General features: G+C 62.6%; 58 protein-coding genes (1 of these 58 running past the window's edge). 20 read left to right on the top strand and 38 right to left on the bottom strand.

Annotated features, from left to right (window positions below; genetic code table 11):
* Positions 1-1,343, bottom strand: partial view of a 5-histidylcysteine sulfoxide synthase gene (gene ovoA / locus GPA25_RS15010; RefSeq protein ID WP_246265736.1) — the 5' portion only. 1,030 nt of this gene lie to the left of the window's left edge; only the first 1,343 of its 2,373 coding nucleotides appear in the window; the start codon lies at positions 1,341-1,343; its stop codon lies beyond the left edge, outside the window.
* A gap of 260 nt (positions 1,344-1,603) precedes the next feature.
* On the opposite strand from ovoA, the gene GPA25_RS15005 reads away from it, so the two are divergent.
* From GPA25_RS15005 to GPA25_RS14985, 5 genes are all read left to right on the top strand, one after another.
* Positions 1,604-2,335 carry an SDR family NAD(P)-dependent oxidoreductase gene (locus GPA25_RS15005; RefSeq protein WP_169261221.1) on the top strand — a complete coding sequence of 244 codons (732 nt, stop codon included), beginning with the start codon at positions 1,604-1,606 and terminating at the stop codon, positions 2,333-2,335.
* A 322-nt stretch (positions 2,336-2,657) separates the two neighbouring features.
* Positions 2,658-3,701 (top strand): chorismate transformation FkbO/Hyg5 family protein, encoded by a 1,044-nt coding sequence (locus tag GPA25_RS15000; protein WP_246265728.1) that lies wholly within the window; start codon positions 2,658-2,660, stop codon positions 3,699-3,701.
* Positions 3,698-4,564 carry a MipA/OmpV family protein gene (locus GPA25_RS14995; RefSeq protein ID WP_211163138.1) on the top strand — a complete coding sequence of 289 codons (867 nt, stop codon included), beginning with the start codon at positions 3,698-3,700 and terminating at the stop codon, positions 4,562-4,564. The genes GPA25_RS15000 and GPA25_RS14995 overlap by 4 nt, the downstream gene beginning before the upstream one ends.
* 28 nt (positions 4,565-4,592) lie before the next feature.
* Entirely contained in the window at positions 4,593-5,372 is a 780-nt protein-coding gene (locus GPA25_RS14990; RefSeq protein ID WP_343034946.1) for a lysophospholipid acyltransferase family protein, read from the top strand.
* Between the two features lie 19 nt (positions 5,373-5,391).
* Positions 5,392-6,210: a glycosyltransferase family 2 protein gene (locus GPA25_RS14985; protein ID WP_169261219.1), complete on the top strand. Its 819-nt coding sequence runs from the start codon at positions 5,392-5,394 to the stop codon at positions 6,208-6,210.
* Here the strand turns inward: GPA25_RS14985 and fabG are convergent.
* The 13 genes from fabG to GPA25_RS14920 all read right to left on the bottom strand — a co-directional run bounded on the left by fabG (position 6,191) and on the right by GPA25_RS14920 (position 17,122).
* Positions 6,191-6,910, bottom strand: coding sequence for a 3-oxoacyl-ACP reductase FabG (gene fabG, locus GPA25_RS14980; protein ID WP_169261218.1), 720 nt, complete (start codon positions 6,908-6,910; stop codon positions 6,191-6,193). The two genes, GPA25_RS14985 and fabG, sit on opposite strands and share 20 nt — an antisense overlap.
* The gene (locus tag GPA25_RS14975; RefSeq protein WP_169261217.1) at positions 6,907-7,386 is read right to left on the bottom strand and encodes a hotdog family protein; all 480 of its coding nucleotides are present in this window, start codon (positions 7,384-7,386) and stop codon (positions 6,907-6,909) included. Before GPA25_RS14975 ends, fabG begins: the two co-directional genes overlap by 4 nt.
* Positions 7,383-8,180: a beta-ketoacyl synthase chain length factor gene (locus tag GPA25_RS14970; protein ID WP_169261216.1), complete on the bottom strand. Its 798-nt coding sequence runs from the start codon at positions 8,178-8,180 to the stop codon at positions 7,383-7,385. Before GPA25_RS14970 ends, GPA25_RS14975 begins: the two co-directional genes overlap by 4 nt.
* Positions 8,181-8,187: 7 nt before the next feature.
* Entirely contained in the window at positions 8,188-9,384 is a 1,197-nt protein-coding gene (locus tag GPA25_RS14965; protein WP_169261215.1) for a beta-ketoacyl-ACP synthase, read from the bottom strand.
* A 147-nt stretch (positions 9,385-9,531) separates the two neighbouring features.
* The gene (locus GPA25_RS14960; protein WP_169261214.1) at positions 9,532-9,780 is read right to left on the bottom strand and encodes a hypothetical protein; all 249 of its coding nucleotides are present in this window, start codon (positions 9,778-9,780) and stop codon (positions 9,532-9,534) included.
* Complete coding sequence (locus GPA25_RS14955) at positions 9,777-10,577, bottom strand: polysaccharide deacetylase family protein (protein ID WP_169261213.1); 801 nt, start codon at positions 10,575-10,577, stop codon at positions 9,777-9,779. Before GPA25_RS14955 ends, GPA25_RS14960 begins: the two co-directional genes overlap by 4 nt.
* Positions 10,547-12,937 carry an MMPL family transporter gene (locus GPA25_RS14950; protein WP_169261212.1) on the bottom strand — a complete coding sequence of 797 codons (2,391 nt, stop codon included), beginning with the start codon at positions 12,935-12,937 and terminating at the stop codon, positions 10,547-10,549. The genes GPA25_RS14955 and GPA25_RS14950 overlap by 31 nt, the downstream gene beginning before the upstream one ends.
* On the bottom strand, positions 12,934-13,536 hold the full coding sequence (locus GPA25_RS14945; protein ID WP_343034945.1) for an outer membrane lipoprotein carrier protein LolA: 603 nt from the start codon (positions 13,534-13,536) through the stop codon (positions 12,934-12,936). Before GPA25_RS14945 ends, GPA25_RS14950 begins: the two co-directional genes overlap by 4 nt.
* Positions 13,537-13,553: 17 nt before the next feature.
* Positions 13,554-14,501, bottom strand: coding sequence for a lysophospholipid acyltransferase family protein (locus GPA25_RS14940; RefSeq protein ID WP_246265726.1), 948 nt, complete (start codon positions 14,499-14,501; stop codon positions 13,554-13,556).
* Entirely contained in the window at positions 14,498-14,800 is a 303-nt protein-coding gene (locus GPA25_RS14935) for a 3-hydroxyacyl-ACP dehydratase FabZ family protein (RefSeq protein ID WP_169261211.1), read from the bottom strand. The genes GPA25_RS14940 and GPA25_RS14935 overlap by 4 nt, the downstream gene beginning before the upstream one ends.
* A complete protein-coding gene (locus tag GPA25_RS14930; RefSeq protein ID WP_169261210.1) occupies positions 14,797-16,149 on the bottom strand; it encodes an AMP-binding protein in 1,353 nt (450 codons plus the stop codon). The genes GPA25_RS14935 and GPA25_RS14930 overlap by 4 nt, the downstream gene beginning before the upstream one ends.
* Positions 16,146-16,826 carry a COG4648 family protein gene (locus GPA25_RS14925; RefSeq protein ID WP_169261209.1) on the bottom strand — a complete coding sequence of 227 codons (681 nt, stop codon included), beginning with the start codon at positions 16,824-16,826 and terminating at the stop codon, positions 16,146-16,148. Before GPA25_RS14925 ends, GPA25_RS14930 begins: the two co-directional genes overlap by 4 nt.
* Positions 16,823-17,122 (bottom strand): phosphopantetheine-binding protein, encoded by a 300-nt coding sequence (locus GPA25_RS14920; RefSeq protein ID WP_169261208.1) that lies wholly within the window; start codon positions 17,120-17,122, stop codon positions 16,823-16,825. The genes GPA25_RS14925 and GPA25_RS14920 overlap by 4 nt, the downstream gene beginning before the upstream one ends.
* A 399-nt stretch (positions 17,123-17,521) precedes the next feature.
* Between GPA25_RS14920 and greB the strand changes: the two genes are divergently transcribed.
* A complete protein-coding gene (gene greB, locus GPA25_RS14915; protein ID WP_169261207.1) occupies positions 17,522-18,088 on the top strand; it encodes a transcription elongation factor GreB in 567 nt (188 codons plus the stop codon).
* A 73-nt stretch (positions 18,089-18,161) separates the two neighbouring features.
* Positions 18,162-20,096, top strand: a complete 1,935-nt coding sequence (gene htpG, locus GPA25_RS14910; RefSeq protein ID WP_169261206.1) for a molecular chaperone HtpG — start codon at positions 18,162-18,164, stop codon at positions 20,094-20,096.
* A 66-nt stretch (positions 20,097-20,162) separates the two neighbouring features.
* On the opposite strand, the gene GPA25_RS14905 is transcribed toward htpG, so the two are convergent.
* On the bottom strand, positions 20,163-21,452 hold the full coding sequence (locus tag GPA25_RS14905) for a chloride channel protein (RefSeq protein WP_343034943.1): 1,290 nt from the start codon (positions 21,450-21,452) through the stop codon (positions 20,163-20,165).
* Between the two features lie 277 nt (positions 21,453-21,729).
* Here GPA25_RS14905 and GPA25_RS14900 point away from each other — a divergent pair, with 277 nt between their 5' ends.
* Positions 21,730-22,251 (top strand): MarR family winged helix-turn-helix transcriptional regulator, encoded by a 522-nt coding sequence (locus tag GPA25_RS14900; RefSeq protein WP_169261228.1) that lies wholly within the window; start codon positions 21,730-21,732, stop codon positions 22,249-22,251.
* Positions 22,252-22,341: 90 nt separating this feature from the next.
* Here the strand turns inward: GPA25_RS14900 and GPA25_RS14895 are convergent, their stop codons facing one another.
* The 19 genes from GPA25_RS14895 to GPA25_RS14805 all read right to left on the bottom strand — a co-directional run bounded on the left by GPA25_RS14895 (position 22,342) and on the right by GPA25_RS14805 (position 40,464).
* Positions 22,342-23,520 (bottom strand): vWA domain-containing protein, encoded by a 1,179-nt coding sequence (locus GPA25_RS14895; protein WP_169261205.1) that lies wholly within the window; start codon positions 23,518-23,520, stop codon positions 22,342-22,344.
* A gap of 24 nt (positions 23,521-23,544) precedes the next feature.
* Positions 23,545-24,948 (bottom strand): EAL and HDOD domain-containing protein, encoded by a 1,404-nt coding sequence (locus tag GPA25_RS14890; RefSeq protein WP_169261204.1) that lies wholly within the window; start codon positions 24,946-24,948, stop codon positions 23,545-23,547.
* A 17-nt stretch (positions 24,949-24,965) separates the two neighbouring features.
* Positions 24,966-25,808 (bottom strand): AAA family ATPase, encoded by an 843-nt coding sequence (locus GPA25_RS14885; protein WP_169261203.1) that lies wholly within the window; start codon positions 25,806-25,808, stop codon positions 24,966-24,968.
* A gap of 30 nt (positions 25,809-25,838) precedes the next feature.
* Positions 25,839-26,996 (bottom strand): sensor histidine kinase, encoded by a 1,158-nt coding sequence (locus GPA25_RS14880; RefSeq protein ID WP_169261202.1) that lies wholly within the window; start codon positions 26,994-26,996, stop codon positions 25,839-25,841.
* Between the two features lie 57 nt (positions 26,997-27,053).
* Positions 27,054-27,392 carry an Hpt domain-containing protein gene (locus tag GPA25_RS14875; RefSeq protein WP_169261201.1) on the bottom strand — a complete coding sequence of 113 codons (339 nt, stop codon included), beginning with the start codon at positions 27,390-27,392 and terminating at the stop codon, positions 27,054-27,056.
* A 5-nt stretch (positions 27,393-27,397) separates the two neighbouring features.
* Positions 27,398-27,793: a response regulator gene (locus tag GPA25_RS14870; RefSeq protein ID WP_169261200.1), complete on the bottom strand. Its 396-nt coding sequence runs from the start codon at positions 27,791-27,793 to the stop codon at positions 27,398-27,400.
* Entirely contained in the window at positions 27,790-30,153 is a 2,364-nt protein-coding gene (locus GPA25_RS14865) for a response regulator (protein WP_169261199.1), read from the bottom strand. Before GPA25_RS14865 ends, GPA25_RS14870 begins: the two co-directional genes overlap by 4 nt.
* Positions 30,154-30,284: 131 nt before the next feature.
* Entirely contained in the window at positions 30,285-30,710 is a 426-nt protein-coding gene (locus GPA25_RS14860) for a DUF1841 family protein (protein WP_169261198.1), read from the bottom strand.
* A gap of 22 nt (positions 30,711-30,732) precedes the next feature.
* On the bottom strand, positions 30,733-31,365 hold the full coding sequence (gene nth / locus GPA25_RS14855; protein ID WP_169261197.1) for an endonuclease III: 633 nt from the start codon (positions 31,363-31,365) through the stop codon (positions 30,733-30,735).
* Positions 31,366-31,380: 15 nt separating this feature from the next.
* Positions 31,381-32,079 carry an electron transport complex subunit E gene (locus GPA25_RS14850; protein WP_169261196.1) on the bottom strand — a complete coding sequence of 233 codons (699 nt, stop codon included), beginning with the start codon at positions 32,077-32,079 and terminating at the stop codon, positions 31,381-31,383.
* 15 nt (positions 32,080-32,094) lie between these two features.
* Entirely contained in the window at positions 32,095-32,757 is a 663-nt protein-coding gene (locus GPA25_RS14845; protein ID WP_169261195.1) for an RnfABCDGE type electron transport complex subunit G, read from the bottom strand.
* Positions 32,754-33,761: an RnfABCDGE type electron transport complex subunit D gene (locus GPA25_RS14840; protein WP_169261194.1), complete on the bottom strand. Its 1,008-nt coding sequence runs from the start codon at positions 33,759-33,761 to the stop codon at positions 32,754-32,756. The genes GPA25_RS14845 and GPA25_RS14840 overlap by 4 nt, the downstream gene beginning before the upstream one ends.
* A 22-nt stretch (positions 33,762-33,783) precedes the next feature.
* Positions 33,784-35,424 carry an electron transport complex subunit RsxC gene (rsxC, locus tag GPA25_RS14835; RefSeq protein ID WP_169261193.1) on the bottom strand — a complete coding sequence of 547 codons (1,641 nt, stop codon included), beginning with the start codon at positions 35,422-35,424 and terminating at the stop codon, positions 33,784-33,786.
* Positions 35,421-35,972: an electron transport complex subunit RsxB gene (gene rsxB, locus GPA25_RS14830; protein ID WP_169261192.1), complete on the bottom strand. Its 552-nt coding sequence runs from the start codon at positions 35,970-35,972 to the stop codon at positions 35,421-35,423. Before rsxB ends, rsxC begins: the two co-directional genes overlap by 4 nt.
* A gap of 98 nt (positions 35,973-36,070) precedes the next feature.
* Complete coding sequence (rsxA, locus tag GPA25_RS14825; protein WP_169261191.1) at positions 36,071-36,655, bottom strand: electron transport complex subunit RsxA; 585 nt, start codon at positions 36,653-36,655, stop codon at positions 36,071-36,073.
* Positions 36,656-36,759: 104 nt separating this feature from the next.
* Entirely contained in the window at positions 36,760-37,788 is a 1,029-nt protein-coding gene (locus GPA25_RS14820; protein WP_169261190.1) for a quinone-dependent dihydroorotate dehydrogenase, read from the bottom strand.
* A gap of 101 nt (positions 37,789-37,889) precedes the next feature.
* A complete protein-coding gene (locus GPA25_RS14815) occupies positions 37,890-38,630 on the bottom strand; it encodes an arginyltransferase (RefSeq protein ID WP_169261189.1) in 741 nt (246 codons plus the stop codon).
* 17 nt (positions 38,631-38,647) lie between these two features.
* On the bottom strand, positions 38,648-39,349 hold the full coding sequence (gene aat / locus GPA25_RS14810; protein ID WP_169261188.1) for a leucyl/phenylalanyl-tRNA--protein transferase: 702 nt from the start codon (positions 39,347-39,349) through the stop codon (positions 38,648-38,650).
* Positions 39,346-40,464 (bottom strand): ABC transporter ATP-binding protein, encoded by a 1,119-nt coding sequence (locus GPA25_RS14805; protein WP_169261187.1) that lies wholly within the window; start codon positions 40,462-40,464, stop codon positions 39,346-39,348. The genes aat and GPA25_RS14805 overlap by 4 nt, the downstream gene beginning before the upstream one ends.
* Positions 40,465-40,595: 131 nt before the next feature.
* Between GPA25_RS14805 and GPA25_RS14800 the strand changes: the two genes are divergently transcribed.
* Together GPA25_RS14800 and GPA25_RS14795 are read left to right on the top strand one after the other, a co-directional pair.
* Positions 40,596-42,278 carry an ABC transporter permease gene (locus GPA25_RS14800; RefSeq protein ID WP_169261186.1) on the top strand — a complete coding sequence of 561 codons (1,683 nt, stop codon included), beginning with the start codon at positions 40,596-40,598 and terminating at the stop codon, positions 42,276-42,278.
* 46 nt (positions 42,279-42,324) lie between these two features.
* Positions 42,325-42,636, top strand: a complete 312-nt coding sequence (locus tag GPA25_RS14795) for a hypothetical protein (RefSeq protein WP_246265724.1) — start codon at positions 42,325-42,327, stop codon at positions 42,634-42,636.
* A 644-nt stretch (positions 42,637-43,280) separates the two neighbouring features.
* Here GPA25_RS14795 and GPA25_RS14790 read toward each other — a convergent pair.
* A complete protein-coding gene (locus tag GPA25_RS14790; protein WP_169261185.1) occupies positions 43,281-44,303 on the bottom strand; it encodes a Fe(3+) ABC transporter substrate-binding protein in 1,023 nt (340 codons plus the stop codon).
* Positions 44,304-44,432: 129 nt separating this feature from the next.
* On the opposite strand from GPA25_RS14790, the gene GPA25_RS14785 reads away from it, so the two are divergent.
* Positions 44,433-44,762 carry a DUF2325 domain-containing protein gene (locus GPA25_RS14785; RefSeq protein ID WP_169261184.1) on the top strand — a complete coding sequence of 110 codons (330 nt, stop codon included), beginning with the start codon at positions 44,433-44,435 and terminating at the stop codon, positions 44,760-44,762.
* Between the two features lie 63 nt (positions 44,763-44,825).
* Here GPA25_RS14785 and GPA25_RS14780 read toward each other — a convergent pair whose 3' ends face one another.
* Complete coding sequence (locus tag GPA25_RS14780) at positions 44,826-45,719, bottom strand: adenylate/guanylate cyclase domain-containing protein (RefSeq protein WP_169261183.1); 894 nt, start codon at positions 45,717-45,719, stop codon at positions 44,826-44,828.
* A gap of 431 nt (positions 45,720-46,150) precedes the next feature.
* Here GPA25_RS14780 and infA point away from each other — a divergent pair, with 431 nt between their 5' ends.
* Positions 46,151-46,420, top strand: coding sequence for a translation initiation factor IF-1 (gene infA, locus GPA25_RS14775; protein ID WP_169261182.1), 270 nt, complete (start codon positions 46,151-46,153; stop codon positions 46,418-46,420).
* A 521-nt stretch (positions 46,421-46,941) separates the two neighbouring features.
* Here the strand turns inward: infA and GPA25_RS14770 are convergent.
* Together GPA25_RS14770 and GPA25_RS14765 are read right to left on the bottom strand one after the other, a co-directional pair.
* The gene (locus GPA25_RS14770; RefSeq protein WP_169261181.1) at positions 46,942-47,925 is read right to left on the bottom strand and encodes an HpcH/HpaI aldolase/citrate lyase family protein; all 984 of its coding nucleotides are present in this window, start codon (positions 47,923-47,925) and stop codon (positions 46,942-46,944) included.
* A 110-nt stretch (positions 47,926-48,035) separates the two neighbouring features.
* Positions 48,036-49,025, bottom strand: coding sequence for a malate dehydrogenase (locus GPA25_RS14765; protein ID WP_169261180.1), 990 nt, complete (start codon positions 49,023-49,025; stop codon positions 48,036-48,038).
* A gap of 221 nt (positions 49,026-49,246) precedes the next feature.
* On the opposite strand from GPA25_RS14765, the gene GPA25_RS14760 reads away from it, so the two are divergent.
* The 8 genes from GPA25_RS14760 to GPA25_RS14725 all read left to right on the top strand — a co-directional run.
* Entirely contained in the window at positions 49,247-49,975 is a 729-nt protein-coding gene (locus GPA25_RS14760) for a GntR family transcriptional regulator (protein ID WP_169261179.1), read from the top strand.
* A 107-nt stretch (positions 49,976-50,082) separates the two neighbouring features.
* On the top strand, positions 50,083-50,472 hold the full coding sequence (gene sdhC, locus GPA25_RS14755) for a succinate dehydrogenase, cytochrome b556 subunit (protein ID WP_169261178.1): 390 nt from the start codon (positions 50,083-50,085) through the stop codon (positions 50,470-50,472).
* Positions 50,466-50,813: a succinate dehydrogenase, hydrophobic membrane anchor protein gene (gene sdhD, locus GPA25_RS14750; RefSeq protein ID WP_169261177.1), complete on the top strand. Its 348-nt coding sequence runs from the start codon at positions 50,466-50,468 to the stop codon at positions 50,811-50,813. The genes sdhC and sdhD overlap by 7 nt, the downstream gene beginning before the upstream one ends.
* 2 nt (positions 50,814-50,815) lie before the next feature.
* Positions 50,816-52,609: a succinate dehydrogenase flavoprotein subunit gene (gene sdhA, locus GPA25_RS14745; RefSeq protein ID WP_169261176.1), complete on the top strand. Its 1,794-nt coding sequence runs from the start codon at positions 50,816-50,818 to the stop codon at positions 52,607-52,609.
* Between the two features lie 19 nt (positions 52,610-52,628).
* The gene (locus GPA25_RS14740) at positions 52,629-53,339 is read left to right on the top strand and encodes a succinate dehydrogenase iron-sulfur subunit (RefSeq protein WP_169261175.1); all 711 of its coding nucleotides are present in this window, start codon (positions 52,629-52,631) and stop codon (positions 53,337-53,339) included.
* Positions 53,336-53,572 (top strand): FAD assembly factor SdhE, encoded by a 237-nt coding sequence (locus GPA25_RS14735; RefSeq protein ID WP_169261174.1) that lies wholly within the window; start codon positions 53,336-53,338, stop codon positions 53,570-53,572. The genes GPA25_RS14740 and GPA25_RS14735 overlap by 4 nt, the downstream gene beginning before the upstream one ends.
* Before the next feature lie 63 nt (positions 53,573-53,635).
* The gene (gene gltA, locus GPA25_RS14730) at positions 53,636-54,931 is read left to right on the top strand and encodes a citrate synthase (RefSeq protein ID WP_169261173.1); all 1,296 of its coding nucleotides are present in this window, start codon (positions 53,636-53,638) and stop codon (positions 54,929-54,931) included.
* A 153-nt stretch (positions 54,932-55,084) separates the two neighbouring features.
* Positions 55,085-55,883: 2-oxoglutarate dehydrogenase E1 subunit family protein (locus GPA25_RS14725; RefSeq protein ID WP_425486392.1), on the top strand; the 799-nt coding region annotated here is incomplete at its 3' end.

The following is a 55,883-nucleotide window of genomic DNA, read 5'->3' as shown; positions in this document are numbered from 1 at the left end:
CAGACGTTGCCGAACACGTCATGGAAACCCTTCGACGTGTGGCGGCCCGCACGGACCGGGCCCGATGAGCCGCAGCCGAGGTTGATATTGAGGCCGCGTTCGCGCAGCAGGGTCGCACCGTCGGCGCACATCACCGGATCGTCGGCGACATTGGCAACGGGGTCGCGCAAGGAGTTGTGCTCGGCCTCGCTGGGCAGGCGGTAGGGCAGCCCATCGCGTTCGCCGAGCCAGTTGCAGTAAGCGCGCGCTTCATGCCAGTTGACCTCCGCCGGCCAGTCCCAGCGCATGTCAATGACCTCGAAAAGCGTGCGCAGATGATAGCGGTGTGATCCGGCCGGGCCGTCGGGCACCCAGAAGCTCGGCCATTTTACGTTGCGGAAATTTCGCCAGGCCCAGCCGGTAGGCGACCACCAACGCGACTCGCGATAGCCGCCGGCCGCCACGAACTGGTAGAACTCGCCATTGCTGACAAGATTGCGGCCGGCACGGAAGGGCTGGGTTTCAATCTGGCGTTTGCCGTATTCGTTGTCCCAGCCATAGGAGGGCCAGTCTGATGGCTTGCCAAGTTGCAGCCGGGCCGCGGCGACGGGTAGCAGCTCCATTTCCGGGTAGTCGATCCCCCCGCGGGGCGGAAAGTTCGCTTCCCTCGGTGTGTGAGCGTCAGGGTGCAGGCGGGGCCAGCCTTCAGGGCGCCGGACGTGCCGCACGGGCAGTTCGCGGATCAGCACCGACGAGGTCTCGAGGTGGATGCGCTCATGCTCGAAACCCATGAACAGGGCCCACAGCGGATGCGACGGGTCGATGGGGGCGTGGCCGTCGCGCAGGTCGGGGTGATTGGCGATGACGTCGCTGACCAGCGCGTAAACCGTCTTGCGGTAGGCGTAGGCCTCGTCGAAGGCGGGCCAGCGCATGGCGTTTTTCGACATGTCGTCCCAGCGCATTTCATCGACGCCCGTTTCGAAGATACGCTCGAAATACGCATTCAAAGGTGCGTCGATCAATCCGGCGACACGCAGCTTATTGACGTAAAGCGCGGGCGGATGACAATAGTAGAACAGCATCGGATGCCGAAGCTGGTGATACGGCGGACGGTAGAACGCCTCTTCACCCTGCAGGCCGGAAAAGAGCAGTTCGGTCAGGGTCCAGCCGTTGTCGAAATACGCGCGCACTTGGTCGCGGGTGCAATGCGCAAGATTCGGTAGCGGCAGCGAAGTCAGGGATCCCGCTGATGTCCAGCCCGGACAACGCGGCGGAGGAAGGCCGGTCCACCAGTCGGCCGTGCGATGTGGTCCAAGCTGTTCTTCCAATCGTCCGCTAAGGTTTTGCCGCCAAGCCTCGTCCATTACGTCACTCGTCATCGGGGGGTACCCTCGCTACGCATTCGCCATCAGGAAAGGAGGAAAGGGGCTGCGATAGCCTCCTGTGGCGCGAGCATACCCCCGTACTCGGTTGCGCGCTATTGGTCGGGCGAGTAGGGATTTTCCCGATTTGTCAGCCATGCGCCACGTGCAAGTCGTGCACCGGCGCAGGCGGCGGTCGTGATCTAAGCTACAGGCAGGAGCGGCCAACCCTGACCGTTCTGCCAGATGCGGAGGATGCAGGCATGGAACACCGAAAGCTGGCTGTCATCGTCGGAGCCGGGCCGGGCCTGGGGCGTGCGCTGGCCCGGCGGTTTGGCGCCGCGGAGATGAATGTGGCACTGGCGGCGCGCGATCTGGGGCGTCTCGAGAACCTGAGCGTCGAATGCGCAGGCATTGGCCGTGGCGCACGGGCTTACGCTTGCGACGCGAGTCGTGAGCCGGACGTCGAAGGGTTTTTTCGTCAGGTCCGCGCGGATTTCGGCGATCCGGATGTGGTGGTCTACAACGCTGGCGCGTTCGTTCCGCGCGGCATTCTCGAAACCACTGTGGAAGAATTCGAGCGCTGCTGGCGTGTCGGCTGTCTCGGCGGTTTTCTCGTCGGGCGGGCCGCTGCGCGAATCATGACCGAACGCATTGCGCAGGGTGGTCCGGGCGGCACCATTCTGTTTACCGGCGCGACCGCGAGCCTGCGCGGCAGCGCCGGTTTTCACAACCTTGCGGTGGGCAAGTTCGGCCTGCGGGCACTGGCGCAGAGCATGGCGCGCGAGTTGCAACCGAAGGGCATCCACGTCGCGCATGTAATCATCGATGGCCAGATCCGCCCATCCGCGGTGGTGGAACATACCGACGAGGCGCGGGGCGACGAACGACTTGATCCCGACGCGATAGCGGAGGCCTATTTCCAGCTGTATCGCCAACCGCGCAGCGCTTGGACGCAGGAGATGGATTTGCGGCCGTGGGTGGAGAAGTTCTGAGTCCCGACTGGCTGCGCTCGCGGGGCTCGGGTCGCGCCATTGCAACTTGCACAGCGGTATGTAACCATTCGCCCCTTCCCGAAGTTGGGTAATCTGACTAAGATTATGTTTTTTCAGGAAAAGTCTGTCTGGTTCGGAGGCTTTCGGCTTGCCGGGAAGCCCTTCATCGGGGAAGGTTTGGATATGCCGATCAGCCGCTTGTACAGCGGCTGAATCGTTTCGACAGGTCTTTGGCGACAGTACTTGTGTTGGCACGGCGTTTTTCGTGAGCGTCGGTGGATTGGCGACCGTTCGCCGGAATACGGAAAATCGTGGTGTGCTGATGAGTTTGGTTCGCGGGTTATCCTTGGGTTATCTGCCGCTGGCGATGCTGGAGCGGCAGCCTGAGCATTGGTGGGACGAGGTGCTCGGCGTCGCCGTGTTCGGTGAACGGCGTCCTGCCTCCTGGCCGCGATCTGTTCCGGTGGTGAATGTCGTGACCCCCGAACTGGCGGGACGTGGCGAGATCTGCGAGGTGTGGCGTGCGAAGGGGCGTTTGGTTGACGGCACGCATGGCCCGATCCGTTATCGCCGCAACGACTCGATGATCTTCGGCTGCGTCGAAATCGGTGAGGATGGCCGCTCCGGCGCGGGTGATGGCGATGCGACTTCGGGGTTGCACAAGGTGACCGATGCTGCGTACCGGCACTTGTTTGCACTGATTGACGAGATGGGCTATCCGGGACTTTTCCGCGCCTGGAACTACTTTCCCGAGATCAACGCGGAAGCTGATGGCAGCGAGCGGTACTGGCAGTTCAATGCCGGACGGCAGGATGCTTTCACCGGCAGCGGCCGCAGCACCAAGGGCAATGTGCCGGCGGCGTGTGCGCTGGGATCGGTTGCCGGCCCCTTTGTGCTGTACTTCCTTGCGCTGCGCGAGGCCCCGCTGGCGATCGAGAATCCGCGGCAGATTTGTGCCTATCACTATCCGCAGCGCTACGGCCCGCGCAGTCCGACCTTCGCGCGCGCGAACCTCGCACTCTCGCACGAGCCGCCGGTGCTGTTCGTGTCGGGAACCGCGAGCATCGTGGGGCACCAGACGCTCCATCCGGGCGACGTCGTTGCGCAGACGGCGGAATCGCTCCGCAACATCGAGGCGGTACTGTCCGAAGCGCGCCGGGTGGCGCCGCAAGCGGGACTGCAGCTTGAAGACCTCGCCTACAAGATTTATGTGCGCAATCCGGCGGATTTCGATGCCGTCCGCGCGACCTTCCGGCAGCATGTCGCGAGTGATGTGCCGGCGCTGTTCCTGCAGGCCGACGTGTGTCGCGCGGACCTGCTGGTCGAAATCGAGGCTTCCGGCGGGCACGCTTTGGAGATGGAATGATGAGTCAGTGCGGTTCGGCAATCCTCTCGCGACCAGGGTGGCTGACACCCCTGGTCGGAGCGCTTGCCCAGATCGTGACGGTGGGTGCGACGGCGGGCGAGAAACCATTGTGGGAACTCGGCGCGGGTGTCAGCGTGCTGCAGTTCCCGGCTTATCGCGGCTCGGACGAGAGCCGTCTGTTCGTGTTGCCGGTGCCCTATGTCGTGTATCGCGGCGAGTTCCTGAAGGCCGATCGCGAGGGGATTCGCGGCACCTTCTTCGACAGCGACCGCGTCGAACTCAGCCTTAGCCTCTCGGCGTCGCCGCCGGTCAGCAGCGACAAGGTAGACGTTCGCGAGGGCATGCCGGATCTCGAACCGACGGTCGAGGTCGGGCCATCTCTGGATGTGCGCCTGTGGCGCTCGTCCGACGAGCGCCTGCGCCTGCGGACGCGCTTGCCGCTGCGTGCCGGTTTCACGGTGGAGAACAGCCCGGAGTCGACCGGCTGGCAGTTCACGCCGCAGCTCAATCTCGACTGGCGCGACCCGGCGGGCATGAACGGATGGACGCTCGGTGTCGTGGCCGGCCCGGTGTTCGGCGATCGTCGGCAGCATCGCTATTTCTATGGTGTCGAAGGGGCGCAGGCAACCGCCACGCGTCCGGCCTATGACGTGCGCGGCGGTTATGCCGGGACGCAGGTGCTGGCCGCGCTGTGGAAACGTTTCCCCGGGTGGTGGCTCGGCGGCTTCGTGCGCTACGACAGCCTCGCCGGGGCGGTGTTCGACGACAGCCCGCTGGTGAAGTCGCGCGATTATTTCGCCGCCGGCGTAGCCGTCACCTGGGTGCTGGGCGAGTCCTCGCAGCGGGTCGAGGCTGATGACTGAGTCGGGGCACCATGCCCGACCGAGCCCCGTGCGTACGTTGCACGAGTACGTGCTGCTGTACCTCGGGCTCGGGTATCTGGGCACGATATGCCTGCTGTGGACACCGATTGCGATGCTGCTGCATCCGGTGCTGCCGTCGGGCGCGGGACGCAGGCTCGGGCGCCTCTTCATCAACCATGGCTTCAATGCGTATATCCGCTTCCTCACGCTGATCGGTGCGTGCCGTTTCGATCTGGCGGCGCTCGACAGCCTGCGCGGGCAGGGGCCGCTGATCCTCGCGCCGAATCATCCCTGTCTGCTCGACGCGGTGATGGTGATCTCGCGCCTGCCCGACGTCGTCTGCATCATGAAGGCCGGGCTGATGGACAACATCTTTCTCGGGGCCGGGGCGCGGCTGGCACGCTACATCCGCAACGATGCGCCGCTACGCATGGTAGGGCGCGCGACTGAAGACCTGGCCGCGGGCAGTTTTCTGCTGGTGTTTCCGGAAGGCACGCGTACGATACGTCTGCCGGTCAACCCTTTGATGAGCAGTGTCGGGCTGATCTCTCGGCGCGCCAAAGTGCCGATCCAGACAATTTTCATCGAGACGGCATCGCCTTACCTGTGCAAGGGCTGGCCGCTGTTCCGCAAGCCGGAGATGCCCGTGACCTACCGCGTACGGCTTGGCAAGCGCTTCGACCCGCCGGCCAGCGTGCAGCCTTTTATGGCAGAACTTGAACGCTATTTTGCTGCCGAATTGGCACACGCAGTCCTGCCCGATCTGCCGGTCGGGACCGATGGCGGCGCGTCGTCGCCCAACGCCTGAATCGAGTTTGATTGCAGTCATGACCTATCAACCGGCAACCCGCCCGACGCCGATCCCGACGCCGCGTACGATCGAGACGCCAACGGCGACGCATCTGGTGCTGATTCCGAGTTACAACCCGGGCGCCAAGGTGTTCGACACGGTCCGTGCGGCGCGGCATCAGTGGATGCCGGTGTGGGTGGTGGTCGATGGCAGCACTGACGGCACTGCGGACGGCCTGCGGGCATTGGCCGCGTGCGATCCCGGTCTGCGCGTCATCGTTCTTCCGCAGAACCGTGGCAAGGGTGCGGCGGTGCTGTACGGCATCGAACTGGCGGCGAAACAGGGCTTCACGCATGTCCTGACGATGGACTCCGATGGCCAGCATCCGGCCGAGCTGATTCCCGATTTCATGGCGGCATCGGCCGCACGACCGGATGCGATGATCCTCGGCATGCCGGTGTTCGACGCCAGCGCGCCAGCGCTGCGGGTGCGCGGGCGCAAGGTGTCGAACTGGTGGGCGAATCTCGAAACGCTGTGGATGGGTATCGGCGATTCGTTGTTCGGCTTCCGCGTCTACCCGATTGCGTCGCTGATCAAGGTGATGCGCGGACAGCGCTGGATGCGGCGCTTCGACTTCGACCCGGAGGCGGTGGTGCGCATGGGCTGGCTCGGCGTGCGGCCGGTTAATCTGCCGGCGCCGGTGAAGTATTTCCGCGCCGACGAGGGCGGCGTGTCGCATTTCAATTACGCGCGCGACAACCTGCTGCTGACGTGGATGCACACGCGCCTGTTCTTCGGTTTTCTCGTCCGCCTGCCGGTGCTGGTGATGCAGCGCTTCAGATCATCCCGCCGTTGATCGAGATCACCTGGCCGGTGATGTAAGCTGCCTGCGGTGACGCGAGGAAAGCCACCAGGTCGGCGACTTCGCCGGGCTGCCCGGCGCGCTTCATCGGCACCATGCGCGCGATCGCATCAGCGTCGAAAGTGCCTTCGCTCATCGCCGTGTCGATGATGCCGGGGGCAACCACATTCACGGTGATGCCGCGGCTGGCGAGTTCCTGCGCGAGCGACTTGCTGGCCGAATGCAGCGCACCCTTGGCGGCCGCGTAGTTCGTCTGGCCGCGGTTGCCGGTGATCGCGGCGACCGAGGAGATCGTGATGATGCGTCCCCAGCGGGTGCGGATCATCGGCATCGTCAGCGGCTGCGTGACGTTGAAAAAGCCGTTCAGCGACACGTCGATCACCCGCTGCCATTGTTCCGCGCGCATGCCGGGGAATACCGCGTCGTCGTGGATGCCGGCGTTGTTGACGAGGATCTGGATCGGCGTATCCGCAGTGATCGATTCGAGCGCGGTAGCGGTTGCGATGGCATCGGTGACGTCGAAGGCGACCGCTGTGGCACTGCCGCCGGCTGCCCGGATTTCGTCCGCAACGGCTTCAGCCTTTGCGAGATGCCGGTTGGCGTGGATGAAGACGTGATGGCCGTCGCTGGCCAGGCGGCGGCAGATCGCGGCGCCGATGCCGCCGCTGCCGCCGGTGACGAGTGCGCGTTTCAAACGGGACTCCTGGTAGGGCCACCTGCGAGTGCGGCGGCATCGAGGATCACCGCTGCGCGGCCCGAGACGAGTGTTCTGCCCGCGGCGGCGACGGTGAAGGTGTAGAGGATCTGGTTGTCGTTGCCGGTGAGTCGTTCGGCCTGCACATCGAGCGGTTCGGCGATCGTGTCGAGACGCTCGACGGCGATCTCGACGCTGCGTACGCTGGCGAGGTAGCCGGCACGCGGGGTGTCGCCCGGGCGGGCGAGCAGGGCACCATGCACCGCCATTGCCTGTGCCGCGTATTCGATCGCGCTGGCGGCCGGCAGCCCCCAGGCTTCGCGCAGCGGGTTGCCGGCGTCGCGATGGCTGCTTGCATGGCAGCGGATCGATTCGCTGTTCCACTCGTCGACGCCGGCGAGCAGACACATGTTGCCCTGGTGCGGAATGCGTGCGGCAATTTCAGCGTGGTCGAGCCTTGCGGGCTGGTCGCTCATGCGGTGAAGTCCACGGCAATTCGGGTGTGATCGAGATAGTCGAGCACGACGCGGTCCGATTTTCGCTGCGCGATGGCGGCGAGCAGCGGCAGGCTGCGTGCTGCGGGAATGGAGTGGCGTAGGCGTTCGAGTGCCGCGTCGGCTAGCGTGTCGGCACTATCCCGCGTGAGCTGTGCCGAAATCCGGCCGATGGGCTTGTCTCCCGATTCGGGGCTCAGCAGCAGCGCGACGCCGAAAGCGTCGGGGATCGGGCGTGCTGCGCGCAGCGGTTCGGGGTAATCGGCGTCGTACGCGATCAGCAGGCAGGGCGTTCGTTCGACGGCGACGTGCACCAGGGCTTCGAGCAGGCCCGCGGCAAAACTGCCGTCGAACGCACATAACACGCCGGCGGGGGCGGTCGCGCCGGTGGCGATGCTCCAGTAGCCTGCGGCAGCGTTATGCACCGAATTGTGAAAGCGCGTCGGCGAGATCTGCCGGTCGTCGGAGGCGAGGGTCTCGCAGATCTGGTGGCAGTTCACTCCGTCGCCCCCCGAGGAACTGAAGACGGTGGCGAGCTGCGTGGCGTCCACGCCGGCAGCCGCGACCGCCTCCAGTCCGACAGTCAGTGCGAGCTTGACGACGCGCACGGCCCGGCGGCGTTCGGCCGGGGGCAGCAGATCGGGGGCGGTAAGGACGGTCTTTTCCGGCGTCCAGGTGGCGTCACCGGCGAGGATCGCCGCGCAGTGCGGCCAGTCGGGCAGGCCGGGGCCGAGCAGGCCGATGCTGTGCAGCCAGGCGGAAGGAGGTGAGGACATGTCGGGATTACCCTGGGCGGCCGAGGATCAGGCTGCAATTGGTGCCGCCGAATCCGAATGAATTGCTAAGTACCCGGCGTACCGGCTGCCTGCGAGTGGCGAGCAGATAGTCGAGCCCAGGTTCCGGGTCGCGCGTGCCTGCGCCTGCGGGCAGGAAGCCGTCGCGCAGGGCCAGTGCCGCGATGACGGCCTCGACGCCACCGGCGGCGCCGAGCGTGTGGCCGGTGGCACCCTTGGTCGAACAGCACGGTGTCCTCGCGCCGAAGAGTCCGCTGACCGCCTTGCCCTCGGCGTCGTCATTGTTCGGCGTGGCCGTGCCGTGCAGATTGATGTAGTCGATATCGCCGGTGCCCAGACCGGCACTGGCGAGTGCCGCCTCCATCGCCGCGCGTGCGCCGCGGCCCTCGGGATGCGGGGACGACATGTGATAGGCATCGCTCGATTCGCCGACACCGAGCAGCAGGATGGCGCCATTGTCCAAGGCTTGGGGCGTGTCCGGCGTGCGCTCGAGCAGCGCAAATGCCGCCCCCTCGCCAATCGAGATCCCGTCACGCGCGCGGTCGAAGGGGCGGCAGGCCTGCGACGAGGTGAGTTCGAGCGAGTTGAAACCGTACAGTGTCGTCAGGCACAGGGAGTCCACGCCGCCAACCAGCGCGGCGTCGATGAGCCCGGCTTCGATCATCCGGGCAGCTGAGGCAAATACCTTGGCGCTTGACGAGCAGGCGGAGGAAACGACGGCGGCAGGACCGGTGAGCCCGAACCAGGCTTGCACGAAGGCGGCCACCGAGTAGGTATTGTGGGTGCCTGCGTAGTGGAATTCGCCAGGCAGGGCACCCGTCACCGGGTCGCGCCGCCGATAGGCCAGTTCGGTTTCGAGAATGCCCGACGTGCTGGTGCCGAGGAATACGCCGATGCGGTCCTTGCCAAGGCGTTCCGCGGTATCGCGCACCGCGTCGGCGAAGCCGTCCTGCGTAAGTCCGATCTGTGCGAGGCGATTGTTGCGGCAGTTAAAGTCACCCAGGCGCGCGGGCAGCGCCTCGTCATCGCATCCCTCGACCTCGCCGATCCAGGTGTTCAGCTCGACGGTCTCGAAATCACAGGGCTTCAGGCCAGACCGACCAGCGAGCATGGCCTCTCGTAGCGGCCCCAGCCCCCTGCCGAGGCAGGTTGTGGCGGTGTAGCGGGAGATCAGGAGCGGGGTCACAGAGCCTCGGAAACTCATGAAAGAACGGCATTTTAGCAAATTGCATCAATCGGCCGTGTCTGGTCTGTGTCAGGGGGATCGGCGTGTGCCGGACGTCCCGAAAAGGCACAGTGGTGCGGCCTCAATTTGACCGCTTTGTCGTTGGCGTCAATCGCGCACCTGCGCGAGCAGCATCACGTTCGCAAAGGGCTTGTCGCCGTTCATCGGGTGGCTGTCGACCGAAAATCCAAGACCTTCGAGCAGGGTAATCCACTCCACCAGCGGCCGGCCATGGATTCGCGGCATGCGCTGGCCGCGGACGATGCAGACCGCGAGGTCGACCGACGCCGAGAGGCGGAACCTTGGCCCGCGCGCCGCCGCACTGGAGGCCAGGGTGCGCAAGAATGGATCGCTCATCGGATCGCAGACTGCAGGGTGACAGGTTTCAGGCCCGCATCGGCGCAGTGCGCGAGCAGGCGCGGCAAGGTTTCGAGGATGACTGCGGTGCCTCGCGGGGTGCGTGCCGCGTTGCCGTCATGCAGCAGCAGGATGTCGCCGCCGGCCAGCCCGCGCAACAGCCGGTCGCCCACTGCCTGCGCGTTGCCGTTGCGTGTGTCGTAAGCGCGGCGGGACCAGGCGGCGAGCTGTAGGTCCAGTCGTGCCAGCACAGGTTCGAGGAAGGGAGTGCGCAGTCCGGCGGGCGCGCGGAAGAAGCGCGGTGTCGCGCCGCAGACCTCGGCGATCGTGTCCTGCGCGGCGCGGACTTCGTGGGCAAGCCAGCGCGGGCCGTGCAACGAGAAGGTTTTCAGGTGATGTTCGCTGTGGTTCTCGACCGTGTGGCCGCGCGCGATGATTTCGCGGCTCAGCGCCGGGTGTTGGCGCACAAGGCGACCGATGACGAAGAAAGTCGCTTGCACACCGTGCCGGTCGAGCAGGTCGAGTACCCGTGGCGTGACCTCCGGATCGGGGCCGTCGTCAATGGTCAGTGCGATCTCGCCGCGCGCAGCGGCGTCGGCCGGCAGGTGTGTCCAGTTCGGACCCAGCAGGCGGCTGCGCGGCCACAAGCCGGCCGCGGTAAGGAGGCCGTGGTTGGCGACAAGGGCGCCCGCTGCCCACGGCCAGGCCTCCGGGCGCAACAGCAGGCCGGCTGCTGCAGTGGCATGCAGTGCGGCGGAGAGCCGGATCAGCGGAGTGGGTTGCCAGCGGCGGGGCATGAGGGCCGTGCGAGGGTAGCGGCGAAAAGCAGGGCGAGGATCGCGCCGGGTCCGACCGTGCCGCCGATCGCCTGCAGCACGGGAACCGACGAGAACGCCAGCACGCCGAAGCCGGTGACCGTCGTCAGGTTGGCGAACAGCATCGAGGCCAGCGTACGCGGTGCGGGGCCGTCGGCGCCGTTGTCCTGATCGAAGAACAGCGCATAGTTGGATCCTACCGCGACAATCAGCAGCAGACCGACCAGATGCAGGATCGTCAGCGCCACGCCGGCAAGGACGAGGCCGGCGACGACTACCAGTACTGCTGCAGCGAGCGGCATCAGGACTCGCAGGACGCGCCGCGGCGAGCGCAGCGTGAAGGCCAGCAAGACGACGATGGCGGCGACGCCGGCCAGCGACAGCAGCACTGCCTCGCGCAGATAGCCGCCGTAGAGCGCGTCGGATTCGCCCTTCATGTCGATGAACAGCGCCTCGGTGCCGGTGACCTGGGCCAGTGCTGCTCGCACCTGTGCGGCATCGACTTCATGCGCGTGCGGGCCCGTTACCGGAGCACGTAGCGGGAGCAGGGCGGTCCAGTGATCGCCCTGCCGGATCAACAGCGAATCCACTGCCATCGCGAAACTGGTGCCGTCTAGGTCGGCTCGCGTCAGGGGCGCGCGTTCGCGGGCGGTGGCGACGTCGGCGAGGAAGGGGGCCAGGCGCTCGGCTGGCAGGGGGAGGTCGGCCGTGGCAGTGCGCAGGCGGTTCGCGAGCTCAACCCCTTCCGGCAGACTTGCCCGACGTGCGAGTTGACGGGACTGCGAGGGCAGATAGTGGGCGGCACTCTCGAAGCCGCCGATGGCCCCCGTGTCGACCAGGGGCTGCAGATGTTCGCCGACGGTTTCGGCTGCCCGCAGCGCGGCTTCGGGATCGGCGCCGCGCACCACGATCATGTAGCGCACGTCGGGCGCCCCGAGATCACTGCGCAACGCGAGATCGAGCGCCTGATCGGCGGCGGATACCGGGCTCAGCGCCGAGAGTTCGTGGTTCCACACGCGGTCGCGATTCACATGGATGACACCGGCGGCGAGCACGGCGAGTGCGAGCAGACCCCAGCGTAGTCGATGCGCCACGGCAACGAAGCCTTGCAGCCGCACACCGAACGGGCTGACATCGCGGACAGCGAAACCGGCAGGCAGCAGGTGCGGCAGGATAAAGCGCGTCGTCAGCGCCGCGGCCGTCAGGCCGGCGATGGAATACAGACCGAGTTGCGCAAGGCCGGGAAAGCCCGCAAAAATCAGGGCCGCGAAGCCGCAGATCGAAGTCAGCACGCCGAGCCAGATGGTGGCCCAGAAGGCGCGCTGCTTTCCTGGATCGCCCGCCGCTTGATCGTTCGTATCGCCCGATTGCACGAAGAGATAGATGGCGTAATCGACCGCTTCGCCGATCAGTGTGGTGCCGAAACCCAGCGTGATGCCGTGCACCATGCCGAAACCGAGACTGACCGCGACAACACCGGCGAGTTCGCCGGACACCACCGGCAGCAAACCGAGCATCAGCGCGACGGGCGAGCGGTAGATGAACAGCAGCAGCGCAACGATCAGCGCCGTCGAAATCAACACCAGGCGCAGCACCTCGTCCTTGATCGTGGCGCGCGACGCGACCGCGAACACACCCGGGCCGGAAATCAACAGTTTCACTTCCGCGGCGGACGCCTGACTATTGGCGACGGCGGCGGCGAAGGCTCCGCGCAGGTTGGCGATGGCGGCTTGCTGGTTGTCGAGGTCGGAGCCCGCGGCGCGCGTTTGTGCCAGCAACAATGCGCGTTGTCCGTCGCGCGACGCCCACACGCCCTCGGACATTGCCGGCCGGTTGCCGCCATCGAGGCGTTCGAGCAACTGCATCATCTCGCCCGTCGGGTCGCGCGGCAACAGCGATTTGGTCAGCATGCCGATCGGTGACGCGAGCAGGTCGATGGATTCGCCGATCGCTGTCTGCAGACCGTCCGCGGTGAAGCGCTCGGGGGTGACCGCGGGACTCAGCAGGTAGCGGTGCTGGAACAGCAGCACCTGATCACGTTCGCGGTGGATCGGCTCACCATTGGCGACTACACCGAAGGCGGGATCCGCGCGTAAGGTGTGCGCCACGCTGCGGGAAACTTCCGCACGCGTTTTCGCGTCGCCACCTTCGATGCCGACCAGCAGCAGGCGCGACACCATGCCGTCGCGCAACTGATCGACCAGCACCTGTTGCTCCGCAGTGGGCGATGCGGGCAGGAAGGCGGAAAGGTCGGTGGTGAAGCGCGTCTGGCTGATGATGCCGATGCAAGCCGCGACGAAGGCGAGCCAGACCAGCAGTGCCGGCACGAAACGTCGTGTCACCGCGTCGCGCCCATCGCAAGGATCTCCATGACCGAACGGTCGCCGTCGGCTTGCAGGATCTCGATCTGGCGCAATTGACCACGTGTCCCCGCAATGCTGATCTTGAGCACCACTTCAGCCATGCGGGGGTCGCGCGGCAGCAGCGTCAGCGTCCAACGTTCTGCGCTGCCGGACAGATGCAGTCCGTAGGTGCGTTCGAGTGTCGCGCGGTCGCCGGCAAGCGTGGCGCGGATGCTGTCGATGAAGGCCGCGACCTCGCCGTAGTCCGACAGGCGCAGCACCAGTTGCTTCTTGCCGCGCGTCACCGTCAGCGTGTTGCCTTCGAGTACCAGCGACTCGGGGCGCGGTTTCAGGGTGATCTTCTCCAGCCGGTCCGGGGCGCGAAAGCGCAATTCGCCCGAGGATTCCACCGGCTGGTCGAGGACCGCGAGATACTTGCGCTCGGAAAACGTCGCCTGTCCACTGCTCTGCTTGCCCAGTGTCTGCATCAGGCGCTCGAGGCTCCAATCCTCGGCAGCGGCAGTGAATCCGCCGTGCAGCAGTCCCGCGGCCGCGAGCAGGGCGATCGACAACAGGCGGAAAACTCCGGCGTTCGGCACAGACGGCTCCCGAAGGCTCAGCGCACGTCGCGTTGCCGCGCGCCTTGCCAGAAATCGAAAAAATTGAACCAGTTGAAAGGCGCTTGGCGCGCGTAATGCGCCAGCCGCGCAGCGTAGCGCTCGACGGCCTCGCGCTGGACCTGGCCTCGGTTTTCACGTGACACGCCGGAAAAATCCGCCAGTGGTTCGAAGTGGATGTCGTAGCGATTGCCACCCCGGTACAGTCCGACCATCAGGATCACCGGCCGCTTCAACATCGCCGCCATGCGCCAGGGACCGAGCGGAAAATTCGCCGGCTGACCGAGAAACTCCACCGGCTGGGCGGCATCCTGACCAAGGCTGCGGTCACCGAGCATGCCGACCAGCGAACCGTCCTCGAGCCGTTCCTTGACCTTCAGCATCGAGTCGATCCGGCCGAGCGGGATGATGTCCTGGAGTGCCGCGGGGTTGATCGCGGCGAGGGTCTCGTTGATCTTGCGTGCGTTGTCCTCGTACATCACCATCGCCACGCGCATCCCGGGCTGCTGGCGGCCGACTGCGCGCATGACCTCGAAACTGCCCATGTGCGCGCCCATCAGGAACACCCCTTCACCGCGTGCGACGCAGTCCTGGATAAGCTCGCCGCCATGCACTCGGAGATCGAAAAGATCGAAACGCTCGTTGATCAGATACACGCGGTCGTGGATCGTCGCAGCGAAGGTGAAGAAATGGCGAAACAGCTCGCGCCATGCTGGCGGACGGCCGAGCACGCGCGTCAGCCAGTCGCGCGAGGCACGGCGCGCGGGCGGCGCGAACAGCAGGAAATAGGCCGCGATCAGCCACAGCACGACGCGCCCGGCGGGCCGTCCGAGGCGCAGCGAAATCCATGTCATCAGGCGCAGCGTCGCCTGATTGCTGCGTTCCGGCCGCGTTGCCCACTCGGCGCCGGCGGTTCGCGGAGCCTTGGCTGCGGGCGTTTCGCTCATGGCGCGCCAACCCGCAAGGTGCCCGAGGCAACGGTGTCGTCACCGGCGAAAATGTCGAAACGCCAGCTCTCGCCGGACTGCAGCGTGTGCCGGATGCGCAGCACCGTTCCGGGCTTTACCGGGCGCAGGAATTTCGCCGACCCGATATTGCACGGCGGGACCGCCCGTTCGAGCGCCGCGCCCAGCGTCTGCATGGCCCAGCCCAGCAACACCACGCCCGGCAGGATCGGCTGGCCGGGAAAATGACCGGCCAAGGCCGGGTGATCTGGCGCTACGGTAAATGTGGTTTCGTGAATCATGCCGATCCGCCACCCAGCTGCCGACGCAGCTCCTCGAGCGCCGCGCGCGGCAGCTTGCCGGTCGCATTGCGCGGCAGAGCGTCGGCGAACAATAGCGGGCGCGGCAGGAACAGGGGATCGACGCGCGCGCGCAGCGCCCGCATCAGCGCGGCATGATCCAGCCCGGGCGCCACGACCACCGCCACGAGCCGGGTCACGCTGTCGGCCTGTTCGTCGTCGGGCATGAAGAAGCTGCCGTCGAGCACGCCGGGAATCGCATTGAGCTGATGATTGAGATAGCCGAGCGAACTGCGCTTGCCCGCGATGTTTACCAGATCGGCCGAGCGCCCATGCAGCAGGAAGCGGTCATCCTGCGTCGGTTCGATGATGTCGCTGAGCATCGTGCGCTGTTCGACATGTCCACCATGCGCCCACACCTCTCCATCCTCGACGCTCAGGCATACGTCGCGGAACAGCTGCCATTCCGCGGTCTGCGCGGTGCGGCGGGTCGCCGTCTGGCCGGTCTCGGTACACCCGTAGATTTCCATTAGCGGACACTGCATGCGCGCTTCGGTCTCGACCGCAAGATTGCCCGACAGCGGCGCAGTGGCCGATACGACGAGGTCGGCGGCTGGCAGCGCGAGGTCCGCCGCGAGCAGTGCGCGGATGTGGAAGGGCGTCGATACGAGCACGCGCCGCCGTGGCAGGGCAGCGAGTGCCGCCGCGATATCCGCCGGGTAAAATGGTCGTCCGGCCCACATCGCACCGCCACCCTGCAAGGCCAGCAACACCGTCGATTCGAAACCGTACATGTGCTGCGGTGGAACGGTGCCGACCAGCGTGAACGGGTCGCTTGCGTGCAGCCCCAGTCGGTCGGCCTCCGCGGCGACGTTGCGCACCAGTGCTCCCCACGTCTTGCGGTGCGGCACCGGGCTGCCGGTGGAGCCGGACGTGAACACGTAGGCGACCAGTTGGTCGGCGTCGATCAACGGAACTTCACCCGCATGTTCGGCGGGCGGAAGCTCGGGGAAGTGGCACTGCGGGAGGTCGATGTCGCACGGTTGCGAGTCCGTCAGACAGAACGCGTCGGGCGCGAACGCGACAAGCTGTCGAACCGTTTCCGGCGTGTGTGTAGACGGCAGCAGACTAACTTTGCCACTGACCAGGCTCGCCGCCAGCCCTACGGTAAAGCGATAGCGATCGGCGCACACATTCAACACATGAGCACCGGCCGGCAACAGACGGACAAGCCGATATACGTCGGCGAGAAATTGTCCGACAGTAATGGGACATCCCTCGCGCCAGGCGACGGTGGCGGTCAGCGTGCGATGGGTCAGCAGCGGCAGCGCTGCGGAAGTGTGGGGGGTCATTGATCGTACGGCGTCGGCGAATGGGGGGGCGTGACCGACGCGGCCGGCGCCGAATGCCGGTACGCACGGATCGCGTCAAGGATGCTGCTGCGGTCCTCCGGCAGCAGCCACAGCCGCACTGCGTATTCGGCGGCAAACATCAGTGCGACCAGCGGCAGCGTGAGCAGATTGGCAAACGTCGACCATGCGGTAAGGGAGCCGAACGCGAACAGCAGCACGGAAATCGTCACCATCAGCGCAAAGAACACGGCCCACGCCAGCGTCACATGGCGGGTATAGCGAACAAGCGCAGGGCTGAGCTCACGATGGATGACGGCAGCAATCTGCGTGCACATCGGCTGTCGTGTGCCGAGCAGCGTGCGGCCAAAGCCAATGCACAATAAAGTGTTCGTCGCGACGTGCTGGACGAAATACAGCCACCCAACGTTACGTGCGAGCGTCGGCCACATCGCAATGAGTGCCAGCGTCGCCAGCGCCAGCAGCCCGAGCATCAGCGGGCGCCGCGGCGAACGCCACGCGAAGGCCCCGGCCACGGCGACGAACGGCGCCATTGCCAGCACCGCGCCCCAGTGCGAGGAGTCGACCAGCGCGCTGGTGTAATGTGCCGCCACCGCCCAGGCTACGACTGCAATGGCGATGGCCAGTCCGCGTCCGGCCTGCGCCAGATCCAGTTTCATGCCGTGCGGTGGGCGGCGATGTACTCGGTCAGGCTGCGCAGCGAGCGGAAGATCTTGACGTTGTCCTCGTTGTCGGCGCGCAGCTGGAAGCCGTAGCGTTTCGACACCACCAGCGCGACTTCGAGGATGTCGATCGAATCCAGCCCGAGTCCTTCGCCGAACAGCGAGTCGTCAGCCGGGATCGATTCCGGGGCAAGGTCCAGATTCAGGGCTTCGACGATGATTGCTGCAACTTCCAGGCGGAGCGCGTCGAGCGTGTCGGCAGCGGGGGATGGGGTAGGAGCGCGGTCTGTCATGGATCACTGTAATCGATTCAGTGCCTGCGCGATGAAACACCCGCGCAGACACGATTGGGGGGCCGTAGCTTACGGCAGGCAACTCGCCTGCTCGAGGCAAATGGGGGTGGTCGAGACCTTGTCGCCCTGTGCAATTCCTTCCGTACGATCCGCGAGGATCACTTCGGTAAGGCAAGGCCGCGGAAACCCGTCATTTTATCCAAAAAGCCGTCGCCTCGCACGTGCGGCCCATGGCCCGCGCCGCAGAGTTCATTGCCCTGGCGACCCTCGATCCCCGGCGCCACGCAGCGTGGGGCGCGCGGACGACTACGCTCGATTATCATGAAGGAACGGGCGCGCGCGGGCACGCAGCGTTGCAACCCGTAACAGACCCCATTTCCTGACTATTGGGCAAGAACCGTGAACAAGGCATTTGTGAAGGAAGGCGATAACCCGGACGAAGACGACGACGTCCCGGCAGCGGCGCGCCTGCCGCCCGGTAGCAAGAACTACATGACGCGCCGCGGTTACGACATACTCCGCGTTGAGCTCGATCAGCTGGTGCGTGTGGAGCGGCCGAAAATGGTCGAGACTGTCGCTTGGGCTGCGTCCAACGGCGACCGCTCGGAAAACGGCGACTACATCTATGGCAAGAAGCGCCTGCGCGAGATCGACCGACGCATCCGTTTCCTGATCAAGCGCATCGAATCTGCCGACGTCGTCGATCCCGAAAGGCAACAGGGTATCGACCAGGTGTTCTTCGGCGCAACGGTGACCATCGTCGATATCGACGACGAGGCGGGGGGCGGCGAGCAGACCTGGCAGATTGTCGGCGTCGATGAAGCCGATGCCAGCGCGGGTCGCATCAGCTGGATCTCGCCGCTGGCGCGCGCATTGCTGAAGGCGCGTGAAGGCGATGTGGTGCGTTTCATGAGCCCGGCCGGAGCGCGCGAGATCGAGGTCGTGGAAGTACGTTACGTGCAATGACATGCGGGGGGCTTGAAATTCCATGAGGGCGTACCCATCTGCGGCGCGTTCCTCAGCACACGGAGTTCTACCCATGACCACCGAGCACGCCGCAGGCGCTCAGACCCTCAATTTCCAGGCCGAGGTGAAGCAGCTGCTTCACCTGATGATCCACTCGCTGTATTCGAATCGCGAGATTTTCCTGCGCGAGCTGATTTCCAATGCGTCGGACGCCTGCGACAAGCTGCGCTTCGAGGCGCTGGACAAGTCCGAACTGTTCGAAGGCGAGGGTGATCTCGCGATCCGCATCGGTTTCGATGCCACTGCAAAGACGGTTACCGTCTCCGACAACGGAATCGGCATGAGCCGCGACGAAGTCATCGCACACCTCGGCACGATCGCCAAGTCCGGCACCAAGGAATTCTTCTCGCAGCTCACCGGCGACCAGAAAAAGGACGCACACCTGATTGGCCAGTTCGGTGTCGGCTTCTACTCGGCGTTCATCGTTGCCGACAAGGTGACTGTCGTGACGCGCCGCGCCGGGCTGCCGGCAAGCGACGGCGTGAAGTGGGAATGCGCGATGACCGGCGACGCTGCCGGCGAATACACGGTCGAAGCAATCGACAAGGCCGGGCGCGGCACCGAGATCACGCTGCACCTGCGCGACGGCCAGGAAGACCTGCTGTCCGGCTGGAAGCTGCGTGGCCTGATCCGCAAGTACTCCGACCACATCGTCCAGCCCATCCTGATGAAGAAGGAAGAGTGGGACAAGGATAAGAACGAGCAGGTCGTCACCGCCGAGGATGAGACCGTCAACCAGGCCAACGCGCTGTGGACGCGCTCGAAGAACGACATCACCGAAGACGAGTACAAGGGCTTCTACAAGCACGTCGGCCATGACTTCGACGAGCCGCTGGCGTGGTCGCACGCGCGCGTCGAAGGCCGCCACGAATACACCCAGCTGCTCTACGTCCCCTCGCATGCGCCGTTCGACATGTGGGACCGCAACGCTCGTCACGGCATCAAGCTGTACGTGAAGCGCGTCTTCATCATGGACGACGCCGAGAAGCTGATGCCGACCTACCTGCGCTTCGTGCGCGGCGTCGTCGATTCCAGCGATCTGCCGCTCAACGTGTCGCGCGAGATCCTGCAGGAAAGCAAGGACATCGACACGATCCGCGCCGGCTGCACGAAAAAGGTTCTGGGCCTGCTCGAAGACCTCGCGACGAGCGAAGACGCCGCCGAGAAGGAGAAATACGCGACCTTCTGGAAGGAATTCGGCAAGGTGCTGAAGGAAGGTGTCGGCGAAGACTTCGCCAACAAGGACAAGATCGCCGGCTTGTTGCGCTTCGCCTCGACCCACGCCGACACGCCGGACGAAACGGTGTCGCTCGCCGACTACATCGGTCGCATGAAGGAAGGCCAGGACAAGATCTACTACGTCACCGCCGAAACCTTCAACGCGGCGAAGAACAGTCCGCACCTCGAGATCTTCCGCAAGAAAGGCATCGAAGTGTTGCTGCTCACCGACCGCGTCGATGAGTGGGTCATCGGCAATCTGCCGGAGTTCGATGGCAAGCAGCTCGCCTCGGTCGCCAAGGGCGGCCTCGATCTCGGCAAGCTCGAAGACGAAGCGGAGAAGCAGGAAGCCGAGAAAGCCGCCGACGAATACAAGGAACTGCTCGAGAAAATGAAGGCGAGCCTGGGCGAGCGCGTCAAGGAAGTGCGCGTCACCCACCGCCTGACCGATTCGCCGGCCTGCCTGGTTGCCGATGAGCACGACATGGGCATGAACCTGGCGCGCATCCTGAAGTCTGCCGGCCAGCAGGCGCCCGTGTCGAAGCCGATTCTCGAGATCAATCCGCAGCACCCCGCGGTGATGCGCCTGAAGTACGAGGAGCGCCAGTTCGACGACTGGGCCGCGGTGCTGTTCGACCAGGCCCTGCTCGCCGAAGGCGGTACGCTCGACGACCCGGCGACTTTCGTCAAGCGTATCAACCAGCTGATGATGGCGATGAGCGGCGCCTGAGGCGTCTTGCGCATACGCTGGTTCTGAAGCCAAACCGCCCGCCCCGAATCGCGGGCGGTTTTGCGTTTACAACCCGGCGGCGGGACCGTGGCTAATCCGCGGTACCCCTTCGGCCCGCACCTGCGCCTCTGCGCGTCGCAGCGTCGGGGCTGCCAAGGCGTCGTACAAGGCCAGCGGTGAAACCGATTTCGAGAAGCCGTGAGCGATCACGGATGCGGTCATCAAGGGCAGCAGCATCTCGTGGTTGGCGGTCATTTCCATGACGATGACGAAGGAGGTGATGGGGCTCTGCGTCATTGCGGAGAGGAAGGCGACCATCCCCAATACCAGAATCGCCGCATCGTTTTCCCCCGGCAGCATTTGCGCAACGATGTCGCCGACGCCCGTGCCGACTGCGAGCGCCGGTGCAAATACGCCGCCGGGGATGCGACTGACGAAGGCAAGCCAGATCACCAGCAATTTGGCGAGAAAAAAGTAGAACGGCAATTGCGTCGTCCCCTCCAGCGCCGCCTTCGATTCGGTGTAACCGGTGCCGTAGGTCAGGCCGCCGCTAGCCAGACCGATGATGGCGGTGCCGAGTCCGCAGACTGCGGCAAACAGCACCGGGCGTTCGCTCGCGAGGATGCCGATGCGGCCCGGCAGGCCGCGTGATGAGGCGATCAGCACCCGGCTGAACGCGCCGCCGAGCAAACCGCCAAGCGCACCGCACATCAGCACCGGCCAGATACCCGCGGGCCACGCCAGTGCCGCCGGCGTGCGACCGAAATAGGTGTAGTTGCCCAGCACGGCGAGCGACATCAGACCCGCGAAAATCACCACCGTCAGCGTCGTGCTGTTGGCGCGGAAAGCATGGCGGCGGCACATCTCCTCAATGGAGAACATGATGCCGCCGAGCGGAGTGTTGAAGGCCGCCGCGACGCCGGCGCCACTGCCGGCGACGATCAGGTTGCGACTTGACGCGATGCGACCGAAACGGCGTCCCGCGAGCGTGTGCATCACCGACGCGCCGATCTGCACCGATGGTCCTTCGCGGCCAATCGAACCGCCCGAAAGCAGGCCGCCGAGCGTCAGGCCGACCTTTGCGAAGGCGATGCGCAGCGACAGCAGTTTGCCGCGGACGCGCGGATCATCGCTGTGCGACGCGGCGATCGCCTGCGGAATGCCGCTGCCCTGGGTCCCGGGGAAATAGCGTTGCGCCACCCACGCCATCGCCGCGAAGCCCGCGGGCGCGATCAGCAAAGTGAGCCACGGCGAGACACCGATCAGGTGAGCGTGAGCTTCTATGGCGAGTTCCGCTCCGATCGCGAAGACGATGGCGATCAGGCCGGCCAGCAGCGCCGCACCTACCAGCAGCACGCGCTTGCGCCAGCGGCCGACCGACAGCCAGGGGATGGTATAGCGGCGACTACCGCGTGCGAATTGGCGGAAGGGCCGAGCGGACCCCGTCCGCGGTGAAGGGGGTGGGGAGGACTGCACGATGAGCTTGAAAGTGTGAGCGGAACCCCGGCGAGTCAGCCTGTGCGGGCTGTATTCTTTGAGGGAAAGTAGTTACTTTCCGATACGATACGCGATAGTGAAAAACCGATTAATGGTTTCGACAAATATTTGTTTAAAAATAGTGGAATTTTTATTTATGCCGCAAGCGAGCGCTTCTTCCGTGAGCAAATCGTCCGAACGAAGGTCCCCGTCACTCGTGTCGCCGCTATCGGTGTTGCAGCGGTTCCGGGTGCTGATTCGCACGGCACAGCGTCATTCGCAGTGGATCGAGCGGCAAAGTGGTGTGACTGGCGCGCAGTTGTGGGCGCTGCAGGAATTGTTCGAGGAGCCGGGGCTGCGTGTCGGCGAGCTCGCAAAGCGTATGGCGCTGCATCAGTCGACCGCATCGAACATGATCGACAAGCTCGAATCGAGCGGACTCGTGTCCAAGGAGCGCACCAGCGTCGACCAGCGCGTAGTGCGTCTGTCGTTGACGGAGGCCGGGCGCGATTTGCTGGCGCGCGCGCCATCGCCCGCGCGCGGCGTGTTGCCGGAGGCCCTGCGTCTGCTGGATGAGGAAAAGCTGTGGCGCCTGCAGGGCGAGCTGGACGAGCTACTGCAGCAGATCAAGGATCTGGACGAAGGCTTCGGCATGCAGCCTTTGCCCTTCACCGAGTAGCGACAAGCGCCGAGCGTTCCGGGCGTGCGTTCCGCCCGGAACGCATGTCCGGCACATCAAGAGCGGCGGCACACGGGCTGTTCGCGTGGCTCAGGTCTTCTTCGAAAGCTGACGCATTGCCCGTTCGAGTCCGTCGAGTGTCATCGGGTACATGCGTTCACCCATGATGCGATTGACGATCTCGATCGACTGGCGGTAGGCCCACAGCCTTTCGGGTTCCGGGTTCAGCCAGGCTGCCGCGGGCCAGGCGTCGAGCAGGCGGCGCAGCCAGGTGGCGCCAGGTTCGCTGTTCATGTGCTCGATCGATCCATGTTGATGCAGGATCTCGTACGGGCTCATCGTCGCATCGCCGACAAAGATCAACTTGTAGTCGGAACCGTACTTGTGGATCAGATCCAGGATCGGGATGGTCTCTGCATGGCGACGGCGGCTGTCGCGCCAGACCCCTTCGTACACGCAGTTGTGGAAGTAAAAATGTTCAAGGTGCTTGAACTCTGCCCGGCAGGCCGAGAACAGCTCTTCGCAGGCTTTGACGTGGTCGTCCATCGAGCCGCCGACGTCCAGGAACAGTAGCACTTTCACCGCGTTGTGCCGTTCCGGACGCATCAGTAGATCCAGCCAACCGGCGTTGCGCGCCGTTGCTGCAATGGTACCGTCGAGATCCAGCTCGTCCGCCGCGCCGTCACGCGCAAAACGACGCAGGCGCCGCAGCGCGATCTTGATGTTGCGTGTGCCGAGTTCCACCGAATCGTCCAGATTGCGGTACTCGCGTTTGTCCCACACCTTGATCGCCGTGCGGTTGCCCGCGGACTCGCCGCCCACGCGGATGCCTTCCGGGTGATAGCCGCTGTTGCCGAACGGTGACTTGCCGCCCGTACCGATCCACTTCGAGCCGCCCTGGTGGCGGCCTTTCTGCTCTTCGAGACGCTTGCGGAATTCCTCCATCAGCTTGTCCCAGCCGAGCTTTTCGAGCTTTGCCTTTTCGTCGGGAGACAGATGCTTCTTCATCATCGCCCGCAGCCACTCCTCCGGCAGTTCCGCTTCCAACCCCGGAATCTCGGTGACCCCCTTGAAATAGGTGCCGAAGGCTTGGTCGAAGCGGTCGTAACGCGATTCGTCCTTGACGAGGCAGGTGCGCGCATAGAAGTAGAACTCGTCGATGGCGTGTCCGCACACGCCAGTCCGCAGGCCTTCCAGCAGGGTCAGGAATTCGCGTGTCGACACCGGCAACTTGTTTGCCTTGAGGTGCAGAAAGAAGTCGATAAGCATGTTCGTGCCCGTTCCGATGGCTCGTTAGCCGTTGATTTCGAGTGCCCAGGCGAACGCTTCGAGGTGGCGACGGCTTGCCAGCGCAGGGCTGATGCCGCAGTGTTCGGCGGCGACTTGTAGCGCGTCCGAATCGCCACTCTCGCACGCGATGGCAAGCTGCAAAAACTCAGCCAGCGGACCTTCGCCGTGGAGCACGGCGGTTTCGATCTCCGGCGCAGTCGCAAGTGAGGCCATCGCCTCCGTCATCGGTACCTGCAGAACCACATCGGCGAGTGATAGCAGGCCGACGAGATAGAGTGCTTCACGTTCGGCTGCAGGTCGTTCCTCGCCGAGCAGCTCCATCAGGCGCGCGCGTATCAGCGCATTTTCGAGCATCGCGGCGGAGCGCGCCGCGCCCTTGTCGGCGCCGTAGAGGAGCAGCATCAGCCAGCGGTACAGCTTGTCGCGCCCCAGCTGCAGCAAGGCGCGTTCGATCGACACGACGTCCTGATGCCGTCCCATCGCCGCCGAGTTGATGTAGCGCATCAGCCGCAGCGACAGGGCCGCATCCTGTTTGAGCAATTCGACCAGTTCGCCGGTATCGGCGTCACGGCGCATACGGGCGATGAGTTCTGCCAGACGCGCGCTATTGGGCCCCAGGCGGTTGCCGCGCCAGTCCTCGCGGCTGGTGATGAACGGACCCTGGAACAGGGTCGCGCCAAGCGTGCGGCAAAGCTGGAAGTCGTCCTGGCTGGGTAGATCGCGCGCGATCAGCGTTGCGGGCAAGCCGGATGTCTGGATGCGTTCGACGAGCGTCTTGAGCTGCGCCGGGTCCGCCGCAGCGGCTTGCAGCGTGACAAAATCCGCGTGGGGCAACAACAGGGCACGCTCGCCGATCAGGTCCGTCGCGCGCAGGCCGATTCGGTAGCCGGCGGCGCGCATCCGCTGAACCGTCACCAGCAGATCGCTCGATGCCGGGGCGCCATCCTCGTCCAGAGTGCTGATGACGAGGGCGGTGTTGCCTGGCGGCAGATCGAGGACGACGGTGTGCTCGAGGAAGGAATCCGGAATATCCAGAAATGCCGTGCGATGCCCCAGCAGGCGCCCGATATCCGCCTGGGCGATATTTCGGACCAGGACTTCGGCGTAGACATGATGAATGCGCCGGCTACGCGTACGAATGCGGTTGCGTGTGCCTTCATGCAGCATGAACTGGTAACCGGCAACACGCTGATCGCAGCCCAGCACCGCTTCGCGGCACAGGAAGCTGCTTGCATCGCTGTCGCTGTCGCTGTCGCTGTCGCTGCCAATCTGCTCCGCCGCCGAGTCAGCCCGTCGGACCGGCGCGTGACGCTCCAGCGTCTCGAAGTGCCGGCGCTCTTCGGCTTGCTTCACTTCACTCGAGCCCGAGAATGCATCCCTGAGGGCGGAAACGATCCGTCCGAACATCGCTACTGCCCCGGCACTCAGCGGTTGTTACGTGCCATGAACACCAGGCGCTCGAACAGATGCAGATCCTGCTCGTTTTTCAGCAGGGCGCCGGCCAGCGGTGGCATGACGGCGCGCTGATCCTGCGTGCGCAGCGCTTCCGGCGGGATGTCCTCGGCAACCAGCAGTTTGAGCCAGTCGATGAGTTCCGAAGTGGAAGGCTTTTTCTTCAGGCCGGGGACGTCACGCAAACCAAAGAACACTTCCAGCGCCTCGCGCAGCAGATCCTTTTTCAGGTTGGGGAAATGCACGTCCACGATCTGCTGCATCGTGTCGCGATCGGGAAAGCGGATGTAATGGAAGAAGCAACGACGCAGGAAGGCGTCGGGCAGCTCCTTCTCGTTGTTGGACGTGATGAACACGATCGGGCGATGTCGCGCCTGGATGGTCTTGCGCGTCTCGTAGACGTGGAACTCCATGCGGTCAAGTTCGCGCAGCAGATCGTTGGGGAATTCGATGTCCGCCTTGTCGACCTCGTCGATCAGCACCACGCACGGGCCTTCGGACTCGAATGCCTGCCACAGCACACCCTTGACGATGTAATTGGCGATGTCCTTGACGCGGTCATCGCCGAGCTGCGAATCACGCAGCCGTGATACTGCATCGTATTCGTACAAGCCCTGTTGGGCCTTGGTGGTGGACTTGATGTGCCATTGCAGCAGCGGCAGTCCCAATGCTGTAGCGACCTCTTCGGCAAGCATGGTCTTGCCGGTGCCGGGTTCGCCCTTGATCAGAAGTGGGCGTTGCAGCTTGATTGCGGCGTTGACCGCCAGCATCAGATCGGGGGTCGCGACGTAGTCCTGTGAACCTTCGAAGCGCATCGGGGAAATCCTCTGGTTGGCGAGCACCGATTATAGGGCTTGCTGCTCCGCGGGATGAGGGTCGTCTGCAATCGGCCATTCGACATAGAAAGTCGCGCCCTTGTCCGGTTCGCTGATACCCCAGCAGCGGCCACCCATGCGCTGCGCAGCCTTGCGCACGATGGCCAGGCCGATGCCGGTGCCCGGGTAATCTTCGCTGCGGTGCAGTCGCTGAAAGATGTCGAAGATCCGGTCGTGGTGCCGCATGTCGAAGCCGATGCCGTTGTCGCGGACCCAGATTCGGTGTGTGCCATTCTCGCTGATACACCCGATTTCAATATGGGGTGGGGTCGAATTGGCGGAGAATTTCAGGGCGTTCCCCAGAAGATTTCGCAGGATCAGCGTCAATCCGTTGCGATCTGCCGTGATTTCGCGACAGTGTGCTGCGACGTCGATGTGCGCGCCGTGGCGTTCGATCTCGTCGCGAAACTCATCCACGAGAGCCTCGGCCTGGTGCTGCACGTCGATACGTTCAAAATGCACTGCGCCGCGTTCGAGCCGCGAGTATTCGAGCAGGTCGTCGATAAGCTCGCCCATCTGCTCCGTGCCGTGGACGATTTTCGTCAGATAGTCGTGACCTTCATCAGTAAGCGTGGCGGCCTGTGTGCTTGCGAACAGGCTGCTGTAGCCATTGATTGCACGCAGCGGCGATTTCAGGTCATGCGCCACGGCATAGGTAAAGGTCTCGAGTTCGCGATTGGCACGCAGCAGCGCGGCATTCATGCTCGCCAGTTCGTCGCGCGAGTCCTTCAAGGCGCGATAAAGGCTCAGCGTGCGCATCACCGAGCGCAGCTTCGCTTCAAGAATCTCCAGTTCGATCGGCTTTACCAGGTAATCGTCCCCCCCCGCGTGGAGGCCTTCGACCAAATTGCTGGAGCTGCCCAGTATCGTCAGATAAATCACCGGTACCCAGCGATCCGTGCTCATCTGCTTGATCCTGCGGGTGGCTTCGAAACCATCGATGCCGGGAAGTACCACATCCATCAACACAAGGTCGGGCCTGTCGCTGTCAAAATGCTCGACCGCTTTGTCGCCATCCTCCGCGACCAGAACCTTCTGGCCGAGACTTTCGAGGAATGCGACGGTTTTCGCGCTTTGCAGCGGATCATCCTCGACCAGCAGTATCCGCAGTTCGGGCAGGGCATCCATGCTCAGGGTTCCTCGGAAGTGTGCGGAATAGGGGCGCCAGCACGTTTGCTGGAGATGTCAGTCACGCGGGGAGCGCGCCGCGCGTGCAGCGAGCTTCAGGGTGCAGAGTAACTCCGGTATGCGTTCCCGACTGCCGGGATCGAAATGCGCGCTGGCGCTGCCGGGCGGAAACAGTGAAGTTTCCAGCCTGCGGGCGGCTTCGCTGACGTCCGGGCAACCGAAGGTCGCGCCGGCTCCGGCCAGGCTATGAACCAGCACGCGAGCCGCTTTCGCCGCGCCGTCATCACAATCGATGTGTGCGAGCGCTTCCTCCAACTGCCGTATGCGATCGGGCAGCTGATCGAGAAAGCTCAGCTGCAGCATGGCCATCTGGGCGGCCAGACGCTCCTTCGACACGCAGGCTACTCCCGTACCGAACGCTGCCAGATCGCTTCGACCGCTGCCGCCAGCGTCATCGGGTCGAAGGGTTTGGCAATGACGTCGAGTGCGCCGAGCCTATGGTATTCCGCAATCTCCTGCGGTTGCACCTTGGCGGTCATGAATACTGCAGGCACCGTGTCGAGCCCCGGCAACTTGCGCAAGGCCTGTAGCGTCGTCGGCCCGTCCATGCCGGGCATCATGACGTCGAGCAGCAAAAGGTCAGGGCCGAATGCTGTGGCCTTGGCAAGTGCTTCCACCCCGGACTCGCACACTTCGAGTGTGAACCCCCCCAGGGACTCCAGCGCCATCGTGGCGATCAAACGAATGTCAGGTTCGTCTTCGACATAGAGGATATTTTTCAGACCGTCGCGTTTCATTGGTGATCCTCTGGTGTCGGGTGGGGTGCGATCTGTGCTCTCAGTGTTGCGAGCAGGGTTGGATTGTCGGTGCTCGACTTGACCAGGCAGGCTGCAAAATGCTGAGCATGCTGTCGTGACACGTCACTGGCGGAGAACACCACCACGCGTGGACGCGAAGCCTGCAGCGAAATCAGCGGAAGAAGCTCCCAGCCGGAGCCGTCTGGCAGGTTGAGATCCAGAATGATCAGATCGTAGGCATGGGCCGCGAGGTAACGGCGGGCGCTGTCCAGGTCCGGTGCGTGATCGAAGTCGGCGAGTTCGGTCGCGAGGGCGGAAATGAAGCGATGCACGTCGGGATCGTCCTCGATGTGCAGGATGCGTTGCCGCTTCTCGGCCTTTGGGGATGGGGCGTTGTCAGCCACACGGTCGCGCACTGCGGCAAGCAAGTGTTGCCGATCGATCGGTTTCTCCAGCCAGTCGGCCACCGCCATGCCGCCCCCCAAGAGCGATCTGCCTTCCTGCGCCAGGGCCGAGACGACGATGATCGGCAAACTGCGTGATTCGACGTCGCTGCGCAATTGGCGAATGAGTGTGATGCCGTCCTGGCCGGGCAGTGCGATATCGAGCGTCATCGCGTCATAGTGGGTAGAGCTCAGCATCTCGCGCGCCTGCTCCGCGTCGCATGCGATGTCCGTGCGATAGCCGTCATGCTCAAGCATGTAGCGGATCAATAAGGCAACGTCCGGATCGTCCTCGCAGATGAGGATGCGTGGCGCGTCTGAAGCGTTGTCCGCAGGTGACGCGTCGGGACGCGGAATCGCCGGCAATTCGAACCAGAAGGTCGTGCCCGGGGCTGCGCTGTCGTAGCCGATTCGCCCCCCCATGGCTTCGATCAACGATTTCGTAATGGCCAGGCCCAGGCCGGTGCCGCCTTTCTGCCGGGTATCGGAGGCGTCGGCCTGAGAGAATTTCTCGAAGATGCGATCGCGAAACTGCTCCGGAACCCCCGGGCCACGGTCTGCGACCGATATCCGGAGCACCCCGCTGTGGTGCTCGACGGAAACCTGGATATCCGTGTCGGCGGGGGAGAATTTGGCCGCGTTGGACAGCAGATTGGTGATTGCCTGGTTAAGGCGATCCGCGTCGACACGCACCAGGGCCTCAGTTTCGCTGCTGACTAGCGTGATTCCGACCTGGAATTCACGCGCGTATGCGCGATTGGCTTCGATGGCGTGATGAACCAGGGGGAGCAGCGGCTGGGTTTGCAGATCCAACTGCATCTTGCCGGATTCGATCTTGTCGATGTCCAGGATGTCATTGATCAAACGCACCAGTCGTTCGCTGTTGCGATGTGCCACATCGATGAGTTTGGTCGCCTGGTCTGGCAGCGGACCGGCAATCCCGCCTGCGATCAATCCGAGTGACCCGCGAATCGACGTCAGTGGCGTGCGCAGCTCGTGGCTGATCGTCGAGATGAATTCCTTCTTGATGCGCTCCGCCTGCTTGCGTGCGGTGATGTCACGAATAATGCCGGTGAAGAAGCGCCGACCACCCACAACGGTTTCGCTGACCGACAGCTCCATCGGGAAACTCGTGCCCGCCTTGTGGCGGCCGGTCATTTCCAGTCGCGTACCGATCACGTGCGGCTCGCGCGTCGTCAGAAAACGCGTGATATAGCCGTCGTGTTCACTGCAATGCGGTTCAGGCATGAGGAGGGATACATTGCGTCCGATCACCTCCGCGGGGGCGTAACCGAATATGCCGGTAGCCGCCGGGTTGAAAGATTCGATCATGCCGTTTTCGGCAATTGTGATGATGCCGTCGGTCGCGGTATTGAAGATCGCGCGCATGCGTGCTTCATGCGTGCGCAGCGCGTCGATAGCCTCCTGGAGCCGCGTGCGCCCGAATTCTGCCTTCACCTGTTCGCCGAGATCGCGCAGCAGCTGACGCTGGTCGGCGTCTAGGTGTCGCGGGCTGCGGTCGATCAGGCATAGCGTGCCGACGCGGTAGCCCTCCGGTCCGGTCAGTGGGGCTGCGGCATAAAAACGCAGGTCCGGCGGGCCGGTGACCAGCGGGTTGTCGGCAAAGCGGGGGTCGTTGAGGGCGTCCGGAATCTCGAAAATGTCGTCGCCAAGGATTGCGTGCCCGCAAAACGAGATTTCACGCGAAGTTTCGCTGACATCTACGCCCTGTCGGGACTTGAACCACTGGCGTTCGCTGTCGATCAGGCTGATCAGCGTAATCGGGACGTTGAACAGCCGTTGTGCGATGCGGGTAATCCGGTCGAAGCGCTCCTCGGCCGGCGTATCGAGCAGTTCAAGCGAGCGCAGTGCCGCGAGGCGTTGCGCTTCGTCGGGTGGAACGGGTGGCGCTTGCATCGATTTCCCCGATCAGCTCATGTGCCTGAGATGGCAATCGTGACTTTGTCATTGTAGCCTTGTCTGGAAATGCAATGCGAGTTGAGCTGCATCTCGCCCGCGCATCGGCGCAGGCTGTCAGGTCCGTCCGTTCAGCGTGCGCGTCGGAGGACGCGGCTCACGTAGGCCGCGCCGTCCGGCTGTGCCCGGTTGCGCTGCGCGTCGAACATGGTCTCGCCAAGGCACTCGAGCACGTCATGCAGGGCATCGTGACGATTGCCATGGCGGTTCTGACAGGCCTCGAACGCCGCGCGCAGGCCCGGCGGTTGGTCGATCGAGAGCTGCTCCTCGATCGCAAGGTGAAGCGACAGATGCAGGAAAGGATTGATCTGGCCTTCGTCGGGGGAAAAGTCGCGCGTGACCGAATCCGGGTCCTCCAGCAAAGTCTGGTACTCCGGGTGCAGCAGGATGAGATCGGAAGCGATGTGTTCCAGCGGCGTGAGTACTTCCTTCGCGCGGTACTTGCGCCAGCTTTCGATGAAGAAGGTGCGGACCTGATCGCGGGATGGATTGAACATGTCGTCTCGATGAAAGTTTGGGTTAAGCCGTCTTGTCCCGGAATTCGCACAGATCCCGCACCCGACATTCGCCGCACTTTGGCTTGCGCGCGGTGCATACGTAGCGGCCGTGAAGGATCAGCCAGTGGTGGGCGTTCTGCAGATATTCCTTGGGCACACGGCGCATCAGTGCCTGCTCCACGGCCAGGACGTCCTTGCCGGGGGCGAGCCCGGTGCGGTTGGCGAGGCGGAAGATGTGCGTGTCGACCGCCATCACCGGCTCGCCGAACACCGTGTTCAATACGACGTTGGCGGTTTTGCGCCCGACGCCGGGCAGCGCTTCGAGCGCAATGCGGTTGTGCGGTACTTCACCTGCATGGCGTTCAAGCAGCAGGCGGGACAGCGCCACCGTATTTCTTGCCTTGTTGCGAAACAGGCCGATCGTCTTGATGTAGTCGGCGACGCCTTCCTCGCCCAGCGTAAGCATCGCCTCGGGTGTTGGCGCCGCGGCGAACAGCCCACGGGTCGCCAGGTTTACGCTCTTGTCGGTGGCCTGTGCGGACAGCACCACGGCCACCAGCAACTGGAACGGAGAGGCGTATTCGAGCTCCGTGGTCGGACTCGGATCCGCATCGGCGAGGCGCCGAAAAAACTCGTTAACGGCGGCGCGGTGCATTGCCGATCGTGCGCCTCAGGGCGCCGAAGGCGCTTCGTCCGCGACGGGAGCTGCCGGCCGCAGCATCGCATGTTTGCGCTGTGCTGCGCGGGTTCTCATCCAGTTCGACAGCGCGATCAGGCAGCCGAGGGTAAAAAACGCACCCGGTGGCAGGACCCCGATCAGGAAGCCGGGGTAGTCGTTCCCGAAGACAGCAATCGGCGAAAGGCTGGGGACCAACATCTCGATGCCCGAAAACAAGGTGCCGTTGCCAACAAGCTCGCGCAGCCCGCCCAGCACGGCGAGCACGCATACCAGTCCGAGTCCCATCATCACGCCATCGACAGTCGATGAAACCGGGTCATTCTTCGCCGCGAAGGCTTCCACGCGTGCAAGCACGATGCAGTTGGTGACGATCAGCGGGATGAAGATGCCGAGCACGAGGTAGAGATCGTGAAAATAGGCATTGAAGGCCAGGTCCACGACAGTCGTCAGTGCCGCGATGATCAGGACGAAGACTGGAATGCGGATCTCGTATGGGATGAAATTGCGCAGCGAGGCCACCGCGAAATTCGATACCGCCATGACGAGTACCGTCGCCAGACCCAGGCTGACCGCATTGACAACACTCGTGCTGACCGCGAGGATCGGGCACAGTCCGAGCAGCTGCACAAGGCCGGTATTTTGCCGCCACAGGCCATTCCAGGCACTTTCACGAAAGCTCTGCAGGTTCATGTTGCGGTTCTCCTGTCAGATCCGGCTGCCCGATTGCGCCGCAAATAGGGCATCGCGGTTCTCGGTGGCGTATTCGAGGACGCGCCCCGTCGCGCGGCTTACCGCACGAGCGCTGATGGTGGCGCCGATCCGGTAGGCAAATGCGCCGCCGTCGCGTTTGACGGTCCATTTCGCTGCGGCAACATCGGCGAGCGAAACGCCAGCGAACTGGCCGATCCAGGGCTGTGTCTTGTTGCGGTCCTTGCGTGGGTCGATGTAGTCACCCAGCCCCGGGGTCTCCTTGTGGCCGACCGCGCGCACGCCGCTCACGCGGCCGTCAGCACCGACCGCCACGACCAATTGGATGCGTCCTGCGTAGCCATCAGGTGCCGCTGCCTCCAGTACCAGCGCCGCTGGCGCGCCGGCGCGGCGGGCACGATAGATGCGCCCGCCGTCGTCGAGTCCGAGTTGCGGGGTGGGGCCCAGGGTGACGAAGTCGTCAAGCAGCCCATTGTCGTAGCTGGAAGGCGGGAGGACCTCGTTGATCAGGCGCATCTTTCCTTCCTGCGCGGACGCTTCGATGGCCGGACGGGTGGCATCGTAGGTCGCCGACATTACTGCGGTGAAGGTAACGGTGAACAGCACCATGATCCCCGCCGTGCGCAGCGACGTATTGGCGGCGGTGTAGCGATGGCTCATCGTGCTTTGCCCCCGCGGTGGCCGAAGACCGGTGGTTGCGTGTTCATGTCGATCAATGGGACGCAGATGTTCATTAGCAGCACGGCGAAGGCGATGCCCTCGGGGAAGGCGCCGAATGCGCGGATCAGGTACGCGATGAGCGCGATACCTGCAGCGAAAATCAGCTTGCCGTGCGGTGTGGCGGCGCCCGAAACCGGGTCGGTGACGATGAAGAATGCCGCCAGCATCGCGCCGCCACTCGCGAGATGGAATAGCGGTGATGCGAACTGCGCCGGATTGGTGAGCCAGAACGCACCCGATATCACGGCGAGCCCAACGATGAACGCGGTCGGCATGTGCCAGGTGATGATGCCGCGTACCAGCAGATAGATTCCGCCTGCGAGGTATCCAAGAGCCAGCCACTCCCAGCCGCGTCCGCCGAATTGGCCGAAGGCGGATTGGGTCAGCAGCGCGTCGACGCTTGTGTTACCAGCGCGCAGACCGGTACGTATGGCGTCCAGCGCTGTGGCACCGGTGATCGCATCAAGCTCGCGCACGCCACCGAGCACCAGATCGAGTTGCGTTTGCAGGTCCAACTGGCCGGCGGGCGGCCACTGCGACATCAGCGACGGGAAGGCGATGATCATCGCGCAATAGGCAACCATTGCCGGATTGAACGGGTTCTGACCAAGGCCACCGTACAGATGCTTGACGGCGACGATCGCGATCAGTACCCCCAGCACCGTCGCCCACCACGGCAGAATTGGCGGAAAGCACAGCACCACCAGCCAGGCGGTCACGACGGCCGATAGATCAGACAGCGCGGGAGCCAGTGGACGACCGCGCACCTTGAGCATGGCTGCTTCGGCAAGGAGTGCCGTCACTGTTGCAATGACGAGATTCACAAGCACGACAGCTGCGATCTGCCATACGTAGGCGGCAATGCCCGGGATCAGCGCAATCAGCACGGTCAGCATCACGCTCTGGACGCTGGCGGGCTTGCGAATGTAGGGAGAATGGATCATGTCAGGGCGTTGTGTCGGCGTTCTAGTCGTTCAGCTTTTCACGCCGCGCTTCGATCTCGTCAATCTCGGCTTGCGTTTCGGGGCTCAGGTCTTCGGTGTTTTGCGGTGTGACGGCCGCTTTCTGTTGCTTGGCGCGTGCCAGTGCGGCGGCAATTAGCGCCTTCTTGGGATCCTCGTCGCTCACTGGCGGGGGGGCTTCAGCTGCGCCGGCAGATGTGCCGTCCGCCAGCTTGGCACGTGTTTCGGCAGCCTTTGCCGCGAGCTTCGCCGCTTTCTCCTCCTTCTCGCGTTCCTGCCGGAAGTTGCGGAATTCAAACCGGTCGCGTGCCTGATCGGAGGCCTTGAGGTCGCGCTCGCGCGCCCAGATCTCGCTCTTCGCGAAGCGGTAGTAGTCGACCAGGGGAATGCGCGAGGGGCAGACGAAGGCGCAGCAGCCGCATTCGATGCAATCGAACAAGTGGTATTCCTGTGTCTTGCCGAAGTTCTTCGCGCGCGAAAACCAGTAAAGTTCGAAAGGTTGCAGGTCTGCCGGGCACGCTCGTGCGCAGGCGCCGCAACGGATGCAGGGCAGTTCGGGGGGGGGCGGCGGGAACAGCGCAGGGGAGGCCGATATCACGCAATTCGTGCCCTTGACCACTGGCACCTTGAGGCTCTGCAGGTCAATGCCCATCATCGGACCGCCCATGATGTAGCGGTCAGTGTCGGCTTTCGGGCCCGCCAGCTTTAGCAGCGCATCGACGGGTGTGCCAAGCAGCACTTCGTAGTTGCCAGGGTGTGCGACGTTGCCGGTGAGCGTCACGATGCGCGAAAGGAGCGGCTCGCCATGATGGATTGCGCGGTGCACCGCCTGTGCCGTGCCGACGTTGAAACATTGCACGCCGAAATCGGCGCCCAGCTTGCCCTGTGCAATTTCGATGCCGGTGAGCACGCGGATCAGCTGCTTTTCTCCGCCCGCAGGGTAGAGGGTTGGCACCGGTACGATTTCCAATGTGTCGCCCACACCGCTCGCAGCCGCGCGCATTGCCGTGATGGCCTCGGGCTTGTTGTCCTCGATGCCGATGAGCACCCGCCTTGCACCGATCAGTTCGCGCAGGATCGTCGCGCCCGACAGGACCTCGGCAGCGCGTTCGCGCATCAGCCGGTCGTCACAGGTGATCCACGGCTCGCATTCGGCGCCGTTGATCACCAGCGTGTCGATGCCGCTACCGTTGCCAAGCTTGACGTGCGTCGGGAAACCCGCACCGCCCATGCCGACGATGCCGCTATTCCTCAGGTAGGCCAGTGCTGCATTGCGCGATACGTTGCGGTAATCGAGTGGTGCATGATCAATCCAGCGGTCCTCGCCGTCCGGTTCGATGACCACGGACGGTGTCTCGAGCCCCGAAGCATGCGCCATCGGAAATGACGCGATCTCGACTACCGTGCCGGAGGTCGACGCATGAACACTGGTTCCCAGTGGCCCTTCGCCCTCGCCGATGTGTTCGCCCTTAAGTACCCTTTGGCCAGGTTGAACCAGGCAGCGCGCCGTCGAGCGGATACTCTGGCGCAACGGAATCACGAGCCGCGGTGGCAGGGGGGCTTTGACGATCGGTGTCGCGGATGACTCGTTCTTGTGGGATACGGGCTTGACGCCACCCCTGAAATTGAACAATCGGGCGATCATGCAGCCGGCCTCAACTCAATCACCGGATATTTCCATTTCCAGGTTTCGACTGTTTCTCCTACCGGTACCATTGCTATGCAATCGACGGGGCAGGGCGCAACACACAACTCGCAGCCGGTGCACAGCGGCGAAACCACCGTATGCATCTGCTTGGCGGCGCCGACGATGGCGTCGACCGGGCAGGCCTGAATGCACAAGGTGCAGCCGATGCACAATTGTTCGTTGATGAATGCAACGGACTTGGGTTTTTCGTGGCCGTGCTCTTCCGACAAAGGCTTGAATTCCCGCCCGAGCAAGTCGGCCAGTTTGCGGATGCCTTCTTCGCCGCCAGGCGGACACTGGTTGATGTCTGCCTCGCCGTTGGAGATAGCCTGTGCGTAAGGCTTGCAGCCGGGGTAGCCACACTGGCCACACTGGGTCTGGGGAAGGATTGCGTCGATCTTTTCGACCAGCGGATCGCCTTCGACCTTGAAACGGATCGAGGCATAGCCTAGCGCTGCACCCAGCACTATAGCGATTCCGGTCATGATGAGGAGGGCGGTCAGCATGGAATCAAGGCAAGAAGCTGGGCGCGGGAGATTATCCCGGCAAGGGGCTGCGGCATTTGCGCCATATCAGGAATCTTTTAGTTCTTCGCCAGCGTGATTTACTGAAAGCGGTCCAGTCCGGCGAACCCCATGAAGGCCAGGCTCATGAACCCGGCAGTGATCATTGCGATGGCCGTGCCGCGAAAAGGAGTGGGTACGTCCGCCCCGTCCAGCCGTTCACGGATACCTGCGAACAGCACCAGCGCCATTGTAAAGCCGATGGATGATCCGAAGCCAAATAGAAGGGATTCAAGCAAATTATGCTTGAGGCCGACATTGAGCAGCGGAATTCCGAGCACGGCACAGTTCGTCGTGATCAGCGGGAGATAGATGCCTAGTACCTGATGCAGTACCGGACTGGTCTTTTCAATCACCAGCTCCGTCAGTTGCACGATGGCCGCAATGACGACAATAAAGGCCAGTGTGCGCAGGTACGCGAGATCGTAAGGCTGCAGCAGGTAATGGTCGATCAGGTAGCTGGTGCCCGACGCCAGGGTCAGCACGAAGGTGGTTGCCGCGCCCATGCCGATAGCGGTTTCCAGCTTCTTCGATACCCCCATGAACGGGCATAACCCGAGGATGCGGACGAACACGACATTATTGACGAGGACCGCGCCGATGACGACGAAGATGTAGCTGCTCATGATCCAGCACCGCATGTAATCGGTGGATTATCGCCCGCCGTCAGGCACGGCTCAAGCCCGACGGGGTTATAGGCATATGCCTTTCGCGCGGTTTGCACGGCGTGTCAGGCGCGATGTGAGTCGGAATGGTCGGCGGTCGCGTGTACGCATTCCGCAACAAGTCCGGGGCCGCGATAGATCAGCCCACTATACAGTTGCACCAGGGTGGCCCCGGCATCAAGCTTGGCCTGTGCGCCGCGCCCGTCGAGCACGCCGCCGGCCGCGATGATCGGGAGCTCGCCTGCAAGCGTCTGCGCGAGCTGTGCAACAACCGCTGTCGACGCTTCGAAGACCGGCGCTCCGGAGAGTCCGCCCTGCTGTTCGGCGTAGCGGACACCCTGCACCTTGTCACGCGAAATCGTGGTGTTGGTCGCGATTACGCCGTCGATGCGATGGCGACGCAGGGCGTCGGCAATATTGATCACTTGCGCCGGCTCCAGATCGGGAGCGATCTTGAGAGTTAGCGGCACATAGCGTCCGTGGCGGTCAGCGAGTTGCTCCTGACGCGCCTTCAGGCGTCCCAGGAGGTCGTCGAGTTCGGACTCGCCCTGCAATTGCCGCAAGTTCTTCGTGTTGGGTGACGAGATATTGACCGTCACATAACTCGCCAGCGTGTAGACCTTGTCCAGGCATGCCAGATAGTCATCGGCCGCCTGCTCGATCGGGGTGTCGAAGTTCTTGCCGATGTTGATGCCGAGAATGCCTCGGAATTTGGTCGCCTTCACGTTCGCGACAAGCGCATCGACACCGTGGTTGTTAAACCCCATTCGATTGATGATGCCGCGCACTTCGGGCAGTCGGAACATGCGCGGGCGCGGGTTGCCCGGCTGCGGGCGCGGCGTGATGGTGCCGATCTCGATGAAGCCGAAGCCGAATCGGGCGAGTCCGTCGATGGCTTCCCCGTTCTTGTCGAGACCGGCAGCCAGGCCGATGCGATTGGGGAAGGTGATTCCCATCGCCTGCACTGGTTCGGCGGTCACCGGTTTGCCTGCGGGCAGCAGGCGTCCGGCAAGATTCAGGGAAGCGAGGGAGAGTTCGTGCGCTGTTTCCGCGTCGAGCGAAAACAGCAGGGGGCGGGCGATGTCGTAGAGCATTGAACGATTTTACCGGGTTGGGCGCCAGACTGCCCTACGGTTTTTACGGTGTCCGGTGCCCGAGATGAAGCATTGGCGCCAATCGGACTCGGGTTGGATTGCTATTCCGATGCGTTGTCGGCAAGCGGGTCGAGCGGGCGCCACTCACCCCGCACGCGTCCCTCGAGGGGGAAAAAGCGGATCTTGTATGCCATCTTGCGGCTTTCCTTGATCCAGTAGCCGAGATACAGATAGGGCAAACCGAGACGGCGGCACACCTCGATCTGCCACATCACGCCATAGGTGCCGTAGCTGGCGTGTTCGTCGTCCGGGTCGTAGAACGTATAGACACTCGACAGTCCGTCGCTGAGCCGATCGATGACGCTAACCATGCGCAATACGCCGTTGTCGCGAAATTCGACGAGGCGCGTATCCACCTGGCTTTGCAGCAGGAAGTGCGTGTACTGTTCCCGATTGTCCTGATCCATTCCTCCGCCTGCGTGGCGCGTGGTCTGGTAGCGCTGATAGAGCGCGTAATGCTCCTCCGAAAAGGCCAGTTCGTGTTCCCGCGCATACAGGCTGTGATGACGTGTCCAGGTACGTCGCTGGCTGCGGTCGGGCGCGTAGGCGTCCACCGGTACTCGTACCGGCACGCAGGCCCGGCAATGGTCACAATAGGGACGGTAGGTGAACATCCCGCTCCGGCGAAACCCGTTGCGCACGAGCTCGCTATAAATTGCCGAGTCAATCAGGTGGCCCGGGGTCGCAACCTGCGAGCGCGCTACGCGCTCGGGTAGATACGAACACGCATAGGGGGCCGTGGCGTAGAACTGGATGAGCGCGTATGGGTAATCTTTCTGCATGGCCGGGTGCGTCGCGGTCAGAAGAACCCGTCGCCCGCATCACGTGGCCAACGTCCTGGTCCCGCGCCCTGCAGCGTCCATGTGGCGAGATCCGCACAGAACTCACTGCGCGGCATTTCCTGAGCTCCCAGCGAGAGCAGGTGAGAAGTGGTCATCTGGCAGTCGATTACCGCGAAATCCTGCAGTTCGAGATAGCGGGCAAGGTAGGCGAGGGCAACCTTCGAAGCGTCTGTGCGCCGGCAGAACATCGATTCGCCGAAGAACGCGCGTCCGAGCGCCATACCGTACAGCCCCCCCACGAGTCTGTCGTTTTCCCATGTTTCGACACTGTGAGCATAGCCAAGTTCGTACATTTGCAAGTACGCGCGCTGCATCTCGGCGGTAATCCAGGTGCCTCCCCCGGGTTCGCGAGGCTCGGCGCAAGCGGTGGTCACTTGCGCGAATGCGGTGTCAAAACGCACCTCGAAACGGCTCTGGCGCAGCGTCTTGTGCAGCGATCTCGAAATATTGAGGCCGGACGGAATCAGCACCAGTCGTGGATCGGGACTCCACCACAAAATCGGCTCGCCAGCGCTGTACCAGGGAAAAATTCCCTGCCGATACGCCGCCAACAGCCACTCCGGTGTCAGTTCGCCGCCTGCGGCAAGCAGGCCGCCCGGCTCGATGAGCGCCCGTTCGACAGGCGGAAACGCGGGCCTTCCAGCCAGCCAGGGAATCATCGCGGCATGTGGATGAGCCGATGCTCGGGGCGTGTATGCACGGCGTCTTCCGAGCCTTCGTGAAAAGTCACCACGTGATCGACATCCAGGCGAATACCGATTTGCTCGCCAATCGCGTGGTTGTGGTGGCTGGGTACCAAGGACAAGACCTTTACGCCGCTCGTCAGACGCAACGTGTACAGGATGTCCGCGCCACGGAAGGCCTTGTGCACCACTTCCGCCTTCAGGCTGCTGGTATCGTCGTGGATGATGTCATCGGGCCGCAGCAGCACGTCGACCGTACAGTCGCGGTCGCAGTTACCGCAGCCGATGCCGCACTCGACCGGTATCGCGCTATTCAGCGTACCGAGTTCGACCTGAACCTGATGATCATTGACCACCAGTCCGGGCAGAAAAACTCCCTGGCCGATGAAATCGGCGACGAAGCGATTGCCGGGCCGGTGATAAAGGTTGTAAGGCGTGTCCCACTGCTGGATGCGGCCCTCGTTCATGATGCCGATCTCGTCGGCGACGGCGAAGGCTTCGTGCTGATCGTGCGTGACGAGGATGGCCGTCGTATGCGTCGCCTTGATGATGTCGCGTACCTCGTAGGAAAGGCGTTCGCGAAGCTCGACATCGAGGTTGGAGAACGGTTCGTCCAGTAGCAACAGGCTCGGTCGTGGCGCCAGCGCGCGAGCCAGGGCCACACGCTGTTGCTGTCCGCCGGACATTTCGTGTGGATACTTGTGCCCCTGATCGGACAGGCCAACTACCCGCAGCAACTCGGAAACGCGTTCGTGTCGCTGAGCGCCGTCCGAATGGCGCAGGCCAAAGCCGATGTTTTCCGCCACGGAGAGATGCGGAAACAGTGCGTAGTCCTGGAACACCATGCCGATCCGACGCTTCTCCGGTGGCACGTGATGTCCGCGTCCACTGACGACCACGCCATCGAGTCGGATTTCACCCGCTGCAACGGGTTCGAATCCCGCGATGCAGCGCAACACCGTGGTTTTTCCGCAGCCGGAAGGCCCGAGCAGGCAGCCGATACTGCCTTTTTCAAGCTGCAGGGACAGCTTGCGCACGACGCTGTGGCCACCGTAGGCAAGGTCGATGTCGGCGAGTTCGAGATGGGACATTAGTGATCCGATACACGAAAGGATTTTGCGACGACCATTATTGCATCGCGGTAATCCAAATGCGATCAATTATAATTCTCCGCAAGTTGCCGCCTGGAACGGGTCCTGCGGCGTCGTGTATTGGGAGCGTGATGGAATTCAAAGGCGGGCTGGGTAGGCTGCGGACGGGGTGGTCGTCATTGACGATTGGTGCGCTCCTGATCGCGGTCCTGATCGCGCTGCCGGTAATCTCGGTATTTTCCAACGTCTTCGTCGGTGGAACGTCCGGCACATGGAGCCACCTTGCCGATACAGTATTGCCCGAGTTCATCCGCAATACGCTGATTCTATGCGTCGGTGTTGGGTTGGGCGTATCGACCATCGGCATTACGGCAGCCTGGTGTACCACCATGCTGGATTTTCCCGGGCGGCGCTTTTTTCAGTGGGCGCTGGTTCTCCCATTGGCCGTTCCCGCTTATGTGATGGCCTATGTGTACACGGATTTCCTCCAGTTCGTCGGTCCCCTGCAGACTTGGCTGCGTGAAGTATTCGGCTGGCGCGCCGGCGAATACTGGTTTCCGGATGTGCGCAGCCCGGGTGGGGCCGTGGCCATGTTCATGTTCGTGCTCTACCCTTATGTCTATCTGCTTGCGCGCACCGCATTTCTTGAGCGCGCGTCGGGCATGCTCGAAGCGGGGCGTTCGCTGGGTCTCGGGCCGTGGGGCTGCTTCTTCAGGGTATCGCTGCCGTTGGCCCGTCCTGCAGTCGTGGCCGGGTCAGCGCTCGCTTTGATGGAAACGCTCGCTGACTTCGGTACTGTCTCGTATTTTGGCGTACAGACTTTCACTACCGGTATCTATCGCGCATGGTTCTCGCTGGGCGACCGCGTTGCCGCGGCACAGCTTTCCGCCGCCTTGCTCGCCTTTGTAGTACTAGTGCTGGTGCTCGAGCATGCCAGCCGCGGGCGCGCACGATTCAACAACACTTCACGCCAGCAGACCATCCCCACCCCGATTCGACTTTCCCCTCTGCGTGGTTTGTTTGCCGCATTTGCCTGCTTCATGCCGCTGCTGCTTGGCTTCCTGCTGCCTGCGGGGCTGTTGTTGAAAATGGCGCTTGTTGAAGGCGATGCCCAGTTCGGCGCGCGTTTCGTCGGACTTGCGCGTAACAGCTTCGTGCTTGCACTGGTGACGGCAGCACTCGCCGTTCTGCTTGCGGTTTTTCTGGGCTATGCAGCGCGACTAAGCCGTTCCAGCCTCCCGCATGCACTCAATCGGGTTGTCGGCCTCGGCTATGCGGTACCGGGTTCGGTCATTGCCGTGGGCGTGCTGATTCCGGTGACGCGGCTGGATAATGCCATTGCCGCGTGGTGGCACGATGCGTTCGGTGTGAACCCGGGGCTGATGCTTACAGGCGGGATTGCTGCACTTGTGTATGCCTATCTCAGCCGCTTCCTGTCCGTCGCGCTGCACACGGTCGAAACCAGTCTCGGCAAGATCACCCCTAGCATGGATGATGCTTCCCGCTCCCTGGGTTTGGGAAAATGGGGTACGCTGCGGCGCGTGCACGTGCCGATTCTGCGAGGTAGCCTGCTAACCGCAGGGCTGCTGGTTTTCGTCGATGTGATGAAGGAATTGCCTGCAACACTCGTCATGCGGCCGTTCAACTTCGACACGCTGGCGACTCAGGCGCACACGCTCGCGTCCGATGAGAGGCTTGCAGAAGCCTCGACCGCGGCGCTCACCATCGTTGCGGTCGGACTGCTGCCGATGTTTATCATTTCCCGCCAGATTGTGCGGGGGACGCGGCGCACGGTGGAAGAGACCGAAATCTAGCTGCAACGGATCGATAACGATAACAACAGTGGAGGTGTAGGTGACGATGAAAATCCTGCTTTGGTGCGATGACCTGATGAGTCGCATGCGGCTCGAATCGGCCTGGAAGGCGGCTGGCGCCACGGTGCTAAAGAAGAAAACGACCGAAGTGCCTGACTGCATTGTCATCGACCTGGCGGTACGCAATGCGTGCGATCACATCGCACAACTGCGTGCAACCCATCCCCAGATCGATATCATCGCCTTCGGTCCGCATTTCGACGGGGACGCGTTCAAAGCGGCGAAGGATGCCGGCGCGACGGAACTCGCCGCGCGCAGTTCGATCGTCGAACGGGTCACCCGCCGCATGCCAAAGTGAGTCGCTAGCGAGCCCTGCTGGCACCGCGGTCACCGCGTGATCGGAACATTTGGCGCAAAAACACACTGAATAGAGACTGTCACGGCCGAACGATGGGATAATCCCGCCATGAACGCACCGCAACCGACTTCTCCCCGTCGTCGCCTGCAGGAACTGCTGGCAATTCCCGACAATCAGCGCACTGATGCCGAGTGGGATGAACTGAACGAACTCGAAATCAGTCTGGCTCCCGGCAATCGCGAAGGCGCGCCGGACCCCAATCTCCGGCGACCGTCGCCTTCGTCCGGCGTGGGGCGCAAGCCCCTCGTCCGCGGCCCCAGACCCGGGGGGCAGCAAAAGTCCGGAGGGCAACCCAGGCCGAATCCTCAACCCAAGCCGGCGGGGCCGCCGAGGCCGGCTGCCCCGGTCGTGGCTGGAGATGAAAGCCAGCCGAAGAAACCTGCACGCAAATTCCGCAAGCGCGCGCCTAAACCGAATCCCGGTCCGCAGTCCCAGCAGTAGGCTGCAACTGGTCGCTGCCGCAGGCGTAAGTCCGGCGCACAACCGACAGCAAAAACCCCTCCGGCGGAGTACGCGGGAGGGGTTTTCCATGGGTGCAGCTAAGCTTTGAATTGCGGCAAGTGCGTCAGCGCTCGCCTCGCAGCTCAGCGGAAACCGGCTCGGTCAAAAATGCGCTGTGCTTCTGCCGCCGTCTTTGCCAACTCGCCGATCGGCAAGGTGTCGGCCTTGAATTTGCCCAGCGTGTCGAGCGCCGGATTGCTGACCTTCACGCCAGCAACGACCGGCCATTCGTTATTGCCGTTGGCGAAGTACGCTTGGGCGTCGTCAGAGGCCAGATACTCAAGGAATTTAACTGCTGCGCCCTTGTTCGGCGCGTGCTTCAGCATGCCGGCGCCGGAGATGTTGATGTGCGTCCCCCAGCTTTGCTGGTTGGGCCACACGGTACCGATCTTTGCCACTATTTCCTTGTCTTCAGCCTTGTCCGAATTCATCAGACGCGCCAGATAATAAGTATTGGCAATCGCCACGCCGCACTCGCCTGCCGCAACCGCCTTGATCTGATCGGTGTCGCCACCTTTTGGGGCGCGAGCGAAGTTGGCCACCACATTACGCGCCCAGTTTTCGGTAGCTTCTGCCCCGTTATGCTTGACGAGTGCTGCGCCAAGCGAAATGTTGTACGGGTGGCTGCCGGAGCGGGTGCACACCTTGCCCTTTAGCGCGGGGGTGCCCAAGCTTTCATAAGTCTGGACCTGTTCCGGCTTGATCGCGTCCTTGTTGTAGATGATCACGCGGGCGCGGGTCGAGTAAGAGAACCAATTGTCAGCACGCAGGTGCGCAGGAATCCGTTCCTCAAGGATCTTCGACTTTACCGGGGCAAAAACGCCCAGTTCGTCAGCTTTGGCCAGGCGTGACGCATCGACCGTAATGAAGACATCAGCCGGGCTGTTTGCGCCCTCGTTGCGAATGCGCTCCAGCAGTTCGTCTTCCTTTGCCTCGATGCGATTGATCTTGATCCCGGTTTGCTTCGTGAAATTCGCATAGAGCGCTTCATCCGTCTGGTAATGCCGAGCCGAATACAGATTCAGTTCCGTGTCGGCCGCAATAGCGTGGATGGCGGTCAGGCCAAAGCCAAGCAGGATGGAGGCGAGGAGGGGCTTCTTCATCATGATGTGTTTGCCTTACGTGTGTGATGGTCGATGGCGCAATACTAACGAGAACAATTCCTAGTTGCAAACGGTTCCTATTGAGTGCATGATTATTGAGAACGATTCGCAATAATCCCTGAGGAGATTTTCATGAATGCGCTCATCGTCGGTGCCGACCGGCTTGGCAATATCCCCGAAGTGCTTGCCGGATTCGGCATAAGAATCGCAGCGCATGTCAGCGGCCGCGATACTGCACATCAGCGTCGTACTGCCCCCCTGCCTGCGGGTGTCGAAGTGGTCATCCTCTTTACAGACTTCCTCGGGCATAACGTCATGCAACGCTTTCGCGAGGCCGCAAGCCGCAACGGTGTGATGTTGGTGTGTTGTCGGCGCTCCGTCTGCGCGTTGCAGCAAGCGTTGGGAAAACGGATCGAACGCGAGGACTGCGTCAGGTGCGCAGGTGGTTGTGGCAAGAAATGAAAAAGCACACGGGTGTCGCAGCCGAGGATTGGCTTTCACGCATGGACTTCTTCTGCGATCGCTTCAGAGACAGATGAAGTCGATGACATCGGTGCTGTCGACGCAAGATCGGCCGAGCGCGAGATGCCCCCATTTGCGCAGAACTACCTCTTCGTGCGAGAGCACGAATTCCCGTTCGTCGTCAATCGTGACAAAGGTGCCGTTGCTGCTGCGATCGACCAGTACAAACTTGTCGCCGCGCAGTTCAATGTAGGCATGTTCACGCGACGCCCGCGTATCGCTGACACGTACATCGGATGATGGTGCGCGGCCGAGGCGGGCGCTCGGAATCTGGGTGTTCAGAATCAGGGACCGGCTTCTGAACTTTAGTCGTAGTTCGGTCGAATCCTCGGCATCGAACTTCACGCTCTGGACAACCGTCAAATCTCCAGCCGATTCGCACACCAGTTCAAAAAGTGCCGTCAGCCGTGACACTCCGCGCAGGCTGCGACTCTGCAACGGGTGAAGCAACGTACGCCATTCGGCCTTCAGTTGCCGCACCGTTTCGGCCGAGGTAATCGCCCTCCCGGGCGACGCGAGTTCGAGCAAGCGCGCGGCAACATTGACCGTGTCGCCAAAAACATCATCTTTGCTCTGGATTACCGTGCCCGTGTGAAATGCCACCCGTACAGCCAACTTCTGTCCCGATGCGCGCGGCAGATCCTGCACCACGTTATGGATGCGGATTGCTGCATCCGGCGCGTCGTTGGCATCGTGGAAGACCGCCATCAAGCCATCCCCGGTATGCTTTACGACACGACCCCCGCACTTAAGGATCTCGCATCGTATGCCTTGAAGGCATTGCTCGATGAGTTTGAACGCCACGGCGTCGCCGATGCGCTCGTATAGCTGCGTGCTTCCTGCGAGGTCCGCAAAAAGCACCGTGCAATCGTGCGATTGGGAAGCTGCGGTGGTCATGGGAAGGATTATAAGGAATCGGATGTAATGTGTTGAATAATTGGCGCGTGGGGTATCGAAATCTCCACCGATATTGGGAAGGTGGCAATAATCCTGTATAGTGAATTGCCGAAGCACGGTGCCGGGTATTCCCGTTGTGGCCGGCTCTCTCCCGGGTGTCCCGGTTATCCCTTGGCGCCTCCGAATGGATGGCGCCGTCGCCGGCTACGGCCCTGTAGATAACCGCCGGCTCAGTCAACCGACTCTGCTCGGAGTGCAAGCAGGTGGTTGCAGATTTTCTGGTACGCCTTGTTCCCAGTGTGATCTGGCGTAACTGGAACGTGATCGGATTCCCGACTGCGCGAAATTAACTGGCGAGCGCTGCATGTGTTCGCTGCAAGTCAGTCTGGAGTGTTCCGGAATGGCGTACTGGATGTTTCAAAGGAGTTGAAATGGCAAAGGAAGAACTGCTGGAAATGGAGGGTGTCGTTAATGAGGTGCTGCCCGATACGCGCTTTCGCGTAACGCTGGAAAATGGCATCGAAGTGCAGGCCTATGCTTCGGGCAAGATGCGCAAGCATCGCATTCGCATTCTTGCGGGTGACAAGGTGAGTGTCGAGTTATCGCCATATGACCTCACCAAGGCTCGAATCAGTTTTCGCCACAAGGATGAGCGACCCGCGGGAGAGGCGGCTCGACCCCAGCAGTTCCGTCGCCGTTGATGTTGTCGATTTTGTGAGGCAGTCGCCTGGTTTTCGTCGTGCGTTGGCGTGCATCCGCCCGCATGTTTGCCGTATGGCGTGATACTCATCTGGTGTAGGTTTTGCTTGGTGGTGTTATCCATACGGGGATGAAACATGAGTACGAATAAACCTGCCGAGGTTGCGGGCCAACAGCTTTCTGTGTGCTTTCAGGGGTGGTCGGCTCTGGGAGCATGGAGTGCAAGCGGGACGATCAGTGGAAAGCGTGGCTGTCTGAAATCGGCGCAGCGCCGAATCCATGGCGCCCGGCCCCTGCCCGCGATCAGCACGATCAGCCTGTCGGTATCGATTGTTGCTCCCGTGGGGTGAAGGGGTAGAGGCCTGCCTGGCTCGCTTGGCGTGGCTGGCGAGAAGGATGCCGGCGGGTGAGAAGGATGCTGGCGGGTGATGCTGCGTGCAGCGCGGCCGCACGTAGGCTTGGCTCGTGATGATGCGGTGTCGCCGGAGCGGGTATCGAGGACAAACCCGAAACCCTTCACTGCTCAAGAGAAAAACCGTTGCTCCGATTCGAGGTCGACGGACATTCCTGTAGTCCGCGCCCGCCGCAGCAACTCCCAGTAGTACCGGTATGACGCCCGATCATGCAATTTCCCCCGATACTGGATTGGGCCCCAGTCTGCGTCCTGCGCGCTGATCAGAATTCCACTTGCGGCTTCGACCTCGGAAAAATCGGGGCGCATTGCCTCGACAATCGGTTTGATCTGATTCGGATGGATGCTCCACATCCGCAGATAGGCGAACTCACGCCGGGCACGTTCGGCGTCGCGGCGGATAAACTCGATGTCCTTAAGTTCCGTCGTGACGTTATGGGACGGCACGACGCCGTTAGCCAAGGCTGCAGCCGCGATCTCCGCTTTCGCGCGGGCAACAAGAGGGTGTGTGAATTGCCCGGGGCTTGTCATCGCGGCTCCTGGAATCGCGCCATGATGAGCCGACACGAAATCCATCAGCCCGAAATCGAGTGACTCGACGCCGGAGAGGGCGGCGATTCCCCATACTTCGCGCAAGGCACCATGGGTTTCGATGAGAATGTGGACAGGTATTGGCCGCGTGATCCCGTTGTCGGCTTCACTGGCCCTCAGTGCGGTAATCTGTTCGAGCGCATCACTCGTCGAGCGTACCTTGGGTAGGGTGACGAAGGCCAGCCGCTGCCCCGCCTTGCCGACCAGAATTTCCAGATCCTTTCGCCAGTGCGAGTGAGTGATGTCGTGAATGCGCACACCGACACGATCGAAATGGTTATCGGCGGAGAGCACCACTTCGGCGGCCATCGCCGCGTGCTCAGCCTCAGCGCCGGCGCGTGCGCCGTCCTCGCAATCACAGGTAATATCGAAAATCGGTCCGAGTTCGTGCTGAAGGGCCAGCGCCTTTCTCATCAATTTTTCCGAGCCGGCGTAATGATCCACCGCGGGCAATATCGGGAACGGTTTCTCGCCAGCAAACAGAACGTCGGCAGGGTGCTGCATATGGGGTATCCGTGTTGGTTTGTATCGCGTAATTCTGCTGAATTCCGCGTGCGAAAAAAAGGCCGCGGCATCATGCCGCGGCCCTTGCTTGCCGGAAAGTCTTGGTGCGCTTACTTCAGCATGTCCGCAACGGCGGCACGTTCGTCTTCTAGTTCGCCCAGGGTCTTGTTGATCTTCTCGCGGGAGTACTCGTCGATCTCAAGACCCTGGATGATCTTGAATTCGCCATTCTTGCACTCGCACGGGAAGCCGAACACGACGCCGGCCGGGATGCCGTAGGAGCCGTCGGAGGGGACACCCATGGTCACCCAGTCATCGGAGCCGAGCGCCCAGTCATGCATGTGGTCGATCGCGGCATTGGCCGCCGAGGCCGCGGAAGACAGGCCGCGTGCGTCGATGATCGCCGCGCCGCGCTTGCCGACGGTCGGCAGGAACACGTCGTTGTTCCAGGCGTGGTCATTGACCAGTGCCTTGACCGAGTCGCCATTGGAGGTGCAGAAGCGATAGTCGGCATACATGGTGGGCGAATGGTTGCCCCACACAACCATCTTCTTCAGGCTGGCAACCGCACGGCCGGTCTTGGCTGCGAGTTGCGACAGGGCACGGTTGTGGTCCAGTCGCAGCATGCCGTGATAGTTGTTCGGATTGGTGCGGCCAACCTTCTTCGCGGCGGCGGCAGCGATGTAGGCGTTGGTATTGCACGGGTTGCCCACAACCAGCGCCTTCACGGTCTCCTTGGCGTTTTCGGCGATGGCCTTGCCCTGCACGGTAAAGATCGCGCCGTTGGCAGTCAGCAGGTCAGCGCGCTCCATGCCGGGGCCGCGCGGGCGGGCGCCGACGAGCAGGCAGTAGTCGGCGTCCTTGAATGCGACGTTCGGATCGTCCGTCGCAACCATGCCGGCGAGCAGCGGGAAGGCGCAGTCTTCCAGCTCCATCATTACGCCCTTGACCGCCTTCTGGGCTTGGGGAAGATCGAGCAGTTGCAGGATCACGGGCTGGTCTTTGCCCAGCATTTCGCCGCTGGCAATGCGGAACAGCAGGCTGTAGCCGATCTGACCGGCGGCACCAGTGACGGCGACGCGCACGGGGGCTTTGCTCATTTGAGTACTCCCTCTAAAGCGAATTGAAGACGGTATGAATAATCGATCTTGCGCCCGCGATTGCTGCTCGGCGTTCGACTCGGGGAGACTGGCCGAAGCCAGTCGCCGGGGCTAAAAGATGGTAGAAGCAAGTCCCGATGATGTCAATGAACGTCCAGTGTCTTATATAAGACATGAGACAGGCGATGGACGCTTCAATTTTTTTGTGATGAAATGTGCGCATGGCTCAGGAATCCCCCACATTCAGTCCGCTCTACCGGCAGATCAAGAGTCTGATTCTCCAGGCGCTTGAGTCGGGGGAGTGGCGTCCCGGTCAGGTGATTCCGAGCGAGCAGGAATTGGCCTCGCGATTCAGTGTTTCTCAAGGAACAGTGCGCAAGGCCATTGACGAGATGGCAGCGGAAAATCTTCTCGTGCGCAAGCAGGGCAAGGGTACTTTTGTGGCCTCGCACAATGACCCGCGAGCCTTGTTCCGATTCTTGCGGCTGGTGCCGATGGACGGTGATCTCGCCCATCCTCAAAGTGTTCCAATGGACTGCTGGCGTGCGAAGGCGGGGCAGGAGGCGTCGCGCATGCTCGGGGTCGAGCAGGGGGCCCCAATCATCATCGTGCGTCGATTACTCAGATTTGCGCAAAAGCCGGTGGTCATCGATGAGATCTATCTGCCCGGCGAGATTTTTCAGGGCCTGACACTCGAAGTGCTTCAAAGCTGGAACGGGTCGCTTTACAGCTTGTTCGAGACGCGCTTCGGTTTGCGCATGATTCGCGCCCAGGAACGTATTCGCGCGGTGGCGGCTGACCGTTCCACCAGCGAAACGCTCAAAGTTGCCGAGGGGACGCCGCTGCTGTCGGTTGAGCGGGTTACCTACACCTATGGTGACAGGCCAGTGGAGTGGCGGCGCGGCCTGTATTCGACTGCTGAGCATTTTTATCTGAATGAGCTGAACTGAAGGGCTCGAAGCCTCGGCCGGGGCGCGTTCAGCGTATATAATTCCGGCTCTTTGCAATCTGGGAGAACCGCGTCGGGAAACCGTCGCTCATCGAGGGGTAAAACAATATGTCAGAAGCCATAGTGCGCAAGCAGCGGCCCAAATTCCTGGCGCTGCACGAAATCCGGCTCCCGCTGCCGGGTTTCGTTTCCATTCTTCATCGGGTCAGCGGCGCGGGCTTGTTCCTGATGCTGCCGTTCTTGTTGTTCCTATTCGATCGCAGTCTTGGTTCGCCCGAGTCGTTCGCGACATACCAGAGTGTGGTTGGCAATCCGCTCGTCAAGCTTCTGCTGTTGGGACTGCTGTGGGCATACATGCATCATTTCTGCGCAGGTATCCGTTTTCTGCTGCTCGACCTGCACAAGGGGCTGGATCTCCCGGCCGCTCGTAACAGCTCGCGTATCGTGCTGATCGTGAGCATCGCGCTCACCGTCCTGATCGGGGTGAAGCTATGGTAAAGCGTATCGTGGTTGGCGCTCACTACGGCTTGCGCGACTGGATTGCACAGCGCGCCACCGCCGTCTTCATGGTGGTCTTCACGATCCTGTTTGCAGCCGCGGCGCTTGGTCTGCCCGAAATGAACTACCAGGCATGGTCTGGTCTGTTCCGCAACGGCATTGTGCGCTTCTTCACCTTCCTCTTTTTCCTGGCGCTGTTCTATCACGCCTGGATCGGGATTCGTGACATTTTCATGGATTACATCAAGCCGGTCGGCGTTCGTCTGGCCCTGCATGTTGTAACGATCTTCCTGCTCGTCGGCTATGCCGGCTGGGCTGCCCAGATTCTTTGGAGGCTGTGAGCGTGAACGTCGCTAAGCGTACTTTTGACGCGGTTATCGTGGGTGCCGGCGGTGCCGGCCTGCGCGCGGCCCTGCAACTTTCCGAGTCCGGCCTCAAGACCGCCGTGCTGACCAAGGTGTTTCCGACACGTTCGCATACGGTCGCCGCTCAGGGTGGTGTTGCCGCGTCACTCGGCAATTCGACCGAGGACAACTGGCATTGGCATATGTACGACACCGTTAAGGGGTCGGACTGGCTGGGTGACCAGGATGCGATCGAATTCATGTGCCGCAAGGCGAACGAAGTCGTCGTCGAGCTCGAACACTACGGGATGCCGTTCGATCGTACCGACAACGGCAAAATTTATCAGCGTCCGTTCGGTGGTCACTCGCAGAATTACGGCCAGTCGCCCGTGTCGCGCTCCTGTGCCGCGGCCGACCGGACTGGTCACGCGATGCTGCACGCGCTGTACCAGCGCAATGTACGCGCGAACACCCAGTTTTTCGTTGAATGGATGGCGCTGGACCTGATTCGTGATGCTGATGGAAATGTGCTCGGTGTGACGGCGATGGAGTTGGAGACCGGCGAAGTCAGCATCTTCCACGCGAAGGCGACGATCTTCGCCACCGGCGGTGCCGGCCGGATTTTCCACAGCTCCACCAACGCCTTCATCAACACTGGCGATGGTCTGGGCATGGCCGCACGTGCCGGCGTACCACTTGAGGACATGGAGTTCTGGCAGTTCCACCCGACCGGCGTGTTCGGTGCGGGCGTGCTGATCACCGAAGGCGTGCGAGGCGAGGGCGGCATCCTGCGTAATGGCTCGGGCGAACGGTTCATGGAGCGCTACGCGCCGAACCTGAAGGATCTGGCCTCGCGCGACGTCGTGTCGCGCGCGATGACGACCGAGATCAATGAAGGCCGCGGCTGCGGACCGGACAAGGATCACGTCCTGCTCGACATCACCCATCTGTCGCCCGAGACGATCATGAAGCGGCTGCCCGGCATCCGCGAGATCGCGATCCAGTTCGCAGGCGTGGACCCGATCAAGGCGCCGATTCCGGTGGTGCCGACTGCGCATTACCAGATGGGCGGCATCCCGACGAACTACAAGGGTCAGGTCGTGGCGCCGAAGGACGGCAATCCGAATGCCCCGGTGTCCGGCTTCTACGCGGCCGGCGAATGCGCATGCGCGTCGGTGCACGGCGCCAACCGTCTCGGTACGAATTCGCTGCTCGATCTGCTGGTGTTCGGCAAGTCGGCGGGTGAAACGGTCGTTGAGGACTACAAGCGCGGCGCCCTCGAGCTCAAGCCGCTGCCTGCCGACGCGGCCGACGCGTCGCTCGCGCGCCTCGCGCGGCTCGAAGGGCAGACTGGTGGCGAGAGCGTCCATGAAGTCGGTCTGGAGATGCGCCGCACGATGCAGAAGCATGCCGGCGTGTTCCGTTTCGACAACCTCCTCAAGGAAGGCGTCACGCGAATCCTCGAAGTTGCCGAGCGTGCGAAGCGAACCGAGATCAAGGACAAGTCCAAGGTCTGGAATACCGCGCGGATGGAAGCCCTGGAGCTGGACAATCTCATCGAAGTCGCCAAGGCCACGATTGTCTCGGCCGAGGCCCGCAAGGAGTCGCGTGGTGCGCATGTGCGCGACGATGCCCCGGATACGGCGGAATTCCCCAACGGCCGCAATGACAACGAATGGCTCAAACACACCCTGTGGTACCGCGACGGCAACCGGCTTGAATACAAGCCGGTCACCATGAAGCCGTTGTCGCAGGAAGTCGAGCCCATCGCACTCGCCAAGCGCACCTACTGAGCGCCGGAGAAATATCGAAATGAGCAAGCGTACCGTTCAATTCAAGATGTACCGTTACGATCCCGATCGCGACGAAAAGCCCTACATGCAGGACATCACCGTCGAGCTCGAAGCTTCGGACAAGAAGCTGCTCGATGCGCTGGTGCGCCTGAAGGCCAAGGATGACTCGCTTTCTTTCCGTCGTTCGTGCCGCGAAGGCGTGTGCGGTTCGGACGCAATGAACATCAATGGCAAGAATGGTCTGGCATGTTTGACCGATATCGACAGCCTGCCGCAACCGGTCGTGCTGCGTCCGCTGCCGGGCCTGCCCGTGATCCGCGATCTGATCGTCGATATGACGCAGTTTTTCAAGCAGTATCACTCGATCAAGCCCTACCTCATCAACGACAACCCGCCGCCGGAGCGTGAGCGCCTGCAGTCGCCGGAAGAGCGCGAAGAGCTCAATGGTTTGTATGAGTGCATCCTGTGCGCGTGCTGCTCCACGTCTTGTCCGTCGTTCTGGTGGAATCCGGACAAATTTGTGGGGCCGGCTGGACTGCTGGCCGCGTACCGCTTTATTGCCGATACACGCGACCAGGCGACGAACGAGCGTCTCGACAACCTCGAGGATCCGTATCGCCTGTTCCGTTGCCACAGCATCATGAACTGTGTTGATGTGTGTCCGAAGAGTCTGAATCCGACGCGCGCGATCGGCAAGATCAAGGACATGATGGTCAGCCGCGCAGTATGAGCATCGACCGGGGACGCGTGCGCTGGCAGTGTCGTCGGGCTCTTCTTGAGCTCGACCTTGTCTTCGCACGCTTTCTGGAGAGGGACTTTGACCGTCTGACAGAGGGTCAACTGGCGGATCTGGAGGACTTGCTGCGCTGTGAAGACCATGACCTTTGGGCCATGGTCAATGGCAGCAAGCCCTGCAGCGACGACCGCTGGAAGGAGATGATCGGCCTGCTGGGTCAGCCTTGACCCGGTCAGGACGGTCGTTACAGGGAGCTAGTAGTTAATACGGGCACGCAAAAGGGATGACCTATGAGCACTGAACGCACTGCAACGCTAACCGTCGATGGCAAGGCCGTCGAATTCCCGGTGATGACCGGCACCCACGGTAATGATGTCATTGACATCCGTACGCTGGGTGCCAAGACCGGTCTGTTCACCTATGACTCGGGTTTCCTCTCGACCGCCAGCTGCAAGTCCACGATTACCTTCATCGACGGTGACAAGGGCGAACTGCTGTATCGTGGATATCCGATCGAACAGCTGGCCGACAAGTGCAACTTCCTTGAAGTGGCCTATCTTCTGAAGAACGGCGAATTGCCGAACGCAACGCAGAAGACCGAGTTCGAGACCACGATCAAGAACCACACGATGCTGCACGACCAGATGACGAAGTTCTACACGGGCTTCCGTCGTGACGCGCATCCAATGGCTGTTATGGTCGGCGTCGTTGGCGCGCTGTCGGCGTTCTACCACGAAGCTATGGACTTTTCCGATGCGGCACATCGGAACATTTCGATCAACCGTCTGATTGCCAAGCTGCCGACCATCGTTGCGATGGCCTACAAGTACAACACCGGTCAGCCGTTCATGTATCCGCGTAACGACCTCGACTACACGGCGAACTTCATGCACATGATGTTCGGTACTCCGTGCGAGAAGTACGAACCGAACCCGGTGCTGGTTCGTGCGCTCGATACGATCTTTACACTGCACGCTGACCACGAACAGAACGCCTCGACCTCAACGGTGCGTTTGGCCGGTTCGTCGGGTGCGAATCCGTTTGCCTGCATCTCGGCTGGTATCGCGTGTCTGTGGGGGCCGGCGCACGGTGGCGCGAACGAGGCTTGCCTCAATATGCTGGAAGAGATCGGCGATGTCTCGCGCGTTGGCGAGTACATCAAGCGTGCGAAGGACAAGAACGACAGCTTCAAGCTGATGGGCTTCGGTCACCGTGTGTACAAGAACTTCGACCCGCGTGCCAAACTCATGGGCCAGGTGTGTTCCGAAGTGCTGGGCGAACTGGGCCTTGAGAACGATCGCCTGTTCAAGCTGGCCAAGGAACTCGAGAAGATAGCGCTGGAGGATCCGTACTTCGTCGAGAAGAAGCTGTATCCGAACGTTGACTTCTATTCGGGCATCGTGCAGAAGGCGCTGGGTATCCCGACTTCGATGTTCACCTGCATCTTTGCGCTTGCGCGTACTGTGGGTTGGATCACCCAGTGGGAAGAAATGATTACCGATCCTGAATACAAGATCGGTCGTCCGCGTCAGCTGTACGTCGGCGCGGCGCGTCGTAGCGTGCCGGATCTGACCCAGCGTCCGTAAGAGACGATGGATAGAGGCGGGAGGGAATCCCGGCAGTAGTCTCCGCGGGATGGTCGTTTGACGCGGCCATCCCGTTTTTCCATCGGAGATGCCGGGCTTTGTAGCGCCGAATAGCCCAAAAGGCAGAGCAACAAGACAACAGGTGGCAACACAATGACGACTCAGCACAAATCGACTTCTCATCTTTTCGGCACGAATGCGCCGTTCATCGAGGAGCAGTACGAGAATTACCTTGCCGACCCGGCGTCGGTGTCGGACACGTGGCGCGCGTATTTCGACGCGCTGCAGGCGCAAAGCGGCGCCGTGGTGCGTGACGTGGCGCATGGCCCGGTGATTGCGGCCTTCGCCGAGATGGCCAAGCGCGGCCCGGTGCGCACGGTGGCCCCCGAAGGCGACGACAAGCTCCAGGTCAGCACGCTGCAACTGATCAACGCCTACCGCTTCCTCGGCAACCGCTGGGCGAACCTCGACCCCTTGAAGCGCACCGAGCGCCCGCACATCGCGGAACTCGAGCCGTCCTACTACGGCTTCACCGAAGCGGACCTGTCGCGCAGCTTCAACACCGGTTCCTTCCACGGCTTCTCGACCGAACACGCGAGCCTGCGCGAGATCCTCGAAGCGGTGCGCCAGACCTACTGCGGCGCGGTCGGCTCCGAGTACATGTACATCGCCGACATCGCGCAGAAGCGCTGGATCCAGAGCCGGCTCGAGAGCGTGCGCGCGACGCCCAAGTTCGATGCGGCGAAGAAGAAGCGCATCCTCGAGCGCACCACCGCCGCCGAGACGCTGGAACGCTATCTGCACACCCGCTACGTCGGCCAGAAGCGCTTCTCGCTCGAAGGCGGCGAATCGACGATCGTCGCGATGGACGAGCTGATCCGGGTCGCCGGTGGCCTCGGTGCGCAGGAAATCGTCATCGGCATGGCCCACCGTGGCCGCCTCAACGTGCTCG

This window comes from Aromatoleum diolicum, assembly GCF_012910955.1.
In the GTDB taxonomy this organism is placed as follows: Bacteria; Pseudomonadota; Gammaproteobacteria; order Burkholderiales; family Rhodocyclaceae; genus Aromatoleum; species Aromatoleum diolicum.
This window is presented reverse-complemented; position numbering and strand designations above follow the sequence as displayed.

Excerpts from the sequence above, each read along its gene's own strand:
- GPA25_RS15005 (WP_169261221.1), top strand. The coding sequence starts at position 1,604 with ATGGAACACCGAAAGCTGGCTGTCATCGTCGGAGCCGGGCCGGGCCTG.
- GPA25_RS15000 (WP_246265728.1), top strand. The coding sequence starts at position 2,658 with ATGAGTTTGGTTCGCGGGTTATCCTTGGGTTATCTGCCGCTGGCGATG.
- GPA25_RS14995 (WP_211163138.1), top strand. The coding sequence starts at position 3,698 with ATGATGAGTCAGTGCGGTTCGGCAATCCTCTCGCGACCAGGGTGGCTG.
- GPA25_RS14985 (WP_169261219.1), top strand. The coding sequence starts at position 5,392 with ATGACCTATCAACCGGCAACCCGCCCGACGCCGATCCCGACGCCGCGT.
- GPA25_RS14975 (WP_169261217.1), bottom strand. The coding sequence starts at position 7,386 with ATGAGCGACCAGCCCGCAAGGCTCGACCACGCTGAAATTGCCGCACGC.
- GPA25_RS14970 (WP_169261216.1), bottom strand. The coding sequence starts at position 8,180 with ATGTCCTCACCTCCTTCCGCCTGGCTGCACAGCATCGGCCTGCTCGGC.
- GPA25_RS14960 (WP_169261214.1), bottom strand. The coding sequence starts at position 9,780 with ATGAGCGATCCATTCTTGCGCACCCTGGCCTCCAGTGCGGCGGCGCGC.
- GPA25_RS14955 (WP_169261213.1), bottom strand. The coding sequence starts at position 10,577 with ATGCCCCGCCGCTGGCAACCCACTCCGCTGATCCGGCTCTCCGCCGCA.
- GPA25_RS14940 (WP_246265726.1), bottom strand. The coding sequence starts at position 14,501 with ATGAGCGAAACGCCCGCAGCCAAGGCTCCGCGAACCGCCGGCGCCGAG.
- GPA25_RS14935 (WP_169261211.1), bottom strand. The coding sequence starts at position 14,800 with ATGATTCACGAAACCACATTTACCGTAGCGCCAGATCACCCGGCCTTG.
- GPA25_RS14930 (WP_169261210.1), bottom strand. The coding sequence starts at position 16,149 with ATGACCCCCCACACTTCCGCAGCGCTGCCGCTGCTGACCCATCGCACG.
- GPA25_RS14925 (WP_169261209.1), bottom strand. The coding sequence starts at position 16,826 with ATGAAACTGGATCTGGCGCAGGCCGGACGCGGACTGGCCATCGCCATT.
- GPA25_RS14920 (WP_169261208.1), bottom strand. The coding sequence starts at position 17,122 with ATGACAGACCGCGCTCCTACCCCATCCCCCGCTGCCGACACGCTCGAC.
- htpG (WP_169261206.1), top strand. The coding sequence starts at position 18,162 with ATGACCACCGAGCACGCCGCAGGCGCTCAGACCCTCAATTTCCAGGCC.
- GPA25_RS14900 (WP_169261228.1), top strand. The coding sequence starts at position 21,730 with ATGCCGCAAGCGAGCGCTTCTTCCGTGAGCAAATCGTCCGAACGAAGG.
- GPA25_RS14895 (WP_169261205.1), bottom strand. The coding sequence starts at position 23,520 with ATGCTTATCGACTTCTTTCTGCACCTCAAGGCAAACAAGTTGCCGGTG.
- GPA25_RS14890 (WP_169261204.1), bottom strand. The coding sequence starts at position 24,948 with ATGTTCGGACGGATCGTTTCCGCCCTCAGGGATGCATTCTCGGGCTCG.
- GPA25_RS14885 (WP_169261203.1), bottom strand. The coding sequence starts at position 25,808 with ATGCGCTTCGAAGGTTCACAGGACTACGTCGCGACCCCCGATCTGATG.
- GPA25_RS14880 (WP_169261202.1), bottom strand. The coding sequence starts at position 26,996 with ATGGATGCCCTGCCCGAACTGCGGATACTGCTGGTCGAGGATGATCCG.
- GPA25_RS14870 (WP_169261200.1), bottom strand. The coding sequence starts at position 27,793 with ATGAAACGCGACGGTCTGAAAAATATCCTCTATGTCGAAGACGAACCT.
- GPA25_RS14865 (WP_169261199.1), bottom strand. The coding sequence starts at position 30,153 with ATGCAAGCGCCACCCGTTCCACCCGACGAAGCGCAACGCCTCGCGGCA.
- GPA25_RS14860 (WP_169261198.1), bottom strand. The coding sequence starts at position 30,710 with ATGTTCAATCCATCCCGCGATCAGGTCCGCACCTTCTTCATCGAAAGC.
- nth (WP_169261197.1), bottom strand. The coding sequence starts at position 31,365 with ATGCACCGCGCCGCCGTTAACGAGTTTTTTCGGCGCCTCGCCGATGCG.
- GPA25_RS14850 (WP_169261196.1), bottom strand. The coding sequence starts at position 32,079 with ATGAACCTGCAGAGCTTTCGTGAAAGTGCCTGGAATGGCCTGTGGCGG.
- GPA25_RS14845 (WP_169261195.1), bottom strand. The coding sequence starts at position 32,757 with ATGAGCCATCGCTACACCGCCGCCAATACGTCGCTGCGCACGGCGGGG.
- GPA25_RS14840 (WP_169261194.1), bottom strand. The coding sequence starts at position 33,761 with ATGATCCATTCTCCCTACATTCGCAAGCCCGCCAGCGTCCAGAGCGTG.
- rsxC (WP_169261193.1), bottom strand. The coding sequence starts at position 35,424 with ATGATCGCCCGATTGTTCAATTTCAGGGGTGGCGTCAAGCCCGTATCC.
- rsxB (WP_169261192.1), bottom strand. The coding sequence starts at position 35,972 with ATGCTGACCGCCCTCCTCATCATGACCGGAATCGCTATAGTGCTGGGT.
- rsxA (WP_169261191.1), bottom strand. The coding sequence starts at position 36,655 with ATGAGCAGCTACATCTTCGTCGTCATCGGCGCGGTCCTCGTCAATAAT.
- GPA25_RS14820 (WP_169261190.1), bottom strand. The coding sequence starts at position 37,788 with ATGCTCTACGACATCGCCCGCCCCCTGCTGTTTTCGCTCGACGCGGAA.
- GPA25_RS14815 (WP_169261189.1), bottom strand. The coding sequence starts at position 38,630 with ATGCAGAAAGATTACCCATACGCGCTCATCCAGTTCTACGCCACGGCC.
- aat (WP_169261188.1), bottom strand. The coding sequence starts at position 39,349 with ATGATTCCCTGGCTGGCTGGAAGGCCCGCGTTTCCGCCTGTCGAACGG.
- GPA25_RS14805 (WP_169261187.1), bottom strand. The coding sequence starts at position 40,464 with ATGTCCCATCTCGAACTCGCCGACATCGACCTTGCCTACGGTGGCCAC.
- GPA25_RS14800 (WP_169261186.1), top strand. The coding sequence starts at position 40,596 with ATGGAATTCAAAGGCGGGCTGGGTAGGCTGCGGACGGGGTGGTCGTCA.
- GPA25_RS14795 (WP_246265724.1), top strand. The coding sequence starts at position 42,325 with ATGAAAATCCTGCTTTGGTGCGATGACCTGATGAGTCGCATGCGGCTC.
- GPA25_RS14790 (WP_169261185.1), bottom strand. The coding sequence starts at position 44,303 with ATGATGAAGAAGCCCCTCCTCGCCTCCATCCTGCTTGGCTTTGGCCTG.
- GPA25_RS14785 (WP_169261184.1), top strand. The coding sequence starts at position 44,433 with ATGAATGCGCTCATCGTCGGTGCCGACCGGCTTGGCAATATCCCCGAA.
- GPA25_RS14780 (WP_169261183.1), bottom strand. The coding sequence starts at position 45,719 with ATGACCACCGCAGCTTCCCAATCGCACGATTGCACGGTGCTTTTTGCG.
- infA (WP_169261182.1), top strand. The coding sequence starts at position 46,151 with ATGGCAAAGGAAGAACTGCTGGAAATGGAGGGTGTCGTTAATGAGGTG.
- GPA25_RS14770 (WP_169261181.1), bottom strand. The coding sequence starts at position 47,925 with ATGCAGCACCCTGCCGACGTTCTGTTTGCTGGCGAGAAACCGTTCCCG.
- GPA25_RS14765 (WP_169261180.1), bottom strand. The coding sequence starts at position 49,025 with ATGAGCAAAGCCCCCGTGCGCGTCGCCGTCACTGGTGCCGCCGGTCAG.
- GPA25_RS14760 (WP_169261179.1), top strand. The coding sequence starts at position 49,247 with ATGGCTCAGGAATCCCCCACATTCAGTCCGCTCTACCGGCAGATCAAG.
- sdhC (WP_169261178.1), top strand. The coding sequence starts at position 50,083 with ATGTCAGAAGCCATAGTGCGCAAGCAGCGGCCCAAATTCCTGGCGCTG.
- sdhD (WP_169261177.1), top strand. The coding sequence starts at position 50,466 with ATGGTAAAGCGTATCGTGGTTGGCGCTCACTACGGCTTGCGCGACTGG.
- GPA25_RS14740 (WP_169261175.1), top strand. The coding sequence starts at position 52,629 with ATGAGCAAGCGTACCGTTCAATTCAAGATGTACCGTTACGATCCCGAT.
- GPA25_RS14735 (WP_169261174.1), top strand. The coding sequence starts at position 53,336 with ATGAGCATCGACCGGGGACGCGTGCGCTGGCAGTGTCGTCGGGCTCTT.
- gltA (WP_169261173.1), top strand. The coding sequence starts at position 53,636 with ATGAGCACTGAACGCACTGCAACGCTAACCGTCGATGGCAAGGCCGTC.